This window comes from Xenorhabdus sp. BG5, assembly GCF_015163665.1.
Lineage (GTDB): Bacteria > Pseudomonadota > Gammaproteobacteria > Enterobacterales > Enterobacteriaceae > Xenorhabdus.
Genome location: NZ_JADEUG010000008.1, coordinates 57,672 through 115,342, shown reverse-complemented (window position 1 = coordinate 115,342; position 57,671 = coordinate 57,672). Strand labels below are relative to the sequence as shown.

44 protein-coding genes, 1 tRNA gene and 2 pseudogenes (2 of these 47 cut by a window edge) are annotated in these 57,671 nt (G+C 43.2%); 28 read left to right on the top strand and 19 right to left on the bottom strand.

Annotated elements, in window-relative coordinates; genetic code table 11:
• Nucleotides 1–6,017, top strand: the end of a protein-coding gene (locus IQ209_RS06600; protein WP_193850125.1) for a non-ribosomal peptide synthetase. It extends 9,436 nt beyond the left edge of the window; 6,017 of the gene's 15,453 nt are visible here — the last part of the coding sequence; its start codon lies beyond the left edge, outside the window; its stop codon occupies nucleotides 6,015–6,017.
• 143 nt (nucleotides 6,018–6,160) lie between these two features.
• Here the strand turns inward: IQ209_RS06600 and IQ209_RS06595 are convergent, their stop codons facing one another.
• Together IQ209_RS06595 and IQ209_RS06590 are read right to left on the bottom strand one after the other, a co-directional pair.
• Complete coding sequence (locus IQ209_RS06595; protein ID WP_193850123.1) at nucleotides 6,161–6,565, bottom strand: hypothetical protein; 405 nt, start codon at nucleotides 6,563–6,565, stop codon at nucleotides 6,161–6,163.
• The gene (locus IQ209_RS06590) at nucleotides 6,544–7,911 is read right to left on the bottom strand and encodes an MFS transporter (protein ID WP_193850121.1); all 1,368 of its coding nucleotides are present in this window, start codon (nucleotides 7,909–7,911) and stop codon (nucleotides 6,544–6,546) included. Before IQ209_RS06590 ends, IQ209_RS06595 begins: the two co-directional genes overlap by 22 nt.
• Before the next feature lie 82 nt (nucleotides 7,912–7,993).
• Here IQ209_RS06590 and IQ209_RS06585 point away from each other — a divergent pair, with 82 nt between their 5' ends.
• Nucleotides 7,994–8,881 carry a LysR family transcriptional regulator gene (locus IQ209_RS06585; RefSeq protein ID WP_193850119.1) on the top strand — a complete coding sequence of 296 codons (888 nt, stop codon included), beginning with the start codon at nucleotides 7,994–7,996 and terminating at the stop codon, nucleotides 8,879–8,881.
• A gap of 276 nt (nucleotides 8,882–9,157) precedes the next feature.
• Nucleotides 9,158–9,528, top strand: a pseudogene (locus IQ209_RS06580) (IS1 family transposase); the annotation flags it as partial.
• 106 nt (nucleotides 9,529–9,634) lie between these two features.
• Here the strand turns inward: IQ209_RS06580 and IQ209_RS06575 are convergent.
• Together IQ209_RS06575 and IQ209_RS06570 are read right to left on the bottom strand one after the other, a co-directional pair.
• Nucleotides 9,635–11,059: a Na+/H+ antiporter NhaC family protein gene (locus IQ209_RS06575; RefSeq protein WP_193850117.1), complete on the bottom strand. Its 1,425-nt coding sequence runs from the start codon at nucleotides 11,057–11,059 to the stop codon at nucleotides 9,635–9,637.
• A 45-nt stretch (nucleotides 11,060–11,104) separates the two neighbouring features.
• Entirely contained in the window at nucleotides 11,105–12,250 is a 1,146-nt protein-coding gene (locus IQ209_RS06570) for a PLP-dependent aspartate aminotransferase family protein (protein ID WP_193850115.1), read from the bottom strand.
• Nucleotides 12,251–12,668: 418 nt separating this feature from the next.
• Between IQ209_RS06570 and potA the strand changes: the two genes are divergently transcribed.
• From potA to potD, 4 genes are all read left to right on the top strand, one after another.
• Nucleotides 12,669–13,784 carry a spermidine/putrescine ABC transporter ATP-binding protein PotA gene (potA, locus tag IQ209_RS06565; protein WP_193850113.1) on the top strand — a complete coding sequence of 372 codons (1,116 nt, stop codon included), beginning with the start codon at nucleotides 12,669–12,671 and terminating at the stop codon, nucleotides 13,782–13,784.
• Nucleotides 13,768–14,628 (top strand): spermidine/putrescine ABC transporter permease PotB, encoded by an 861-nt coding sequence (gene potB, locus IQ209_RS06560; RefSeq protein WP_193850110.1) that lies wholly within the window; start codon nucleotides 13,768–13,770, stop codon nucleotides 14,626–14,628. The genes potA and potB overlap by 17 nt, the downstream gene beginning before the upstream one ends.
• On the top strand, nucleotides 14,625–15,404 hold the full coding sequence (gene potC / locus IQ209_RS06555; protein ID WP_193850109.1) for a spermidine/putrescine ABC transporter permease PotC: 780 nt from the start codon (nucleotides 14,625–14,627) through the stop codon (nucleotides 15,402–15,404). The genes potB and potC overlap by 4 nt, the downstream gene beginning before the upstream one ends.
• A 163-nt stretch (nucleotides 15,405–15,567) precedes the next feature.
• Nucleotides 15,568–16,617 (top strand): spermidine/putrescine ABC transporter substrate-binding protein PotD, encoded by a 1,050-nt coding sequence (potD, locus tag IQ209_RS06550; protein ID WP_193850107.1) that lies wholly within the window; start codon nucleotides 15,568–15,570, stop codon nucleotides 16,615–16,617.
• A gap of 46 nt (nucleotides 16,618–16,663) precedes the next feature.
• Here the strand turns inward: potD and IQ209_RS06545 are convergent, their stop codons facing one another.
• A complete protein-coding gene (locus IQ209_RS06545; RefSeq protein WP_193850105.1) occupies nucleotides 16,664–17,536 on the bottom strand; it encodes a phosphorothioated DNA-binding restriction endonuclease in 873 nt (290 codons plus the stop codon).
• A gap of 737 nt (nucleotides 17,537–18,273) precedes the next feature.
• Here IQ209_RS06545 and IQ209_RS06540 point away from each other — a divergent pair.
• From IQ209_RS06540 to IQ209_RS06510, 7 genes are all read left to right on the top strand, one after another.
• The gene (locus tag IQ209_RS06540; protein WP_193850103.1) at nucleotides 18,274–19,272 is read left to right on the top strand and encodes a 3-oxoacyl-[acyl-carrier-protein] synthase III C-terminal domain-containing protein; all 999 of its coding nucleotides are present in this window, start codon (nucleotides 18,274–18,276) and stop codon (nucleotides 19,270–19,272) included.
• Nucleotides 19,269–20,288 carry an NAD(P)-dependent oxidoreductase gene (locus IQ209_RS06535; RefSeq protein WP_193850101.1) on the top strand — a complete coding sequence of 340 codons (1,020 nt, stop codon included), beginning with the start codon at nucleotides 19,269–19,271 and terminating at the stop codon, nucleotides 20,286–20,288. Before IQ209_RS06540 ends, IQ209_RS06535 begins: the two co-directional genes overlap by 4 nt.
• Nucleotides 20,281–21,087 (top strand): MBL fold metallo-hydrolase, encoded by an 807-nt coding sequence (locus IQ209_RS06530; RefSeq protein WP_193850099.1) that lies wholly within the window; start codon nucleotides 20,281–20,283, stop codon nucleotides 21,085–21,087. Before IQ209_RS06535 ends, IQ209_RS06530 begins: the two co-directional genes overlap by 8 nt.
• Nucleotides 21,084–22,370 carry a F390 synthetase-related protein gene (locus IQ209_RS06525; RefSeq protein WP_193850097.1) on the top strand — a complete coding sequence of 429 codons (1,287 nt, stop codon included), beginning with the start codon at nucleotides 21,084–21,086 and terminating at the stop codon, nucleotides 22,368–22,370. Before IQ209_RS06530 ends, IQ209_RS06525 begins: the two co-directional genes overlap by 4 nt.
• A gap of 101 nt (nucleotides 22,371–22,471) precedes the next feature.
• Nucleotides 22,472–22,702 (top strand): type II toxin-antitoxin system VapB family antitoxin, encoded by a 231-nt coding sequence (vapB, locus tag IQ209_RS06520; RefSeq protein ID WP_193850094.1) that lies wholly within the window; start codon nucleotides 22,472–22,474, stop codon nucleotides 22,700–22,702.
• Nucleotides 22,702–23,112, top strand: a complete 411-nt coding sequence (vapC, locus tag IQ209_RS06515; RefSeq protein WP_193850092.1) for a tRNA(fMet)-specific endonuclease VapC — start codon at nucleotides 22,702–22,704, stop codon at nucleotides 23,110–23,112. The genes vapB and vapC overlap by 1 nt, the downstream gene beginning before the upstream one ends.
• Nucleotides 23,113–23,543: 431 nt before the next feature.
• A complete protein-coding gene (locus tag IQ209_RS06510) occupies nucleotides 23,544–26,642 on the top strand; it encodes an inverse autotransporter beta domain-containing protein (RefSeq protein WP_193850090.1) in 3,099 nt (1,032 codons plus the stop codon).
• Between the two features lie 114 nt (nucleotides 26,643–26,756).
• Here the strand turns inward: IQ209_RS06510 and IQ209_RS06505 are convergent, their stop codons facing one another.
• Entirely contained in the window at nucleotides 26,757–28,037 is a 1,281-nt protein-coding gene (locus IQ209_RS06505; RefSeq protein WP_193850088.1) for a bifunctional O-acetylhomoserine aminocarboxypropyltransferase/cysteine synthase, read from the bottom strand.
• 200 nt (nucleotides 28,038–28,237) lie between these two features.
• On the opposite strand from IQ209_RS06505, the gene IQ209_RS06500 reads away from it, so the two are divergent.
• Nucleotides 28,238–29,275, top strand: coding sequence for an IS630 family transposase (locus IQ209_RS06500; RefSeq protein ID WP_193850086.1), 1,038 nt, complete (start codon nucleotides 28,238–28,240; stop codon nucleotides 29,273–29,275).
• Nucleotides 29,276–29,642: 367 nt separating this feature from the next.
• On the opposite strand, the gene IQ209_RS06495 is transcribed toward IQ209_RS06500, so the two are convergent.
• Entirely contained in the window at nucleotides 29,643–31,049 is a 1,407-nt protein-coding gene (locus IQ209_RS06495) for an MW1434 family type I TA system toxin (RefSeq protein WP_193850084.1), read from the bottom strand.
• Between the two features lie 489 nt (nucleotides 31,050–31,538).
• Nucleotides 31,539–32,552 (bottom strand): ornithine carbamoyltransferase, encoded by a 1,014-nt coding sequence (argF, locus tag IQ209_RS06490; RefSeq protein ID WP_193850082.1) that lies wholly within the window; start codon nucleotides 32,550–32,552, stop codon nucleotides 31,539–31,541.
• A 233-nt stretch (nucleotides 32,553–32,785) separates the two neighbouring features.
• Here argF and rraB point away from each other — a divergent pair, with 233 nt between their 5' ends.
• On the top strand, nucleotides 32,786–33,208 hold the full coding sequence (rraB, locus tag IQ209_RS06485) for a ribonuclease E inhibitor RraB (RefSeq protein ID WP_193850081.1): 423 nt from the start codon (nucleotides 32,786–32,788) through the stop codon (nucleotides 33,206–33,208).
• A gap of 81 nt (nucleotides 33,209–33,289) precedes the next feature.
• Here rraB and IQ209_RS06480 read toward each other — a convergent pair whose 3' ends face one another.
• Nucleotides 33,290–33,793, bottom strand: a complete 504-nt coding sequence (locus IQ209_RS06480) for a GNAT family N-acetyltransferase (RefSeq protein ID WP_193850079.1) — start codon at nucleotides 33,791–33,793, stop codon at nucleotides 33,290–33,292.
• Nucleotides 33,794–33,874: 81 nt separating this feature from the next.
• Nucleotides 33,875–34,813, bottom strand: a complete 939-nt coding sequence (locus IQ209_RS06475) for an Rpn family recombination-promoting nuclease/putative transposase (protein ID WP_193850077.1) — start codon at nucleotides 34,811–34,813, stop codon at nucleotides 33,875–33,877.
• 385 nt (nucleotides 34,814–35,198) lie between these two features.
• On the opposite strand from IQ209_RS06475, the gene IQ209_RS06470 reads away from it, so the two are divergent.
• Entirely contained in the window at nucleotides 35,199–36,371 is a 1,173-nt protein-coding gene (locus IQ209_RS06470; RefSeq protein ID WP_193850075.1) for a PrpF domain-containing protein, read from the top strand.
• Nucleotides 36,372–36,375: 4 nt separating this feature from the next.
• Here the strand turns inward: IQ209_RS06470 and IQ209_RS06465 are convergent, their stop codons facing one another.
• The 5 genes from IQ209_RS06465 to IQ209_RS06445 form a co-directional block, all read right to left on the bottom strand.
• On the bottom strand, nucleotides 36,376–37,350 hold the full coding sequence (locus IQ209_RS06465; RefSeq protein ID WP_193850073.1) for a methyltransferase: 975 nt from the start codon (nucleotides 37,348–37,350) through the stop codon (nucleotides 36,376–36,378).
• Nucleotides 37,351–37,566: 216 nt separating this feature from the next.
• Nucleotides 37,567–38,340, bottom strand: a complete 774-nt coding sequence (locus IQ209_RS06460) for an amino acid ABC transporter substrate-binding protein (protein ID WP_193850071.1) — start codon at nucleotides 38,338–38,340, stop codon at nucleotides 37,567–37,569.
• A 37-nt stretch (nucleotides 38,341–38,377) separates the two neighbouring features.
• On the bottom strand, nucleotides 38,378–39,142 hold the full coding sequence (locus IQ209_RS06455) for an amino acid ABC transporter ATP-binding protein (RefSeq protein WP_193850069.1): 765 nt from the start codon (nucleotides 39,140–39,142) through the stop codon (nucleotides 38,378–38,380).
• Nucleotides 39,120–39,827 (bottom strand): amino acid ABC transporter permease, encoded by a 708-nt coding sequence (locus IQ209_RS06450; RefSeq protein WP_193850067.1) that lies wholly within the window; start codon nucleotides 39,825–39,827, stop codon nucleotides 39,120–39,122. The genes IQ209_RS06455 and IQ209_RS06450 overlap by 23 nt, the downstream gene beginning before the upstream one ends.
• A 163-nt stretch (nucleotides 39,828–39,990) precedes the next feature.
• Nucleotides 39,991–40,758 (bottom strand): amino acid ABC transporter substrate-binding protein, encoded by a 768-nt coding sequence (locus IQ209_RS06445; protein WP_193850065.1) that lies wholly within the window; start codon nucleotides 40,756–40,758, stop codon nucleotides 39,991–39,993.
• A 239-nt stretch (nucleotides 40,759–40,997) separates the two neighbouring features.
• Here IQ209_RS06445 and IQ209_RS06440 point away from each other — a divergent pair, with 239 nt between their 5' ends.
• From IQ209_RS06440 to IQ209_RS06410, 7 genes are all read left to right on the top strand, one after another.
• Nucleotides 40,998–41,678, top strand: a complete 681-nt coding sequence (locus IQ209_RS06440) for an AzlC family ABC transporter permease (RefSeq protein WP_193850063.1) — start codon at nucleotides 40,998–41,000, stop codon at nucleotides 41,676–41,678.
• Nucleotides 41,675–42,010: an AzlD domain-containing protein gene (locus IQ209_RS06435; RefSeq protein ID WP_193850061.1), complete on the top strand. Its 336-nt coding sequence runs from the start codon at nucleotides 41,675–41,677 to the stop codon at nucleotides 42,008–42,010. The genes IQ209_RS06440 and IQ209_RS06435 overlap by 4 nt, the downstream gene beginning before the upstream one ends.
• A 370-nt stretch (nucleotides 42,011–42,380) precedes the next feature.
• Nucleotides 42,381–42,536 (top strand): XyeA family cyclophane-containing RiPP triceptide, encoded by a 156-nt coding sequence (gene xyeA / locus IQ209_RS06430; protein ID WP_193850059.1) that lies wholly within the window; start codon nucleotides 42,381–42,383, stop codon nucleotides 42,534–42,536.
• Nucleotides 42,537–42,604: 68 nt separating this feature from the next.
• On the top strand, nucleotides 42,605–43,783 hold the full coding sequence (gene xyeB / locus IQ209_RS06425; RefSeq protein ID WP_193850057.1) for a cyclophane-forming radical SAM/SPASM peptide maturase XyeB: 1,179 nt from the start codon (nucleotides 42,605–42,607) through the stop codon (nucleotides 43,781–43,783).
• Nucleotides 43,784–43,800: 17 nt separating this feature from the next.
• On the top strand, nucleotides 43,801–44,700 hold the full coding sequence (locus tag IQ209_RS06420; RefSeq protein WP_193850055.1) for a hypothetical protein: 900 nt from the start codon (nucleotides 43,801–43,803) through the stop codon (nucleotides 44,698–44,700).
• Complete coding sequence (locus IQ209_RS06415) at nucleotides 44,684–45,955, top strand: HlyD family secretion protein (RefSeq protein WP_193850053.1); 1,272 nt, start codon at nucleotides 44,684–44,686, stop codon at nucleotides 45,953–45,955. The genes IQ209_RS06420 and IQ209_RS06415 overlap by 17 nt, the downstream gene beginning before the upstream one ends.
• Nucleotides 45,927–48,125 carry a peptidase domain-containing ABC transporter gene (locus IQ209_RS06410; RefSeq protein ID WP_228005749.1) on the top strand — a complete coding sequence of 733 codons (2,199 nt, stop codon included), beginning with the start codon at nucleotides 45,927–45,929 and terminating at the stop codon, nucleotides 48,123–48,125. The genes IQ209_RS06415 and IQ209_RS06410 overlap by 29 nt, the downstream gene beginning before the upstream one ends.
• Before the next feature lie 73 nt (nucleotides 48,126–48,198).
• Here IQ209_RS06410 and IQ209_RS06405 read toward each other — a convergent pair whose 3' ends face one another.
• From IQ209_RS06405 to pepA, 3 genes are all read right to left on the bottom strand, one after another.
• Nucleotides 48,199–51,096 (bottom strand): valine--tRNA ligase, encoded by a 2,898-nt coding sequence (locus IQ209_RS06405; protein WP_193850051.1) that lies wholly within the window; start codon nucleotides 51,094–51,096, stop codon nucleotides 48,199–48,201.
• 13 nt (nucleotides 51,097–51,109) lie between these two features.
• Complete coding sequence (locus IQ209_RS06400) at nucleotides 51,110–51,586, bottom strand: DNA polymerase III subunit chi (RefSeq protein ID WP_193850049.1); 477 nt, start codon at nucleotides 51,584–51,586, stop codon at nucleotides 51,110–51,112.
• An 81-nt stretch (nucleotides 51,587–51,667) separates the two neighbouring features.
• Nucleotides 51,668–53,176, bottom strand: coding sequence for a leucyl aminopeptidase (gene pepA, locus IQ209_RS06395; RefSeq protein ID WP_193850048.1), 1,509 nt, complete (start codon nucleotides 53,174–53,176; stop codon nucleotides 51,668–51,670).
• 280 nt (nucleotides 53,177–53,456) lie between these two features.
• On the opposite strand from pepA, the gene lptF reads away from it, so the two are divergent.
• Entirely contained in the window at nucleotides 53,457–54,554 is a 1,098-nt protein-coding gene (gene lptF / locus IQ209_RS06390) for an LPS export ABC transporter permease LptF (protein WP_193850046.1), read from the top strand.
• Nucleotides 54,554–55,630: an LPS export ABC transporter permease LptG gene (gene lptG / locus IQ209_RS06385; RefSeq protein ID WP_193850044.1), complete on the top strand. Its 1,077-nt coding sequence runs from the start codon at nucleotides 54,554–54,556 to the stop codon at nucleotides 55,628–55,630. Before lptF ends, lptG begins: the two co-directional genes overlap by 1 nt.
• A 68-nt stretch (nucleotides 55,631–55,698) precedes the next feature.
• Here lptG and ampH read toward each other — a convergent pair whose 3' ends face one another.
• Complete coding sequence (gene ampH, locus IQ209_RS06380; RefSeq protein ID WP_193850042.1) at nucleotides 55,699–56,916, bottom strand: D-alanyl-D-alanine-carboxypeptidase/endopeptidase AmpH; 1,218 nt, start codon at nucleotides 56,914–56,916, stop codon at nucleotides 55,699–55,701.
• Nucleotides 56,917–57,313: 397 nt separating this feature from the next.
• On the opposite strand from ampH, the gene IQ209_RS06375 reads away from it, so the two are divergent.
• Both IQ209_RS06375 and IQ209_RS06370 read left to right on the top strand, forming a co-directional pair.
• Nucleotides 57,314–57,398: transfer RNA gene (locus tag IQ209_RS06375), tRNA-Leu, on the top strand.
• 164 nt (nucleotides 57,399–57,562) lie between these two features.
• Nucleotides 57,563–57,671, top strand: a pseudogene (locus IQ209_RS06370) (Arm DNA-binding domain-containing protein) (its annotated part continues 208 nt past the right edge of the window); the annotation flags it as partial.

Genomic DNA, 57,671 nt, shown 5'->3' with positions numbered 1-57,671 from the left:
TTGGGGCACAGGAACGGACTAACTACCCGTTTGTATTATCGGTAGAGGATGGGGGTTCCGATTTGGGGCTGACGACTCAGGTAGTGCAACCTTTTGATCCGGAAAGGCTATGCGGTTACATGCAGCAGGCGCTGGAGAGCCTGGCAGAAGCACTTGAACAGACGCCAGAAACGTCGGTACAGATGTTGGAAATTCTGCCGGAAACTGAGCGCACATTATTGCTGAAAACCAGGAATGCGACCGAAACCCTCTATCCTGATCAGCTGTGCATTCATCAATTGTTTGAACAACAGGTGGAGAATGCCCCGGACGCCACGGCATTGGTCTATGAAAACCAAGCCATTAGCTATGCGGAATTAAATATCCGTGCTAACCGGCTGGCGCATCAGCTTATCGCGCTGGGTGTTGAGCCGGATCAGCGGGTGGCGATTTGCGTGGCAAGTTCACCGGCGCGGATCGTGGGGCTGCTGGCAATATTGAAAGCGGGTGGTGCTTACGTGCCGCTGGATCCTGCATATCCGGGTGAACGTTTGATCCATATTTTGACCGATGCAGCACCGACTATTTTGTTGACAGATAATACCGGACGTTCAGCATTAAATGAGCAAATACTTTCGCAGCATGTTGTTCTTGATCCGAATTCATTGCCTGATCAACCAGATAATAACCCATATGTCGCGGCGTTAACCTCCAGTCATCTGGCTTATGTGATTTACACCTCCGGCTCGACGGGGACGCCGAAAGGCGTGATGGTTGAACATGGCGGATTGGTCAACCTTATCCAGGATAAAATCGCCCAGTTCGCTGTTCATTCCCATAGCCGGATGTTGCAATTCGCTTCATTTGGTTTCGATGCCAGTGTCTGGGAAATCATGATGGCATTAGGCAGTGGTGCCAGTCTGGTTATTCCTGACAATGCTATTCGTCAAGAGCCGGGATGTCTCTGGCATTATCTGGAAGATCAATCAGTGACGCACGCTTGTTTGACACCTGCGCTGCTGCGGGATGGTGCAGATTTACCAGCGATAACCATCAAACCAACTTTAATATTGGGCGGTGAGGTGCCTGGTGTAGCCTTGCTTCAGTCACTGAGTGATCGGGCAACAGTATTCAATGCTTATGGCCCGACAGAAATCACCGTTTGCGCCAGCGCCTGGCGTTGTCCATCAGACTATCAGGGAGGAGCCATTCCGATTGGACGTCCGACGGCTAACACCCGAATTTATCTGCTGGATGCCCTCAGTCAGCCGGTGCCTTTAGGGGCGGTGGGTGAGCTGTATATTGGGGGAGCCGGTGTTGCCCGTGGCTATCTCAATCGTCCTGAGCTGACCAGTGAACGTTTCCTGGCTGATCCGTTTAATGCGGGCACTGATGCCCGCATGTATCGCACCGGCGATTTGGTTCGCTATCTGCCGGATGGCAATCTGGTATTTGTGGGGCGTAATGACCAGCAAATTAAAATCCGTGGTTTTCGAATTGAACCGGGAGAAATTGAAGCTCGGCTGACAGAACATTTTGCGGTACGTGAAGCGCAGGTATTAGCGCTGGGTGATGGGCAGGATAAACGTTTGGTCGCTTATGTGTTAGCAGAATCGCATGACGGATTGGCAGCGAGTCTGCGTGAGCATTTGAGTGCTCTGTTACCTGATTATATGGTGCCGGCGGCTTTCGTCTGTTTGACCGCTTTCCCGCTAACTTCTAACGGCAAGTTGGATCGGCGGGCATTGCCAGCTCCGGGAGAGGAAGACTTTGCCCGTCAGGTTTATGAAGCGCCGCAAGGGGAAATAGAAACGGCATTAGCGGCTATCTGGCGTGAGGTGTTAGGGGTTGAGCAGATTAGTCGACATGATAATTTCTTCGCGTTGGGGGGACATTCATTGATGGCTGCGCGAGTGATGAACCGTGTCGCCGCTTTCGGTGTTGAGCTACCGCTTGTTACTTTGTTTATGGCACCCACTCTGGCTGCTTTTGCGGAGAGAATTTACGCACAATGTAATGAAGATAGTGACAGGTTGCCTGAGATTACTCCGGTATCCCGCGATAGTGCTCTGCCATTGTCGTTTAGCCAGCATCATTTGTGGTTCCTTTCGCAGTTTGAAAGGGTGAGTGATACTTATCATATTCCTGTCATACAGCGTGTGCGTGGTCAGTTTGATATCGCTGCCTGGCAGCAGGCGCTGAATGCGCTGTTTGCCCGCCACGAAGCCTTGCGTTCTGTCATTGTGACGGTTGACGGTCAACCCCAAGTCAGGCTATTACCGCCTGAACCCGGTCTATCCATGAAGCAATATGATCTGCGCGGCGTACCTGACGCGGATGGACAACTTAAGCGTTTGTGTATGGAGGAGTTTGGGCGATCGTTTGATCTTGCACAGGGGCCATTAATCCGCTCCAGTTTGATACAGCTGGCGGACAATGATTATGTATTTCTGTTGATCTTACATCATATTATTTTTGATGGCTGGTCTTTGGGAATACTGAACACAGAGCTAAGTGCCCTCTATACGGCTTTTGTGACCGGTCAACCTGATCCACTACCACCGTTGATGATTCAGTATCCTGATTATGCGGCATGGCAGCGTCAGTGGCTTTCGGGTGAGCGTTTACAGTCCCAATCTGACTGTTGGCGTACCATGTTGGCGGGTACACCGGTACTGCTTGATTTACCCACCGATCGGCCACGTCCTCCCCAGCAATCGTTTATAGGGAGTTCATTGCCTATCAATCTGGATGAAGTGTTAACAAAATCCCTCAAGCGCCTGAGTGAACAGCAGGGGACAACGTTATTCATAACCATTCTGTCAGCTTGGGCGATGGTTTTGTCACGTCTGTCAGGTCAAAGTGATCTGGTTATCGGCACACCTTGTGCTGGCCGTGGTCGTCAGGAAATTGAATCCTTGGTGGGTTTCTTTGTCAATGTATTGGCCTTACGTATCGACTTATCGGGCACGCCGGATGTGGCGGAATTACTTGCGCGTGTACGGAAAACTACGTTGACGGCACAGGATAATCAGGATCTGCCGTTTGAACAGGTGCTGGAAATTGTGCAACCGCCGCGCAGACTGGCGCATACCCCGCTGTTTCAGGTGATGTTTGCCTGGCAGAACAATGAGAGAATAGAGTGGAAATTGCCAGAGCTGGAAGTCTTACCGGTTGATCAGGGTTTTGATGTGGTTAAGTTTGATCTTGAACTTAACCTGTTTGAGGAAGACGGCAGAATTGCAGGTACTCTGAATTATGCAACGGCCTTGTTTGATCAACAGACAATCGAGCGGTATGTGGGTTATCTGCACACCGTATTGCAAGTCATGGTGGCTAATCCACAACAACCCGTCAGGGAAATGGATATTTTGTCACCGGCGGAACGTAAGTTGTTGCTGGAAACGCGGAATGCAACGGAAATAGCCTATTCCGAGCAAATGTGTATCCATCAGTGGGTTGAGCAACAGGTGGAGAAAACCCCAAATGCTACAGCGATGATACATCGGGAGCAGATCTTCAGCTATGCGGAACTGAATGTTCAGGCCAACCGACTCGCTCATCAGCTTATCTCTCTGGGGGTAGTACCGGATCAGCGGGTGGCGATTTGTGTGACCCGTTCGCCAGCGATGTTGGTGGCGCTATTGGCTGTACTGAAAGCGGGTGGTGCCTACGTACCACTGGACCCTGCCTATCCGGGTGATCGTCTGGCGTATATGCTGAATGATGCTGCTCCATTGGTCGTACTGGCGGATAATATCGGGCGTGCTGCATTAGGTGACGAAGCGCTGACGAAATTAACCGTACTTGACCCGAATACTCTGCCTGACCAACCGGATAACAATCCGCAGATCCCTGCGTTAACTTCACGGCATCTGGCCTATGTGATTTATACTTCTGGCTCGACCGGTATGCCGAAAGGGGTGATGGTTGAACATCGTGGGTTGGTCAACCTTATCAGAGATAAAATCAGCCAGTTTGACATTCATTCTCATAGCCGGATGTTGCAATTCGCCTCATTTGGTTTCGATGCCAGCGTCTGGGAAATCATGATGGCTTTGTGTGGTGGTGCCACCTTGGATATTCCTGTTGACGCGGTTCGTCAGGATCCACTCCGCCTTTGGCATTATCTGGAAGAACAGGCGGTGACTCATGCCTGCCTGCCACCAGCTTTGCTCAGGGATGGCGCAGATTTGCCAGAGATAAACCTAAGACCAACATTGATACTGGGCGGAGAAGCGCCTGGTGCGGCGCTACTCCAGTCACTGTGTGGCCGTGCCACGCTGTTCAATGCTTACGGTCCGACAGAAATTACGGTATGTGCCACCACTTGGCGTTGTCCGGCAGATTATATCGATACATTAACGCCGATCGGACGTCCGACAGCCAACACCTGTGTTTATCTGCTGGATGATCGCGGCCAGCCGGTTCCACTGGGAGCGGTCGGCGAGTTGTATATTGGTGGTGATGGTGTAGCACGTGGTTATCTCAATCGCTCTGATCTGACGGCTGAACGTTTCCTGACGGACCCTTTTAGTCAGATACCGGATGCACGGATGTACCGCACCGGTGATTTGGCCCGCTATTTGCCGGATGGTAACCTGGTGTTTATTGGCCGTAACGACCAGCAAGTGAAAATCCGGGGATTCCGTATTGAGCCGGGTGAGATCGAAGCCCGGCTGATGGCGTACCCGACCGTGCGTGAAGCTATCGTTCTGGCTCTGGGTGAGGGGCAGGATAAACGTTTGGTCGCTTATGTGGTGGCACCGGCGGATGATGGCCTGACAACCTGTTTGTATAGCCATTTGAGAGTACTGTTGCCTGACTACATGGTGCCGGCTGCGTTTGTCCGTCTGGATGCATTTCCGCTAAGTCCTAACGGTAAGTTGGATCGTCAGGCACTGCCGGAGCCTGATCAGAATGCCTTTGTTCATCAAGCCTATGAAGCGCCGCAGGGGGAGGTTGAGATCGCAATGGCTGCTATCTGGCGTGAATTGTTGGAGGTTGAGCAAATAGGCCGATATGACAATTTCTTTGCGTTGGGGGGACACTCGCTGCTTGCTATGCGGATGATAAACCTAGCCGCAGGTCGTGGTTTGATGTGTACATTGAATAACCTATTCCAATTCCCTGTGCTGGCTGAACTGGTATCAAAAATCACATTAGATCCACTGTCCCAACCGCAAAGCAGTGCGATACCTGTGCGACCCTTCGGAACAGAACCGCCGTTATTCTTTGTGCCTAGTGGTATGTACGATTACTCCTATGTCTTTGGATTAGCTAAACATATTCAGTCGGATTATCCGATTTATGCCTTGCCCTGGCCGTCCATCAATGAAGAGGCAATATCGGCTCTTGAGGAGTTGGCTGCCAAAATGATCACCTTTATGAAGGCGGTTCAACCGGAAGGCCGATACCGGATCTACGGTTACTCTTCTGGTGGCGTACTGGCCTATGCCATTGCCCAGCAACTTTTAAGTGCCGGTGAGACCGTCGATTTTCTGGGTTTGATTGATACGCCTGCTCCTCACTGCTTCAAGCAGCAGGTCATTCAACCAAAGCTCCATTTTCTTGTTGAACTGGCAAAACAGTCGGGCGGGGAACATGAAGAGGAGATTGCGGTATTGCATCAGAGAATTGATAAACTGAATTTGGTGCAATTTATTGCCGCAGCGCAGGAATTGGGACTATACCCGGTAAACCTGCATCCTGACTTGATCGCAAGACGTTGGGAACAGATGGGAAATTATGTGCAAATGGTCAAAGAGTATGAACCACAAACATTGGCGATAACGCTCCACCAGTTCTATGCGACAGAACCTTATCCGCAACTTCCTTTCGTTACGGAATCCGCATTACCCTCTTTGAGTATGGAACCGTCGTTAGGCTGGAAGCAGATCATGCCTGATTATTTGCTCCAGCTAATCTCTGTACCAGGTGACCACTTTAGCCTGATGGAGGAGAGTAAAAATAAAGTCATTTTGGCTAAAACCTTAAGTATGGCGTTGGCAACGACGTGTGAAGCGGAGGCGGTTTAATGTAGATAGCGTTTCAAAATGATAGGAGTATTCCTTACCCCGCGTGGAGCGCGGGGTAAGGAACTCCAACATCTGATACTCTCAGTATTATGAAAACCTATTTACTTGAATAATTGGATATTTAGCCATGCCTGAGTAAAATTTTATTCTGAAATCGCCGTTTCATGTAAATAACGCCACTGAGGATAACCATCATTAAACGTGATAATGGCTAGTGACCAACGGTAATTCGTATTGCCATCTTTGGTCTGTTTTTCACGATAACGCACGGCAACATATTCTTTACTGAATGCGACCACAGTACAGTTATCAACTTCAATTTTAAAATTTGGTCTGGAGCCCATGCTATTAACAAACATGTCTTTTACTTGATTTAATGAGACATGCTGACTAGCCAAAGTGATCATAGTAAAATCAGGAGTAAAACTATTTAGTAGTTTATTCAATGAATCAGAATTCTCTTCCTGTTTATTGGTAAAAACATTTTCAATCCATTGATGAATATCAATAACACTTTGGCAGGCAATTAACTCTTTTTGTTTTCGCATATTTTCTCCGCGTGTTTTTTTAAATTATGCAGAATAGTTAAAGGTAATAAACCGATTATTGCTGCAAGGATAAAAGTCAAGTGATACGCATTAGTAGAAATAGATCCTTGCTGTAATAAATTAAAAATCATGGTGAATAACGCCGTGCCAATACTAAATGACATTTGACGATTGATATTCCAAATCACACTGGCGCGGGATAATTTTTCATTGGTAAAATCCATTAGCGCAGTTGTCTGTGCCGTGTTAGCACCAATGCCTCCCCCAATTCCCATCAGTAAATACGCGACAATCAAGCCGGGTACATCGTTTGCATGATTAATGGTAGCTAAGAAAGCAATACCAATAGCATGAAGTATAATCCCACATAAAAATAGACGATAGGCGCCCAAACGGTTATACATTCGTCCACATATTAATATGGCACCAAATGCACCAATAGCATATAAAATCATGAGAGAGCCGGTTTTTTCCGCTGACCATCCCAATTGTTGTTGTAGGTAAAAAATATTCAGCAGATTAACTCCAGTAAAGACACCTGGAATTGAGTGATAAATCCACACTGAAATACCCATGCGAGTATTTTTTATTACAGACAGATCCAGAATAGCATTTTGCACACGATGGTAATGTTGTATATAAAACAAAGTAAAAAAAGCGCCACTGGTCAAGAAAATAACTGGCAGCCATTTTGAGGCTGCATTAGCGTACATAGAAAGCCCTAATAACAAAAATACCAATGCTAAGCTAACTAATAACAACCCCTTCAGATCAGGTTCTTGAGCAGAAATTGTTTCATTACGCATCCAAATAAGTGAAAGAATGGATGCTAGCAAGCTGAAAGGGATATTGCTAAAAAACACCCAATTCCAGCTATAGTGATCAACAATAGCCCCTCCAACACTCGGGGAAAGAGCCGGTGCAATGAGAGCAACAGCCATAACCAATGTCGAGATTTTTGCCCGTTCATGTTTTTTAAACAACCCAAAGGTTAACGCTTGCCCGACCGGAATCAACAAACCGCCCCCTAGTCCTTGAATAAAGCGCCACAATACTAAATCATAGAAATGTTCCGCCAGACCGGAAAACAGAGCAGCTATAGAGAAAAGTAGCATCGAAGCTGCCATGATTTGCCGTGTACCAAATCGTTCAGCTAACCAGCTACTAATAGGTATAATAAGTGTCAAACCCAGAATATAACTATTGGATACCCAAGCTACGCTAGATTCAGAAACAGACATTTGATCGGCGATATCGGGCAAAGCAATTGCCGACATAAAAATATTGATGCAATCAATAAAGAAACCAAGCAAAAATATTAATGCAATACGATAGCGATAACTCATTATTTTACCTCCGTTCAGGAAGTTTAATAATCATTGACTTATTTAGTCTATTAATTTAATTTAATGAAATTTAACAATAAAAATGCAACCTCATCTCAACCGGATACAAACTTTCCTTACCGTAGTAGAGTGCGGATCTTTCACTCGTGCAGCGGAAACCTTATTTATTAGCAAAGCCGTCGCTAGCATTCATGTGAAAGCACTCGAAGAAACGTTAAACGTACCATTGTTAGTGCGTAATACTCGTGGTATTGCATTAACCGAAGCGGGGAGGGAATTTTATGAAGATTTTAAAAAGATATTTAATAACATTCAGGTTGCTTTTGATAATGTTGCGGAACGTCATCACTCCCTGGCTGGGAAATTACGTATTACTTCCACCGTTGAGTTTGGTGAAAAATTTCTTCTTCCTTTAATCAGTCAATTCTGTAAAATTTATCCTCAATTAGAAGTTGGTTATTTTGCTGACTCAACTTTAAATGATTTAATTACAGAGAGAATTGATCTTGCGATTCGACTGGGGATATTAAATGATTCAACACTGAAAAGCAGGCATCTGGCTACTTATAAAATTAAACTAGTGGCTGCCCCAGATTGGATCGAACAAAACTCCGTTATTGAACCAATAGATCTGAATAGAGTTAACTGGATTGCCAACACTAGCTTACAAAATCCAACTCAATGGGAATTAAATCATCCTATTTATCCCAAGATCAATGTCCGTGGGAAAGTGAAATATGCCTCAAATAACATTTCTGCAATTCGCTCCCTAACCTTGTCTGGTTTAGGCGTATCCATACTACCAGAGTGGTTTATCAATGGGCATATAGCATCTGGTACTTTGGTCGAGCTTTTCCCTGAATATCATCTGCCAAAGCAGGAAATATCGATTGTATTTCCAAATAATGTGCAACTTCAACGTAAGAATCGTCTTTTTATAGATTATTTATTAGAAAACCTGGTTGTGTGAGAAAGAAAAATAGTGATAATTTTGGGATCAAGGAGAGTGAGAAAATGGAATAAAAATAAACAGTCTTCATTTGAAGTAACCAATTTTTATTGATCACTTCAATAATACTGTTTTAGTTCTCTTTATTATTAAGTAAACTGTTTAAACTATTGATGACTATTTCTCTGGTTTCACTCTTACGTATTGCTGGGTCACGTATTCAACCTGTTGATAGTTATGTATAATCGCCATTTTTTCGGAGAAATCACATGGCGACTGTTGAAGTAAAATGTCGATGATGAAGTGTGGTCATTTGTCGGGAATAAAAAATGCCAACGTTGGTTATGGTATGCCTGGGAACCTCGTCTAAAATGCATCATTGCCCATACGTTTGGAACGAGAAGCAAAAAACACTCAAGAAACGCCTCAAAAAACGGGCTTCGTTCGATGTTGTTTTCTGGTGTACAGATAATTTCAAGGCTTACAATCTATCACCAAAAAGCCAGCATCTTGTCGGAAAAACCTTCACTCAACGTATTGAGAGGGAGGATCTGACATTGCGCAACCGACTTAAGCGACTCAATCGTAAACCATTGGGTTATTCTAAGTCGCCGGAAATGCATGATAAAGTCATCGGCACTTTCATTGAACGTGAATACTCTATTTAACACAAATCAACGGATTGAATACGTGATCCAGTTTTGAGTAAATCAATACGGGCAAATTTTGCTAAAATTTTCTGTTAAAGACATATGATTCTCAGCGGGTTGCTAGTTAATAAGTAAGGCCTAAATAGAAATAGATAACGAGGGCGAAACTTGCAGTAACCAACGCATATGGCATTTGAGTCCGAATATGTTCAATATGGTCACAATCTGTTGCCATTGATGCAACGATAGCATCGCTGGAAATTGGCGATGTCATATCACCAAAAATGGAACCCGCAATTGCAGCACCGATCATATATTCAGGAGGCATACCCACTGAAATACCTAGCTGTACCCCTATGGGGATCATAATTGCGAATGTCCCCCATGAGGTGCCTGTTGCTAATGACATGATGGAACTTATTAGGAAGATAAAACCGATGGAAAACCCCGCCGGAATGATGCCAGAAGTCATTTGTGCAATATAAGCACCGGTATTTAAATCAGCGGAAACGTTACCCATTAAGAATGCCAATACCATGACAGAGCTTATTTTTATCATGCTGGCATAACCAATATAAAGCTCTTTAAAAAAGTTTTCGATGGTTAAAACACGGCGTAATAAGAACCAGAAAAAAGAGATCGTACTTCCAAATATAACACTCCAATAGATAGAGGTTGAACCGCTGCCCTTACTAAAATTGCCATCACCTGTGATATAGAGGGCAATAGGGAGCATTAATACTGTCGATAAAATAGGAATAAAAAAGTTTAGTGAAGTATGGCAGTTAGGGTGTTCAATAACATCATCACTATCTTCATTGTGTTTATCTTCAATATCACTATTTAAATGTTCATGTAAGGCTCGCATTTCTGCGGTTTTCATTGGCCCCCAAGAAACATTAGAAAAAATATAAAATAAGACAGAGGCCAGCGATAACCAAGCCATAATATTATAAATCATAGAGCCAGCCAGGATATCAAATGGCTCACCGCTGATTAACCCTCTGGAAATCTGTACTCCGATGATTCCCATCATTGCGGCACCCCAACCATTGATCATGGCAGAAGAACAGACAGAAACACAGGATGTCTGGATAATGTAAGACATTTTTTCTGGTGGGATACCGTAATTTTTGGCTAATTTCTTGGTTGATGCTCCAGCAATTAATTGGTTAATTGAGCTTTCAATAAAGATTAATGATGTAATGATCATTGCCAAAAATTGAACAGCTTTTTTATTTTCAATCAATTGGGTCTTGTCCGTGAGTAAACGAACTAAAGAACGCACGCCCCCTGTAACAACTACAAGCCGCATTATGCCACCAATCATCAACATAAAAATGATGGTTTTTGTATTGCCTGAGGAGGAAAAGGTATCAATAATACCTTCAATAGTTCCTTGTATACCTAAAATAACATTATGATTATTAATGACAGTAAAACCCACTAATATGCCGAGTAGTAGTGATAAAATAACCTGGCGTGTAAATATAGCTAAAATAATTGTGACAACAGGGGTAATGATGGTCCAAATACCGTAATCATTCATTTTTCACTCACCTTATTTTTTTGTTATTTTTTATATTAAGTAAATTTATTCTAATGCTTGTTCAAGGTCAGCTAATAAATCGAGAATATCTTCAATCCCTACTGATAAGCGTAATACAGTATCATAAATACCAATCTCCTCACGTTCTTCCTTTGTCATTGACCCATGTGACATGGTTGCGGAATGGTTAATCATGCTCTCCACACCACCGAGAGATTCTGCCAAAACAAAATAGCGTAGTTTGCTTACAAACCTCTTTGTATCTTCCAGTTCACCTTTTAATCTGATCGTAACGACTGCACCACCTGCGCGCATTTGCTGTTGGCAAATGGAATAGTGCGGGTGAGTGGGTAAAGCAGGATAATAGACCTGTTCAATTTTTGGATGGGATTGCAGAAAATTGGCAATCTCAAGTGCATTAGCACATTGCGCTGACATGCGTAACGCTAATGTTTTTAATCCACGTAATGCTAAATAGGCATCAAAGGGAGAGGCAATGGCTCCAGTGGTCGTTTTTAAGAAATCCAGCTTATTGGCTAAATCATCCCGATGGGTAATAACGGCTCCGCCAATAAGATCCGAATGGCCGCCAATATATTTACTGGTAGATAGCATCACAACATCTGCCCCTAATTCGAGGGGTTTTTGGTTCCATGCAGTTGCAAATGTATTATCAACACAAGTTAAGATATTGTGATTTTTCGCTAATGCACAAATACGTTTGATATCAACTAATTCTAATAATGGATTGGTTGGGCTTTCTATCCAAATTAATCGAGTATTCTCTTTTATTTTAGCCTCAACCTCAGTGAGGTTATTTAAGTCGACATAGTCAAATTGATGACCACTATTTTCGATCGCTACCCGTTCAAATAAACGAAACGTGCCACCATAAACGCCCTTCATTGCGATAATATGGGATTCTTTAGGTAACAAATTTAAGACTAAAGCTGCGGCTGCTACACCAGAGGCGGTTGCAGTTGCATAAATACCACCTTCTATTTCGGCTAATAATGTTTCGTAGGCATAGCGTGTGGGGTTACTGCAACGGGAGTAACAGTATTCACCATGCTCAGATAAATCTTTCTGTACAAAAGTACTGGCTGTTGTAATGGGGGGAAAGATAGCATGGTTTTCTTTGTCCTGCTGTTTTCCACCGTGGATTAATGTAGTCGCTATATTTTTTATCATTTTTGTAGTCCTATAAATAAGTTATCAATATATTTTTTTAGGGAAAATATCACACTTTTGAAAAAGAAGCTGGTCGCAGCCGGATCCCGAATCGGGTGGATACCTGCCTAAGTGCATTGAAAAACAATAGCATTTTTTATTTCAAAAATATCCGATATGTAACTATTTCCATCTGGTACAATTCAGGGCAGAATGGGACACGTTATTACCATTCATAAAATAGTAATAAAAAATGACATATTGTCATTGTTTCAGCTTTCAATTTGGGCGTACTGCGTTTATGATGCGCGCTTCGTAATTTCAACCGGCGCCACTGGCTTTGAGCTTTAGCGGAGAAATGATGTCTCCTGCCAGCTAACACAGTCTTTTCCCGTGGCGGTTCTATCTGCATTATTCCAAGGGATAGATGATAGCATAAATGACTGAGAACACCTCTCTGACACCACTCGTTGAACTGAACGCCTTGAGTAAGGGCTTCGACGATAAACAAGTTATTTCACAGCTCGATCTGACAATCAATGATGGCGAGTTCCTGACCATTCTTGGGCCATCCGGTTGTGGCAAAACCACAGTACTCCGCCTGATTGCCGGGTTAGAGGATGCAGACAGCGGCAAAATTTTACTGGAAGGGCAGGATATTACTGATATTCCCGCCGAGCACCGTCACGTTAATACGGTTTTCCAAAGCTATGCCCTGTTCCCCCACATGACCGTATTTGAAAATGTCGCTTTTGGACTTCGGATGCAGAAAACACCGGAAAAAGAGATTGCTCCGCGTGTTGAGGAAGCACTGCGCATGGTTCAGCTTGACGAGTTTGCCCAGCGTAAACCTGCCCAGCTTTCCGGTGGCCAACAGCAACGTGTGGCGATTGCCCGTGCGGTTGTCAATAAACCGAAAGTCTTGCTGCTGGATGAATCCCTGTCCGCGCTCGATTACAAGTTGCGCAAGCAGATGCAAAATGAGCTAAAGGCGCTCCAGCGTAAGCTTGGCATCACTTTTATCTTCGTGACCCACGATCAGGAAGAGGCTCTGGTCATGTCAGACCGTATCGTGGTTATGCGTAATGGACGCATTGAACAGGATGGCTCTCCGCGTGAGATTTACGAAGAGCCAAAAAACCTGTTTGTTGCCCGCTTTATCGGCGAAATCAATATCTTTGATGCTGAAGTGCTGCAACGTATTGATGAACAACGGATACGCGCCAATGTCGAAGGCCATGAGTGTGATATTTTCACCTCGCTGCCAGTGACGGTTGGGCAAACGTTGAAAGTCTTGCTGCGCCCGGAAGACCTGCGCGTGGAAGAGATCAATAACGGTGAGCAGGTATCGGGGCTGATTGGTTACGTCCGTGAGCGTAACTACAAGGGCATGACACTGGACTCCGTGGTCGAAATGGAAAATGGCAAGATGGTCATGGTGAGCGAATTCTTCAACGAAGACGATCCTGATGTTGACCATTCTCTGAACCAGAAGATTGCGGTCACTTGGGTAGAAAGCTGGGAGGTTGTGCTGGTCGATGAAGAAGACGCGTAAACTATTCCAGAATATCGTCATTACGGGCATCGTATCCTGGCTGATGCTGTTCGTCTTTTTGCCGAACCTGATGATCATCGGAACCAGCTTCCTGACCCGTGATGATGCCAATTTAGTGCAGATGGTATTCTCGCTGGATAACTATAGCCGATTGTTCGATCCGCTGTATGCCGAGGTGCTGCTGCATTCGCTGAATATGGCAATTATAGCGACGCTGTGCTGTCTGGTGATTGGCTATCCGTTCGCTTTTTTCCTGGCTCGTATGCCAAAGAAACTGCGTTCACTGATGCTATTCCTGTTGATCGTGCCGTTCTGGACGAACTCGTTAATCCGTATTTATGGTTTAAAGATGTTCCTCAGTACCCGCGGGTACTTGAATGATTTTCTGATGTGGGTGGGGATTATCGATAAACCCTTTCGCATCATGTATACCCCCGAAGCGGTTGTGTTGGGGTTGGTTTACATCTTACTGCCGTTTATGGTGATGCCGCTTTATTCCAGCATTGAGAAGCTGGATAAATCTTGTCTGGAAGCGGCGCGCGATTTAGGGGCGGGAAAATTGCAGACCTTTATCCGCATCATTGTGCCATTGACTATGCCGGGCATTATCGCCGGTTGTTTGTTGGTAGTGCTGCCAGCGATGGGGCTGTTCTATGTGGCTGATTTGATGGGCGGGGCGAAGAATCTGCTGATCGGGAACGTGATTAAAAGCCAATTTCTCAATATCCGTGACTGGCCGTTTGGGGCAGCGACCAGCATCTGTTTGACGTTGGTAATGGGATTGATGTTATTGGTTTATTATCGTGCGGCTAAGCTGCTGAACAAGAAGGTGGAACTGGAATGATCGGACGCCTGTTGCGCGGTGGCTTCATGACCATCGTTTATGCTTACCTGTATATCCCGATTATTATCCTGTTGGTAAGCTCGTTTAACCAATCACGCTTTGGCATTCGCTGGCAGGGTTTTACCACTGAATGGTATAGCCTGCTGTTCGCTAATGATAGCCTGCTGCAAGCGGCGGGCCATTCCCTGACGATGGCGGTAATGTCCGCCACGTTTGCCACCTTGATTGGTTCCCTGACAGCGGTCGCCTTGTATCGTTACTCATTCCGTGGCAAAAAGTTTGTTGGTGGTATGTTGTTTGTCGTGATGATGTCGCCGGATATCGTGATGGCGATTTCACTGCTGGTCCTGTTTATGCTGCTCGGCGTTTCACTGGGATTCTGGTCATTGCTGTTTTCGCATATCACCTTCTGCTTGCCGTTTGTGGTGATAACGGTTTACTCCCGCCTGAAAGACTTTGACGTCAAGATGCTGGAAGCGGCGCGCGATTTGGGCGCGGGTGAGTTGACTATCCTGCGAAAAATCATCCTGCCGCTGGCGATGCCGGCGGTTATGGCGGGTTGGCTATTGAGCTTTACCTTATCAATGGATGATGTAGTTGTTTCTTCATTCGTGACAGGGCCAAGCTATGAAATTTTGCCACTTAAGATCTATTCAATGGTAAAAGTGGGAATTTCGCCGGAAGTGAACGCATTGGCAACGATTTTATTACTTATGTCGTTGGTTTTGGTGCTGATTAGCCAATTTGTGATGCGTGATCGCACAGAAAAGTATTAACCTTCTTTTTAGCGTGGTTGCGGGTTGACCACGCTTTTATTAGCAAGAAATAAGTCGCTTTACCCCATTAAATGTCACTTTTATAATAGCCCCCTTTTCGGGGATAGGTTCACGCCGAACCTATATATGATACTAACGCACCAACTGCGAGGGGAAACACGACATGAAAAAGTGGTTCTGTCTGTTAGCCGCCGGGATGATGGCATTAAGCATTGGTTCGGTGAATGCCGCTGCCGCTGATGATGGCAAGACGCTGTATTTCTACAACTGGACTGAATATGTTCCGCCTGGTTTGCTCAACCAGTTCACCAAAGAAACTGGGATTAAGGTGATTTATTCCACCTATGAATCCAATGAGAGCATGTACACCAAGCTGAAAACTTATAAAGACGGCGCTTATGATTTAGTGGTTCCATCCACTTACTTTATCTCAAAGATGAGTAAAGAAGGGATGTTGCAAAAAATCGATACCAGTAAATTGAGCAACTTCCATAACCTTGATCCTAACCTGCTCCATAAGTCTTTTGACCCGAATAACGATTACTCTATCCCTTATATTTGGGGTGCAACGGCGATTGGCGTTAATAGCGATAATATTGATCCTAACTCCTTCTCTTCCTGGGCTGATCTTTGGAAACCAGAGTACAAAAACAGTTTAGTGCTGACTGACGATGCGCGTGAAGTTTTCCAAATGGCATTGCTGAAATTGGGATATTCCGGCAATACCTCTGATCCGAAAGAGATTGAAGCGGCTTATCAGGAACTGAGAAAACTGATGCCAAATGTACTGGCATTTAATTCTGACAACCCTGCCAACCCATTTATGGAAGGCGAGGCGGATATCGGTATGATGTGGAACGGCTCTGCCTATGTTGCGCGTCAGGCTGGTACACCGGTTGAGATTATTTGGCCGAAAGAGGGCGGGATTTTCTGGATGGACAGCTTGGCTATTCCAGCGAATGCTAAAAATGTCGATGGCGCGATGAAATTGATTGATTTCTTGTTACGCCCGGAAATTGCGGCGCAGGTTGCTAAGAAAATTGGCTACCCGACTCCGAACCTGGAAGCGAAAAAATTATTGCCAAAATCCATGACAGAAGATAAGTCTCTGTATCCAGATGCAGAGGTGATCAAAAAAGGCGAATGGCAGAGTGATGTTGGCAATGCCAGTATCCTGTACGAAGAGTACTTCCAAAAATTGAAAGCAGGTTAAATTATTGGGGGGAGCTTTGACCCCCCTTTTTTAATCTGCTTGCAGATTATTCTTTAAAGACTTGGTTGCGATGCCAGGCGATAAAACTTTCCAATGGATAATAATCTTTATTCAGGGGACGCAGTATTGGCTGTTTTGCAAAATTCCAGAAAAGTTGCTTCACTATCGTGCCACCATTGACACTTTCTGAAACTAATAAATTCATATTATCGTCGATACTGATTGATCCCATATCGAAGGCAGAATGGTGCAGAGAGCAAAGGGCAAGTCCGTTGTTTACCGTACAGGGGCCGCCGTATTGTTTCCATTTGATATGTGCGGCTTCCAGACCAACGGGGGTACTGTCATGTCGCAAATTGTAACCACATATTGCACATTGGTAGTTATAGGCGCGCAGTATCTGCTGGCGAAAATGGGGATCACGAATTTTGCGGATATCACTTAAAGAGAAATCCAGTTGGTTGGCGAGCAGCTCTTGTATGCTGTCAGGAAAATGTTCACTCAGGATTTGTTGTGCCAATTTATTGATGGTAGCAGGCTTTTTGCGTAATAACTGGTAGCTTTGTTGGTCGAAACCACCTTTGACACCAAATTCAATGAGTTCACGTTTTGGCGGCTCCTTGCTACCTTTTTGGGGCGTGCAGAGTTCGGTATTTTGTAATTCCCAAAACCCGTCGCCACGTAAGCGCCAGAAGGGTAAAGAGGGATAGTGGGTTTTACGTCTTGGACCAAAGTTATTGAGCAGCTCCAGGAGTGGCTGGTGGATCTCTTCCCCATAATCAAACAGTCGTTCATGGCCTTTCTGATATTGTGAGAGGACATACAGTAGCAATAAAGGCTTATGTGGTGCACGTTGATCACCCTTGCGCCATACGGAAAGGTTTGAAATTGCGACTTGGAGTTCTTTGATTGCAGGCATGTAAGTTGTTTGATTAATGGGTAACGGTATTGAGATCATGCTCGCAAAAGTGATGAGAGGCAAGATGTTGGTTTGGAAGAAATGTGTGGTGGGCTGCTAAAGGGTGTATAGACAGTAAAAACATATTGCTATACCCCTTTTAGTTAGAGTGATGTCTAACCAATACGTGATCTGAGATTTATGTAATTTAGTTATTTCAATTAGCAGTATCATTCTTCTGAATAAATGCTTCTTATCCAGAAGAATAAACTCGTTGTTTTTACTTTTAAAAGATATATATGTTGGTAATTTGATATTTTACTTTTATTTAAAAAATAATAAAAATATTGGACTAATGCTTGTTCAAAATTTCAGGGTGATTATATTTATTTAATTAACTAATGAAACAAAAAATGAAAATGACTATTTACCATTAATTAAATCAAGTTGGTTTATTTGTTAATTAATATTGACCTTTATTTTACATATAGACAACAAACGCCATGATTAAATCTCATAATATGCTTTCTGCATTAAAAAAATTTTATGATACTGAAATGATGAACTGAGAAAACTTTTTATTTTTCATGTATCTGTATTGAATATTTCAATTTAATAATATGATGTATCATAAATATAGACTTCCTGTTTAATCGGCTATCTGATAAATATTCATTTATTCTCACCCTACTCAGAATTCACTTCATATTCTGGCAGCGAATTTAAACAAAAAATTAACACTTGGAAGTTATAAAAAAATGAAAAATATAAATGAATTGATCCCATTGAAGATCATTGCGTCTGGTATTGCCTTACCAGAAAACAAAGTGTATTCATCCGATTTAGATTTGAAATTCAATAAACCGAAGGGTTTTGTCGAAAAACATTCTGGAATAGAGTATCGTTATCATTCAGATTATGAAGTCCACCCAGCTAAATTAGCCACAAATGCATTGCATAATACGTTAGAAACACATCAAATCTCGCCCGATTCAATTGATCTGCTGATTTCAGCTTCGGCTATCCCGATTCAAGCCTTACCTTATTCCGCTGCACATATTTTAAAAGCGAGCCATTTAAAGGCAGGAACCGCCTGTTTTGATATTAATTCAAGCTGTGTGAGTTTTGTCTCCGCCTTGGGTGTTGCAAGTGGGTTGCTGGCAACCCGACAGTATCGGCGAATTGCCATTGTTTCCGCGGAGATGGCTTCCCGTGGAATTGACTGGTCGCATCAAGAATCCTCACTGATTTTTGGTGATGGGGCGGCGTGTGTGATCGTTGAAAGAGGGGATGGGAAAAGTGGAATTGTGACCTATAAACATGAAACCTACCCAGAAGGCCTCGAATTATGTGAGATCCGGGCTGGTGGGACACGCAAGAATCTGCGTACCGGTATGGAAGATAGCGATTTCCTGTTCCAGATGCAGGGTAAGCCACTGTTTAAACTGACGGCCTCATTGATTGAAGAATTTACAGCGCGTGTATTGGATAGTGCCAATCTTGCCATGTCCGATATCGATACCGTGATACCTCATCAGGCGAGCCATTTGGGATTGAAACATATTCTCAAGCGCTTGAATATCAAGGAGGAGAGATTTGTGAATATCTATCGTTATCGCGGTAATCAGGTTGCGGCATCCATTCCAAGTGCGTTGCATGAAGCCATCATGACAGATCGCTATTATGGCCGTGATTATGTGATGTTGCTTGGTACAGCGGCTGGGCTTTCGTTAAGTGAGATGATCTTAATACCATGAAAATTCTTGTAACCGGAGCCACGAGTGGTTTAGGTCGTAATGCCGTTGATTACCTGTTATCCCGTGGCGAGACGGTGGTGGCAACCGGACGTGACCCGCAGGCGGGAGAGTTATTGGTTCAATTGGGCGCGGAGTTTCGTCGTGCTGAACTGGCGACGTTAACAGAGGATGAAGCTACCGAACTGATGTCAGGTTGTGATGCGATCTGGCATTGTGCCGCCAAATCTTCACCCTGGGGCGATCCTGATGAGTTTGAACGTATCAATGTGGCTGCGACACAGATTTTGGCACAGGCAGCAGGGATATGTGGTATTCAGCGATTTGTCCATATTTCTACTCCAGCCGTGTATTTTAATTTTTCCCACCAACAGCATGTTACTGAAAATCAGTGTAGCCAGCGTTTCGCCAATGATTACGCCAGAACTAAGTTTCTGGCGGAAGAGAGCATACGCCAACTGCTCCCCCGCTATCCTGACACAACGTACATTATCCTGCGTCCCCGTGGGTTATTTGGCCCGCATGACAGGGTATTGTTACCGCGTTTGATGGCACAGGTTAAAGCCAGCAAAGGCGTTGTAGCCTTGCCAGCAGGAGGAAAGAATGCCCTGGATCTCACTTACGTCATGAATGTTGTCCATGCCATGTCATTGGCAACTCACCGTGAAGGAATACAAAGTGGGGCGATATATAACATTACCAATCAACAGCCACAGCCATTGGCGAAGATCTTAGGACAGTTATTTGATGAGATGCAGTTTAGTTATCGGATCAAATCATTGCCTTATCCACTTTTGTATGGCATGGCGACAATCCTGGAAAGCATTGCCATGCTCACCCGAAAAGAGCCATTGCTGACGCGTTATGGTATTGGCGCGGCTTATTACTCCATGACACTGGATAATTCAAAAGCGCAAGAAGAACTGGGTTATTCGCCGATTTATACCGTGGAGGAAGGCATTCATTTAACGGCCAATTGGCTAAAACAGGCAGACCAGCAAACGGGTTCACATGGTTAAGATACGTGTTTTTGAAGTGGGATATTGCACTCATTCCGGTTGCATGGCACTGAAAGGTGCCAGTCTTCGCGTATGCAAATTTCCGGCTCGTGCGTGGCTGCTGGCGTGTCATGATAAGCGTTGGCTACTTGATACCGGATACGCCAACCATTTTTACGATCATACCCGCAGTGGGATTATTCGGTTATATCGCACGGTCACGCCGGTTTACTTTGACAGCAAAGACGCACTGGTGATGCAACTCAAAGGGGAAGGTATTCAGGCACGTGATATTGATGGCATTATCATTTCTCACTTTCATGGTGATCATATTGCTGGATTACGGGATTTCCCGCAGGCCAAATTTATCTGTTCAGGGGAAGGTTGGCGGCAGACGCGTCACTTACGAGGTATCGCTGCCCTAAGAAAAGCCTTTGTGCGGGGGTTAGTGCCGGAAGATTTCGAATCCAGAGTGAGTTTTTATGAAGGGTTTGAAGCCAGCCCGTTGCCAGAGGAATTATCGGTATTGGGGAAAGGTTATGCCGTGCCGGGGAGCCAGAAGCAGATACTGATTGTTCCACTGCCTGGTCATGCGGCAGGGCATCTTGGCCTGTGTGTATTGACTGATCAGGGTTGGATATTGTTAGCGGGAGATGCTGCCTGGTCACCGACGAATTACCGTGAACTGCGCGGGCCTGCAAAGTTGGCGAATCTTATTATGGATGACAGCCGTGCCTATTACGAAACACTGAATAAGCTGCATCAAATTGACCAAAAACAGATCCCGATTCAGCTATGCCATGAGGGAGATTTGGAATGATATTGAAAACATTTTGGTACTATTGGCGAGCCAAAAAACGGTGGAAATTCACCAACCGACAACAGCTTGAGCAACACCAATTGAAAGAATTGGCGCGATTCAGGCATAGAGTTCTGGCGAAAAGCCCTTATTTTTCCTCATACGGTGATTTATCGTTGACAGAATATCCGTTTATGAATAAAGCCATCATGATGGAAAATTTCGACCAGATGAATACGGCGGGTCTCAAACGCGATGAGCTTTTGGCATGTGCACGGTTGAGTGAACAGTCACGGGATTTCACGCCAACAGTCGGCAAATTCAGCGTTGGTATGTCATCGGGGACATCAGGACAACGAGGTCTTTTCGTTGCCAGCCCGAAAGAGCGGAGCATTTGGGCGGGAACCCTGCTTGCCAAAATGCTGCCAAACGGCTTATTTCACGGTGAGCGAGTTGCGCTGTTTTTACGGGCGGGGAACAATCTCTACGAGAGTGTCCAGAACCGTTGGATCTCCTTCCGTTTTTTTGACTTGTTTGCTGACTTTAATCAGCAGGTACAAGCATTAGTCGCGTATCAACCCACTATTATTGTCGCGCCCGCCCAGGTGCTGCGGGCATTGGCATTGAAGATCCAGCAAGGTGAAACATCATTACCACCGGTTAAAGTGATCTCGGTGGCAGAAGTGCTGGAACCGCAAGATCGCCAACTGTTGCAGGCCGTATTCAGGGACGTGGGAGAAATTTATCAGGCGACGGAAGGTTTTCTGGCGTGTACTTGCTCGCATGGGACGCTGCATCTTAATGAAGAGTTTCTGCATATTGAGCCGAAATGGATAGATGAATCGCGTTTTAACCCGATTATTACTGATTTTACTCGTGAAACGCAGCCTATTGTACGTTATCAGCTTGATGATATTTTGGTGGTGAGAAAAAAACCTTGTGCGTGCGGTAACCCTGCATTGGCGATAGAGCGCATCGAAGGGCGCAATGATGATCAGTTAATTTTACCTGCGCTTACAGGAGGAACAGTCAGTATTTTCGCTGATCCTTGTTCGCGGATCATTGCCAATACTCTGCCGTTAACGAGCGATTATCGGTTAACCCAGACGGTGTTGTCGCTGAAACTGGAAGGGGATTGTACCCTCGAAGTCCTCCAGCACTGCCAGTCAGTGCTGTCAGACTATTTTGCCAAACAGGGGGTGGATATCGATAAAATTGAATGGCAGTGCGTATCGCAGGTGATACTGCCGGATCTGTTTAATAAGCGTCGCCGGATTATTAATAATTGCTCGCAGTTTGGTTGAAATTAAGACAAGTCAAGTAAGGTATATCCCATTGACATATCCCAGAAAAGGGTTATGCTTTTCAATGAACTTAATTGGAAGATTTTATTTCGGAGGTCAGTATGGAAAAAACAACTGTCTTTAAAAGTAACCGTAGTCAGGCCGTACGTTTGCCCAAAGCTGTTGCTTTACCGGAAGATGTAAAACATGTTGATATTATTGCTATCGGTCGAACTCGTATCATAACGCCAGCAGGAGAGGGATGGGATAGTTGGTTTGATGGCGAAAATGTTACCCCTGATTTTATGACTGACAGGCAGCAGCCAAGTGAACAGCTCAGGGAAGAATTTTGATGATTAAATATATGCTTGATACCAATATTTGTATTTATACTATCAAGAATAAACCACAGAAAGTCAGAGACGCTTTTTATCAACATTATGGTCAGCTTTGCATCAGCTCTGTAACATTGATGGAGTTAATTTATGGTTCTGAAAGATCAGAAAATCCTAAAAAAAATCTGGATATTATTGAGGGATTCGCTGCACGTTTGGAAATCATGAATTATGGTTTTGATGCTGCTGCTCATACAGGACAAATACGTGCTGAATTAGCAAAAAAGGGAAAACCTATTGGCCCCTATGACAGTATGATTGCAGGCCATGCCCGCTCACTGGGTATGGTTCTTGTGACAAATAATACCCGTGAATTTGAACGGGTTTTGGGGTTAAGAATTGAAGATTGGGTGATGGAGTCATTCTAATAACAACAAGCCCTTTCCAACGGTTTTACCACCTTCCACTTCTGTGATTGCCTGGTTTAAGCGAGCTGCATTTTTGGGACTTGTCATCAAATAGGCAGTTTTTTCATAACCATTTTCAAGTTACCGCCAATAACACGGTAACTTGAAATTTATCGCCAAATAAATTTTTCTCTGAAAAATAAAATATTAAAAACACACCATTAACCCCCTATTTTATTGAATATCAAGCCTGATTTTTTATGCTAATTCACATCTCATGTAATAACCTAATATTCTAAATAGCAAGTGATAACTTTTTATTATCAACTAATAAAAATTTTTCATTAAGCAGATTAGTAATAAGTCACCTAATGTATCTTAAGTGCACAAAAAGATTAATTTTTTATTCTTATTCAGTGTTGGGACATCAAATATTCCATGAGGTACTATATATGGGCTCATATATTGGTAATAAGTTCATTAAGTTTTCTCTATATATAGGTTCTTTGTTTTTACCATTTATCGCCATGGATACTTTGGCTATAGGTGAAAAAAACACTGAACAACAAACACAGAAAGTGGCAGGTGAAAATCAGTTAGAGAATGGGGGAGATACTACAGCAGGTTTAATTGCGCAAAATATTCAGACAGTGAGTCGGGTGTTGTCATCTTCACCTTCCCAACTTACCGAGCAAGCTAAATCTTACGCGTTAGGAAAAGTCAATGGGATAATATCCAGTGAAACCCAGAAATGGTTATCCCAGTTTGGGACAGCCAGGATCAACTTTTCCCTCGATAGAAAAGGTAAACTGGATAATGGCTCCCTGGATCTGTTGCTTCCGCTCTACGACAATAAAGCCGATTGGTTGGTTTTCTCCCAATTTGGTTATCGCAATAAAGACAGCCGCCATACCGTGAATGTCGGTGTGGGTGGGCGTTATTTTACGCCTCATTGGATGTACGGGTTGAATACTTTCTATGACCATGATGTCACCGGTAAAAATCAGCGCATCGGTGTAGGTGCAGAAGCCTGGACAGATTATGTCAAATTTTCTGCCAACTCATACTTGCGTCTGACTGACTGGCGTCAGTCATTGGAAAAACAGGATTGGGAAGAGCGTGCGGCCAACGGCTTTGATCTTCAAGGCGAATTCTATTTACCTGCTTACCCGAATCTGGGTGGTAAGTTAGGCTTTGAACAATACTTTGGTGATAACGTTGAATTGTTCAATCGTGGTAGTAAACAGAAAAACCCCAGCCTGGGTAGAGTTGGTCTGAACTATACGCCGATTCCGTTGGTGACAATGGGGGTAGACTACAAATATGGCGGTAGCGGGCACAGTGAAACTTTGTTCCAGGCCAACCTGAATTATCGCTTTGGAGTACCTTGGGGAGTACAGTTCTCGCCTGATAGTGTTGCTTCCATGCGTACATTGGCAGGTAGCCGCTATGACCTAGTGGAAAGAAACAACCATATTGTGCTTGATCACAGGAAGAAGCCAGATGAACTGCAATTAGCGTTGTCGCAAAACAACATCGTAGGTTATAGCCAGCAAGCATGGCCATCACCAATACCGATAGCGGCTAACGTAGAATCAAACGTCAAGAATATAATATTTCAGGCAGATAACGCATTTACCAAAAATGGAGGCGGTATTTCCAAGGTGGGTGGCGGTAATAAGTTAATTTCGCTTGTATTGCCTAAATATATTCCTGATGGACAAAATACGCATACGATCAATATCTTTGCGGAAGGAAATAACGGTAAGGTCAGCAAGCCAGCTATTTTGAATGTGACAGTTCAGCCTTTTGTTGTCAGACATTTTAAGACTGAACAATTAACAACTTCTGCTGCGGGTGATCAGGGCGGTTATAAATTACTGGCAACAATCGCTCATGGTACAACTGATAAAGATATTATTCGCAATGGTGTGATTGAAGATGTCACTTGGTCTCTTGAGCCAGCGAATAATGATGTGAAACTGAGTTGGAAAAAACCTAGCATAACCAATGCTGAGGGGCAATTGCAGGCAACGGTAACAACTTCCCAGCCGCTGAAAGATGTAAAAGTTTTCCTGGAAATGCCAGGAATGAAAAAAGCCCATATTGGTGATATTGGCTTTAGCGGTCTTATCTCTGACTTTAAGGTTCAATCTGTCAAGCCGTTGGCAACAGGGCTACGTCTCGCTGGAGATAATGGCTATACCTTTACGGCAGCAGTGAAAGATAAGAATGGTGTCCCACTGAAAAATCAGAAAGTGGATGTTCAGTGGTATCCTGAAACATTGCCGGATGGCATGAAGTGGTCGTCAGTGCAAGAGACTACAGATACTGAAGGGAACTTATTTGCTACCTTAAGTAGTACCAAGCCTGCAAAAGATATTAAAGTCGGTGCATCAATTGATGGAGGTAAAACAAAGACATACGTTGAAAACCCAGTGGCTTTCATCGGTGAAATTCAGATTGGCGCGATAGAAGTTACACCAAGTAAGGAACTCGATGGCGACGGGAAAGTGCCTTATACCTATAAAGCAAAAATTATTGATGCTGCCAGTAATGCTGCCATACCTCATCTGACTTTTGGTCACGATAAGGTGGTTTGGGGTGTATCTAATGACCAACTTGACCACAACAAGCTGGTAGAGGAAGGTAAGCTGGTGTTCGGTAATAAGCAGCTAACCACGGATGATCAGGGATATTTAACTACAACCTTGAGTAGTTCTGTCGGTGTTAAAAATGTCAAGGTCAAGCTGGATTTTGTGACAAAAAATGGAAAACAGGCATTGGTCGCTAACACTGCCGTGAACTTTAAACCGGTAGCTCAGCCTGCTGGGTTGCATCTTTACAATTCGAAGAATCCATCAGTCAATCGTTTCTACAAGAGTGATGAAACTGGACCTCATAACATCTTTGAGAAGTTAAATGGAGAGCTGCGCACTGATCCAAATAAGTCTCTTTTTGGTGGCGATGAAGAAGGCAATCTTGAAATAGTCTCAGGGAATGGAGTTGGTCCGGGAAACAATAACAATACATTTGCGTATAACACATGGACGGGTTCACTGGAGCCTACAACGCTCAGGTTGACTGTTACTAACCAACGGACAGGAGCGATACGTACCTACACTTATACAGTAAAACCACTGCGCGCTTTTGTGAGCGCTACTGCGGTTGGATATAAGCCTTCTGCAAGGTGTGCGGATATGGATCCGCCACAAATGGGAAGTAAGGATCCTGTTAATCCGCGTTTACTTGAGATAGACGCTAAGCTGTCGTATATATTGCCAGTCTCTTCGCAACCGCCCTATGTGGCTGTCAATATGCCAAAAAATGGCTCGACGCTACTTGAAGAGTTTCCCAAGCTAGGGGATTGGGGGTTTTTGAACGACCCCAAGACCACCACGATAAGAGTAGTTAACAACGTGCTTTTTAAGCCTAACCATGTAAATGTAGCAAATGTCTTGGATCCTGTTGAGATTAATCTTACTTCACATGAATTAGATATGAAACCAACAGGAACAAAAAGCGAGTTGATTTGTCAGTGGAACATGTAAAAATAGCTAATCAATAGGATAAGTAATAAAAACACAGGCTCAATCATTTTGAGCCTGTGTTATTTTTTTCTTATTAAATAAAATATTCTGGCACTATAGCTTTTAACAACGAGTTTACTGCGTTTTTGCTGCCTCTAGCGCTTGCGCGAGGTCGGCAATAATATCATCGCTATGTTCAATACCGATGGATAAGCGAATTAAATCGCGTGAAACCCCCGCTTTTACCATTTCTTCATCATTTAGCTGACGGTGGGTGGTTGAGGCTGGATGACAAGCCAGAGATTTGGCATCACCAATATTAACCAAACGAACAATCAATTGCAGGGCATCAATAAAGCGTATACCTGCTTTTTCCCCGCCTTTAATGCCGAAAGACAGAATAGATGCTGGCTTGCCCCCCATATAACGGACCGCCAAATCATGTTCAGGATGTGCAGGCAACCCCGCATAGTTCACCCAGGATACCTGAGGATGTTTTTCCAGATATTGTGCGATTTTCAGGGCGTTTTCAGTATGGCGTTCCATCCGTAACGCCAATGTTTCCAGCCCTTGTAACATCAAAAAGGCATTGAACGGCGACAATGCCGCGCCTGTGCTACGCAGTGGCCCGACACGGCAGCGAGCGATAAAGGCCGCAGCCCCAAAATGTTCGGTATAGGTTATGCCGTGATATGAAGGATCTGGTGTGCCTAAAATTGCAAAGCGATCCTGATGCGCTGCCCAGGGAAATTTGCCTGAATCGACAATCATCCCGCCAATCGAGGTGCCATGACCGCCAATATATTTGGTCAGGGAATGGATGATAATATCGGCGCCATGTTCAAACGGGCGGCATAAGTAGGGGGTTGCGACGGTATTATCGACAATAAGAGGAATGCCGTGCCGATGGGCAATCTCGGCCAGCGCCTGGATATCAATGATATTCCCACTAGGGTTGGTGATGGATTCGCAATAGACGGCTTTGGTTCTTTTATCGATCAGGGTGTCAACGGCCGCGAGATTGTCATGATCAACAAAACGGGTTTCAATCCCCATAGTTGGGAAACTGTGTGCCATCAGGTTATAAGTGCCGCCATACAATTTTGCGACAGAGACAATATTATCCCCGACTGTGGCGATGGTTTGTATGGCGTAAGTGATTGCCGCCATGCCCGAAGCGACCGCCAGCGCACCGATACCGCCTTCCAAAGCGGTGACACGTTTTTCCAATACATCATTGGTTGGATTCATGATGCGGGAATAAATATTACCTTCCACTTTTAAATCAAACAGATCAGCACCATGTTGGGAATCATCAAAAGCGTAGGAAGTTGTCTGATAAATTGGGACCGCAACGGCTTTGGTGGTTGGATCGGGTGAATAACCTGCGTGGATGGATAAAGTTTCTAATTTCATTGCCATTTCCTTTAGTTGATTAAAGTGGTACTGACGTTTGAGACTGACAATTAAAAAGAGTAACGCGTTTGTTTTGACTTTGTTGATATCAAAAAATAATCTTATATTGCATTTTATCCGATTGCCTTACAGAAACTATCTATACCCATCGCCATTGAAGATGCTTGATTTCTTATCCAAACCCGATCATGCTTACAACCATGAAAATTCATCTGACACCAGAACAAAAATGTGCCCTCGAATTGATGCATGATACCACTCGAGACAGTCGAGTCTGTGATCGCATCAAGGCCGTGCTTTTGGCGTCAGAGGGCTGGACTGCCCAGATGATTGCACAGGCCTTGCGTATTCATGAAAGTACGGTAAGCCGTCACCTAAAATATTTCATCGCGCAGGAAAAGCTCACCCCGGAAAATGGCGGCTCTGAAAGCCATCTCTCTGCCGAACAAACCGCCGACTTGATTGACTACTTGACGGCAAATTTGCTGCATACCACCGCTCAAATTGTGGCCTATGTCCGAACACGTTGGCAGGTTTCTTTCAGCGTGGGTGGAATGACGAAATGGCTTCACCGCCAAGGTTTCAGCTACAAAAAACCCAAGGGAGTGCCGCATAAATTCGATGCGAATAAACAGCAACAATTTATTGATGACTACCCGTCCCTGAAAGACGGAGCGGGTCAGAATGAGCCTATCCTATTTATTGATGCGGTACATCCTTCACAGTCCACAAAGCTCAGTTATGGCTGGATGAAAGCGGGAAAGAATCAGGTAAAAGTGGTCGAAACTACTGGCAGTCGTACCCGTCTCAATATTCTGGGTGCCCTCAATTTACAACGGATTGAAGACACCGTGATTCGTGAATATCCGAGCATCAATGCTGAAAATATCGCGTATTTCTTCGGGGCGATCCGGGAAACTTACCCGCTTTCGCAAAAAATCCATATTATTCTGGACGGGGCGGGTTACCACCGAGCAGAGTGGGTGAAAGATATTGCGTATGTCCTGAATATTGAATTGCATTACCTCCCGCCTTACAGCCCAAACCTCAATCCGATAGAGCGATTGTGGAAATATATGAATGAGCAAGTGCGTAACAATGTTTATTTTCCGAATGCGAAGACGTTCCGTGAAACCCTTCGTCACTTTTTTCATGTCACGTTGCCAGAAAAAGCGAAAGAACTGACGACTCGACTGACTGACAATTTTCAGATTTTAAAACCTGCATCTTCAAGTTAGATTGGTATATACGCATTAAACTTCAAGTTGCAATTTACAACACGCTATGAAACGTGATTTCTCCCCCGCATTGCGGGGAGAAATCACACGCATCTTGAAGTTAGATTGGTATATACTTTAAACGGTTAAAACATTTAATAAACATAAAGGATAATTATTGAAGGTGATGAAAAAATGCTTCTTGCAACTTTATTAAAAATATTCGCGGAGCCAATCTTCATTATCGCTATGAGTGGGATTAATGTGGGGATAGATTATCGGTTTTAGAATGGATGCCGCGGCAATAGGGGATAATTGTCACGGCAGAGATAAAAAGCGATGCCCGGAAAGTGACTTTATTCAAGATATAACTTTTTATTAACTAGTATTATCTTAGGCAAAAACGTTTGGTTTCACCTGTTTTAGCTGCCTGTTTCAGTATGGCACCTAATCTCCGTGCGTCTACTGAATCTCCGTAATTAATATAGAGCTCCGCATAATTGTAATCGGTCTCTGAGTTATTGTTTTTATTCCCATACAATAATTTCCACGTTGAGACAGGTAAACTATAGATTACGTTGTCAACTATTATATTCCTCACGATTAAATTAATTAAAAATAACAACTTATTCATTCTTAAAAGGTGTCGCAAATCACCTTGCCCCCCCGCTGATAATTTTAGGATTAACGAGGAAGATGGTGGATTTCCCGTATCCTCTTGCACATAGAATGCTGCAATGCCATTAAGAGGCTCAAATATATCTGCATCAATTTTCTCAACTTTTTTTAAACGACCAAAAGAGCCATCAGGATTTACAAGATTATCTTCAGGAATTGGTGTATGATGAACATTCCCCCCCCAATACCCCGCAAAAAAAATACCAGAACTATGCTGTTGCATGCCTAAAGTGATATCAAAAACTAGCTGACTATCTTCTGGACATGTCAGATTTGGCTTATTGTCATCTGATATCTTCCAATCATAAGCCGTCAAGTCTTCTTGTTTTGGGTCCCAATAAGACCAATAGCCGTCTTTATCACTCTTCTCGATATATGTTGGCCCATCATGTTCATTGTTATTCCCCTGCTCGTGGGTAAGGCGTAGATGTTCTTTAAGGCCAGGCCAACTACTACGATGTAACTGTTTTCCTAAATAAAGTTGGCCCAGTGCCCATGAGAAAGAACTGGCGGGTACGGTTATATTGTCATTTGACTTCGAAGAATTCCAATCACAAGCTATCAAGTCTTCTTGTGTCGGTGTCCAAGATGCAAAGTTGCCATGTTTATCGAGCTTCTCAATGTGAGTAATTTCCTCACCTCCACCTGGAGCCTCTGCCTTGTGAACAAGATGTATGTATTCATTAGGTGTATGCCAATGATTGCGATGTGCTTTATTTCCTAAATACACTTGAATTATCACCCACGGAAATGAACCAACGGGTGCAGTTAAATTGTATTGGTTTAGGTTGAAAGGGCATTTGGGGTCAGGCTTATTGTCTTCTGACTTCAATAGATCCCAATCACACCCTGTAATATCTTGTTGGGTTGGTGTCCAAATTGTAGCACCATCATCTTTGTCGAATTTTTCCATGAGCGGTGGAAGATCCCCCGATGCGGGACGAAGATGAACATATTCATTAGGAATATCCCAATCACGGCGATGTACTTTTTTTCCTAAATACACACAAATCATTGCCCACGGGAAGGAACCAACGGGGGCAACTTCGTCACTTTTATATTGGTCAGGATTAAATGAACAGGTATTCTTATTTTCCAGTTTATTTATATTAGGCATAATTCCCTCACTTAATTTTTTCGTTAAAGTTCAAGGTAATTTCATCCTGCTGCTAAACTGCTGGTTCATATTACTTAAGTTGGATTTTTATCTCAATATAATAAAATGGTAAGTCAATTAATATGGAATAAAATCAGGTTTTTTATTATAAAGTCTGTTTATCTGCTGTGATAGGTATCAATTAAGTTGTAAATTCAAATTTTACTACTAAAAAACGCGCTGCTGAAATATTGTTTTATGCTCAAATCTTTCTGGTTATTGATTGTTAACCCAATTTAAATAGTATAAAGAGAAAAACATGCTTGAAATTATTTTTGTTAGTGTCATTAGTTGATGCAAATAAAAATAGTGAATTAACTCACTATTTTTATTTTGTTATCTTCTTTAAATTGAAAGTGTAGATCTATAGGGTGCATCTTTTATATAAGCTGGGTATATTGGCATTTTGATTTTTGCCAATATGAGCGAACGCAAAATATAAATCAACTATTACAACACGAGGTTTTCCACCAGTGTTGCTACCATTACGGCTTTAATGGTATGCATTCGGTTTTCAGCCTGATCAAACACAATGCTGTGTTTTGATTCAAATACTTCATTCGTGACTTCCAGACCACCATATAAATTGAATTCCTCTGCCAGTTGCTTACCAAGTGTTGTTTCTTCATCATGAAAAGCAGGCAGGCAATGCAGGAACTTAACTTCTGGGTTCCTTGTGAGTTTCACAACATCCATATTGACCTGATAGGGCCTCAGTAATGCAATGCGTTCTTTCCAGATAGATTTTGGTTCTCCCATTGATACCCAAACATCGGTATACAGAAAATCGGCCCCTTTTACACCATGCGTAATATCTTCTGTCAGGGTGATCTGGCCGCCTGTTTTTTCTGCCTGTTTTTGGCATTTCGCAACCAAATTTTTTTCCGGCCAGCATGTTCTTGGCGCAACCAAACGGAGATCTATACCTGTCAGTGTAGCCGCTTCCAGTAGGGTATTGCCCATGTTATTGCGGGCATCGCCCAAATAGGCCAATTTGATCTCAGAGAGTGGTTTTTGGTTGTGTTCCTGCATCGTCATTAGATCAGCCAATAGTTGGGTTGGGTGGAATTCATCCGTCAGGCCATTCCAAACCGGAACGCCTGAGTATTGCGCAAGCGTTTCGACAATTTTCTGACTGTATCCACGGTATTGGATACCATCATATAAACGCCCAAGTACCCGCGCAGTATCTTTGATGGATTCTTTGTGCCCGATCTGACTGCCGCTTGAGCTTAAATAGGTCACATTGGCACCTTGATCATGGGCTGCGACTTCAAATGCGCAGCGTGTACGAGTGGAGTCTTTTTCGAAAATCAGGGCAATATTTTTCCCTGTGAGTAAGAGAGATTCAGAACCTGATTTTTTATTCGCTTTTAATGCATGAGACAACGTTAAAAGGGTATTAATTTCTGTGGGAGTAATGTCAAGTAATCTTAGGAAAGAACGCTTGAAAAATGGGTTCATTATGCATTGTCTCCATTAGGCAATATTGAATTTATATTCACTATACATCGATAAAAAATTCAATTACAAGCCCTGTGTGCAGAGATTATCGGAGTGAAGGTATCAAGACAGGTTATAGATCAGCCGCTTATGTTATGCATTTCTTTTTTGAACAAAATTGGATAGATATATCCTTTGTACATAAAAGATGGGAGAATGCAAAACAAGACAGCCAACTGACAGAGGGGATTGGCATGGCAGACCCACATGCTTTAGAAGAACAGTGTGAAGAAACTCGCTTGATCATCGAAGAATTATTGGAAGATGGCAGTGATCCGGATGCACTCTATATTATTGAACACCATTTTTCGGCAGAAGACTTCGACCAATTGGAAAAGGCCGCCCTTGAAGCTTTTAGGTTAGGCTATGAAGTCACGGATGCAGAAGAGCTGGAAACAGAAGACGGTGTTGTTTTGATGTGTTGTGATGTGATCAGCGAAAGTCGTCTGGAAGCTGAATTGATCGACACACAGGTTGAGCAGCTCATGGATCTGGCTGGAAAGATCGGTGTAAATTACGACGGTTGGGGAACGTACTTTGAAGACCCTAATGCGCCTGATGATGAAGATGATGGCGATCTCTTTCCCCCTGAGGACGATGAACCCAAACTCCATTAAGGTCTTTTGAAGATTGCGTCAAACCAAATTGCCCCATTTAAACCGTGGGGCTGACTATCTTTAATCGAAAGCTATATAGCATCATAATGCTTTGAGCATCCTGACTTCACAGTCGCTGTGGCCTGTATTGCCAAGAGGCTCATCAAGATAGCTGAAGCCCAGCTTTTGATACAAGGCAATGGCGGCTTTCAGATTCTCTGTCGTTTCCAGATAGCAGCGTTTAAAGCCTTGCTCTGTGCCAAATTCGAGAGATTGCTTCACGATTTGCTTGGCGATGCCTTTTCCGCGTAATACCGATGAAAGGTACATCTTCTGTAATTCGCAAGTATCACCATCACCACCAGCCAACGGAGCAACACCGCCACCGCCAACGACTTCGCCATCCGTTTCAACCACCCAATAAGCGCTGCGTGGCTGGTTGTAAACTTCGTACAGGGTATCCAGAATGGGATCAGCGACGGCAAAGCCTTTGTCTGCGGTTAAGCCATGCTCAGCAGAAACCTCACGGATCACAGCGGCAATGCCTGCATTGTCTTGTTGAGTAATGGGACGAATAATGTAATTGTGTGTTGTTTTTGTTGTCATTATTTTCTCTTTAGATTTTTATTACTTCACCTACCCGCCAAAAACGCGGGTAAGAGAATGCGAAAAGGGAATGATGAGAGGTTATTGCAGGGAAAGCAGTTCTTCACGGCTCAGGCCGGTACTTTCCATAATTAGTTCGATACTAGCACCATTTTTCAACAGGTTACGTGCTATTTCGAGTCGCGCATCACGTTGACCCTTTTCTTCCCCTTGTTGCACGCCTCGTTGAAGACCTTGCTGAAGGCCTTCTTTCCGGCCTTTTTCGTGTAATCGTTGAGCAATAGTCATAATCACCTCCTGACGACTATCTGTCTGTTCAATCAGTTGCTGAATAATCTGTTCAAAATGCGGTGAATCCATCGTGTTAAACAGGTAATGAAGAATAGTGACCACATCATTGTCACTATTATAATTGTGCTTAAGGGCCTGTGCCAATAACGTGGTCACGGCCTTAAACCCTTCCCGCAAATTTTTATGCTTCATAGCCAGTTCCATCACGGCGATTTTGCGATGATTCACCAGTTCATTATCATCAATCACAGTGACATCGACTAACGGAAATGGATTAAAGTATATCTCTTTCGCCAATTCGGGCAACGGAAAGCATTGCGTCCAGGTTTGCTGGAAAGGATAAGGGCTGCGATCACCGTGGTAAAACAAAACGGGTACAACCAACGGCAGTGTCTTGTTTCCCTGTTGCAGATGCTGATTCATCGCCATAAAAGAATAATGCATCATTCGCCATGCCATTATTTTATCTGGGGTAGACTGATGTTCAACCAGGATATAGATATAACCCTCCCCTTGTTGCGTTTGCACCGAATAGAGGACATCTGACATTCTTGAACGCAACTGTCGGTCGATGAATGACGAGTTGGTTAACGTTAATGTGCTAAGATCACACAGTTGCTTGATTTTTTCTGGTAGGTGGATGTCAAAAAAATCTTTAGCGTTTTCAATCTGAGTCATAAATCCTTTGAAAGCCGCATCATGGGGTGTGGATGTGGTCTTTTTATTCATTATATTCGCCCGTCAACTTTTGAGTTCTATTGATTATAAATACTTTATTTTGATGGAAAATATGATAGCTCCTATATCTTAAGCTATATAAATAAACCTCATTTAACCTGATGTTAATAAAAAATCAATCAAAATAATCAGCTCGTTAATTAATTGTGTTATTAAAAATAGTCATAAAAAACTTGGGATTTAGTGGGCGCTATTTTTATCAGAACTGGATGTATGGCCTGAATACCTTTTAACTCTTTGGTGTTATTAGTCACAACAATCTATTACTAATAAATAGAATCCTTGTTTATGTTTTGTTTATCATTAATGCAATATATTTTTTCTGTTTCATGATGTTATTAAACAATAACAAAACTAACTTAATCATAGTAATAATATGAAAAAATTATCTTTTCCTATTCGCATTCCTCTCTATTATGTGAGAGGCGGAACTTCAACCGGTATCGTTTTATTACAAAAACATCTACCAGAAAAAAAAGAACTCAAAGAAGAAATTCTTAGGCATATCATGGGAGTACCCCTTGAAGGAAAAAATGAAAATAATAAACAACTACAGGGATTGGGCAGGGAAACGACAACCAGTAATAAAGCTTTTATTATTGATATCGATTATCAAGCTAAAAAGGTGATTAGCACTTTTGCTCAACTTGAAAAAGAGAGTAGTACCGTATCGTGGGAAGTTAACTGTGGAAATATGACCTCATCAATACCCTTGGTAATAAGAGATCTCCCAGAGGAAAAGTTGCTAATGCCCGATGGAAAGTTAAGTATTTATAATACAAATACCAATAAAAATATTGTGTGTACGATGGCGAATGTGTCACCTAAATACCAACTGGCACATATACCTGGTGTGGTGGGTGATTTTCCTGAGATTAATGTGTCATTTGCGGATCCTGCATGTTCAAAAACAAAAGCCCTTTTTCCGACAGGAAATTTGATTGATAAAGTGAATGGAGTTCCGGTCACGTGTATTGATGTCGCTGTACCGATGATTATTATCAATGCAGAAAGTTTGGGAGTTTCGGGTTACGAAAATCCCAATGAAATTAAAAATAATCAAGTATTACAAGAAAAAATCATGCAAATCAGGGTAGAGATGGGGATTAAGATGGGAATTCGTCAGAACAATGGAGCAGTGATGAATGAAAAGGATTTAACAGAATCTATCACTCAACCCAAAGTCGCCATCGTTGCGCCTTCTTTATCCAAAGGAGATATTACTATCAGGTATCTCACGCCCAAAAACGTTCATTTATCTGTCGCGGTATCCGGTGGTTGCTGCTTAGCTGCTGCTTGCTGTTTTCCCGGAACGGTTGCCAGTCATCTTTATTATGCTAATAGGGTTAACGGTCACTCTACTGTACGGATTGAGCATTTGTCTGGGATATCCAAATTTAGTATCACACATGATGGTGAATATATAAAGTATGCAAGTGTGCAGAGAAATGCCCAAATTTTGATGAAAGGTGAATTTTTTATTTATAATCCTAGCGATGAGTTAGAAAAAATAATGACACAATTTCTTATCTCAAATTCAGATTATTAAAACTTTATTTTTTCATTTCAATAATGTATTGGCTGCCTCCCGTTAGGGAAAAATTCAGGTTATAGGTATTTGTGATAGAAAGTCCAGCCTGTTTTGCTACAGATTCAAATTCTGATTGATACCGTTCTTTACCTGATAAAAGGATATCCATATGTAAATCAAATGACTCTGCCTCTGCATCATTTTGATCTTTAAGCATATCGATAATATATAAAACGGAATCTTCACCCATTGCCTTATGGCAATTCCTGAGAATATCAATGGCTTGATTATCTGGCCAATTATGCAAAACATTTTTCATGCAATAAGCGTCATATCCTGATGGAATAAAGGAAAAGAAATCGCCATTGATAAAAGTGATTTCTTCTGATTCTCGTTCAGTAAAATCATACTGATCCATAACGTGGCATTGGATATGTGGGTAATGCATTTTTATATTTTTGGCTAAAGAGCCTTGACCTCCTCCTATATCCATGATCGAATAAATACCATTTAGGGGAATGTGCTCAATAATATGTTTATTCATTGTGTCGGTAATTTTTGTCATTAAATGATCAAAAGTAGATTTAAGCGATTTATTATGTTCATGACTTAAATAGTCAAAAAATTTCTCTTGATGACTAAGTTCAAAAGCCGATTTACTATTTATTTTACTTAAGGATGCACTGTATTGTGACCATGCATTCCAGCTGATTGGACTTAATTCGAATTTTACATGTAGTGTTTCAAGGCTGTTTGGATCACTTAGTGATGAACATTGCTCAGTAAGGTAAAATTTGTCATCTTTTTTTGTTAATACATTAAGAGATAGCATATAATTCAATAGCCGATGGAATCTATCTTGGGAAACATCGCATAGTTGAGCAAGTTGTTCCAGAGTCTTTCCATCTTGGGTACTTAAATATAGTGGTGCTTTGCTTTCTACAAAAGCAAACAATGCGTTAGATTTACGATAAGCAGTGGTCATTTCCGATAGCATTATTTATTTTCCTTAACTCATTTGTAGGTTGTTTTGTTTTCAGTGAAATAAATTGAATCATAAATTTTTATAGCGTTTGGTTAAATGATTTTGTGTATTTAAATATATTAATTAACATTAATAAATGATGCTGATTTGTGAAGGTGTGTTATTTTTTAATATAAATAAAGCGGCCTAATATAAAAAATGCCGCCATATTCTCAAGCAAAGAAAATTTTATTTGGAAATATCTACGCCAAAATATTTCTCAGAGATACGGGCATACGTCCCGTCATCCTTTATCTCTTGCAGGGCCTTATTCACTGCTTCCAGTAACTCAGCATCCCCTTTACGCAGCAAGACGGCTGATTTGCTCGCATCGGTTTGCTGGGCGACAATTTTTACCGGTGCATTAGGGCGCTGTTTTTTGAAGTCAAGGAATGACAGACGATCATTGAGTGTGGCATCAGCGCGTCCGGTAGCAACCAGATCAATGGCCTGGTTAAAGCCATCTGTACTGACCAAACTTGCGCCGTAAGACGTTGCCAGTTGCCCGTAATTGCTGGTCAATGATTGGGCTGAGCGTTTACCTTTAATATCTGCGAAGGTTTTAATATCACTGTTATCGTTACGGGTTATCAACACAACCTGAGAAGTCGTATAAGGAATGGAAAAACTGTATTTCGCTGCCCGTTCGGGGGTGACACCGACTTGGTTGATAACCGCGTCAAAACGTTTAGCATCTAATCCGGCAATCAAACCATCCCATTTGACTTCCATAAATTCAGGTTTGACGTTCAAACGTCGGGCAATTTCCCGTGCGATATCCACGTCAAAGCCGATTAATTTATTGCTGGCATCGTGGTAAGTAAAAGGAGGATAAGTGCCTTCCGTGCCAATCTTAAAGATACCAGAGGCTTTGATGGCATCAAAATCTTCGCCAGCATAGCCAGGGGCAGAAATAGCAAGGGCAGTCGCACTTGCCAGTAATAAATTCAAAATTTTTTTCATCGTGTTTCTCCGAATAAATAATGTACGTGACTGCTCGCTATATTTCCCAATCCGGTAAGGTTTCTGTCAAGGTTGAGATAAACTCGACAGTTCGCACTTTACTGGGGCGGGTAAAGAGGTTTTTTGCCGTACCCGATTCAATAATTTCGCCAGATTCCAGAAATACGACATCATGAGCAAGATTAGCCGCCAGGCGCAAATCGTGCGTTGCCATTAACATGGTGGTGCCTTCTCCGGCTAACTGTTTCAAAACCGAAACGACTTCTTTGGATAATTCGGGATCAAGCGCCGAAGTCGGTTCATCGCACAGCAGCACTTTGGGGGAAGGAGCCATCGCTCTGGCGATGGCCACACGCTGCTGCTGACCACCTGACAGTGTGGCTGGCCAAACATCCGCTTTGTGGGATAAGCCGACTTTTTCCAGCAACGCTAGCGCCCGTTCTCTGGCACGTTCGCGGGACCATTTCTGTACCCAAATCAGCCCTTCCATAATGTTTTCGATCACAGTCAGATGCGGGAAAAGCTGAAAGTTCTGGAATACCATGCCGGTTTGCAGGCTAAAACGCTGGATTTCCCGATGCGGCAATCGTTCCTTACCCGTAAAAGTGATCTGCTCTTTGCCAATTTCCAGCTTGCCAACCTGTGGGATCTCCAACAGGTTAATGCAACGCAGCAAGGTACTTTTACCGCTACCGGAAGGGCCAATCAGTGCCGTCAAGCTGCCTTCTTTAATCGTCAGGCTAATATTTTTCAGCACCTTCTGTCCGTCGAAACTTTTTTCAATGTTGGTAAGCTGAATCATTTTTGGCTTCCTTATGGTGACTGCTGTTTTGCTGAGCGAATTTCTTTTCCAACCGCACTTGCAGTGCCGATAATACTGAACTCAAGAGAAGGTAGAGAATGGCGGCTTCGGTATACAGGATTAACGGTTGATAGGTGACGGCTGCGATGCGTTGTGCCGCCAGAAACATTTCTGGCACGGTAATAACAGAAGCCAGAGAGGTGTCTTTTACCAGCGAAATAAAAGTATTGGACAAGGGAGGAATCGAAACCCGCGCCGCTTGTGGCAGAATAATTCGGCGCAGTGATTGCCACCAACTCATGCCGATAGAGTGAGAAGCTTCCCATTGCCCTTTGGGAACCGAGATTAATGCGGCACGGATCACTTCTGAGGTATAGGCACCGACATTTAGGGTAAAGCCGATAATGGCGGAGGTGAACGCGTCCAAAGTAATGCCTGCGCTGGGCAGAGCGTAGAAGATCAGGAATAACTGAACCAACAGAGGCGTACCGCGAATCAACCAGACGTAAAATCGAGCGACAGCAACCAGTGGCTTAGGACCATATAGCCTAATTAAAGCAACGATAAACCCCAATGAGATCCCAAGTACGAATGTAATCAGCGTGAGGGGAATAGTGAATGTCAGGCCGGCGTAAATCATCGGCCATAGAGAATCCAACGCTAAATTGAGCCATGATGGGGTCATAGAACCTTCCTGATAGATATTAAAAATATGTTTATTTTTTATAGGGTTGTTTTAATGATGATATGGCAAGAAAAGGTGAACTCTATATACAATAAAGTTATAGCTTAGAACCTAAGATTTATTTTAAAAGCCTATTCCATTAGGCTCTTATTTTCATTATTGATTAGTCGCTTTCGGCGAAATATTTATCCCAGATACGTTGATAAGTGCCATCCGCTTTTATCTCAGTAATCGCTTTATCGACTGCGGTTTTTAATTCAGTGTCATTTTTGCGTAATAACACAGCAGATTGTGCTGCCTGGGTATCTGCGGCAACAATTTTTACCGGAGCCTCTGGGCGATGTTTTTTGTAATCGAGGTAAGAAAGTTTATCGTTGATTGTTGCATCTGCACGGCCGGTACTCACCAAATCGACTTCCTGATTAAAGCCATTCGTGCCGATAATGTCGGCGCCATAATGTCTGGCGATCTGGGCAAAGTTATTGGTCAGGGTATGTGCCGATTTTTTCCCTTTTAAGTCGCTAAATGTCTTAATATCGTTGTTATCTTTTCGGGTAATCAGTACGGCTTCTGAAATCACGTAAGGCAGGGAGAAACTGTATTTTTTCTCGCGTTCCGGTGTAATAGCGATTTGGTTCATCACAGCATCGAAACGTCCGGCATCAAGCCCACCAATCAAGCCATCCCATTTACCTTCAATAAATTCAGGCTTCACTTTCATGCGAAGTGCGATTTCACGGCCGATTTCCACATCAAATCCGGTCAGTTTTCCAGAGGTGTCATGATAACTGAATGGGGCATAGGCGCCTTCAGTCCCAATCCTGAATATGCCTGTGGAATGAATGTTATCAAGGGTAGATTGTGCATAAGAGAAGTGGGTGAAACCCAATTGAATAATGCCCGCTAATAATATATTTAGTACGGCTTTCATGTTATCTATTTCTCCAAGGGGGAATTATTGTTTTTAAAATTATTTTCACTATAGCGGTAATATCATAAGCCTTATATATAAAATAAAGTTATATCATATCCTGATGTTACTGCTGATAAATCAGGGTCATATTGATTATTGTTTAATTATATTTACTATAAGCTATATCAGCTTCTCAGTTACCCTAAATATAACGCTAAGATAGGTGCCAAGTGTTGAATTCACTCTTTCGGAAAGGCATGGTTGATTCTTTGCCTGTTTGTATCTCTTTTTTCTTTATTTTTACTTCGATTGGTGCGCTTTATCAAAGTCACGGTATCCCATTAATGGAAACGTTGGTCGGATCATTGTTGATATATGCCGCACCGTTACAAGTGGCTGCGGTTGGTTATCTGGCTGATGGGGCGATACTTTCTGTTATCATTTTGGCATTGCTGATTAACTTCCGCTTTTTCTTGATGGCGATAGTGATGTCACAATATTTTCGTGGCATCCCTAAGCGAAATATTTTGCTGTCGATGTTAGGATTTAGCGCCAGCACTTATACGGTGACGCACGCACATCTCTCTGCGGAAAATATCACGGATGGGAAATCTCAATTTCATTTTTATCTGGGGGTTGCTGTACCCTGTTTTGTGATCACCTTCTGTGCCACTTTGTTGGGGTATATTTCAGCAGAATATCTGGATTACGATTCCTTTTCGCTGTTCCTCGTGATGTTGGTTCCTGTCCATTTCACCTCCTTGACTGCCAGGCGTTCAGGCAAGGATATGTCTGTTCTGGCAACGGTCATGGGTGGGTTATGTGCACCGTTATTGAATGAAGTGGATATGAAATTAATCGATCTGATAGTCCCAATTTTATGTGGGATAGGGATTGCGTTCATTGAACAGAGAATCAGACAGGATAGAAGATTATGATGCTGCTGATCGTATTGATGGGATTAATCAGTTTTATATTAAGAATAGCTCCTTTTTTGATGAATGATAATCGCTTATTAAAGGGAAAGCGTTTTCTCATTACTGCGCTGGATTATGCCATCTGTTTTATTCTGGGGACGATTATCGTTAATATTTCATTGAATAATCTGACTCTAAGTGAATTAATTGCACAGTTTAATATTAAATATCTATTTGCCTTGATTACGGTAGTGTTAGCTTATTTTATCAGCAAATATACGCATTCAATCTTAAAGAGTTTGGGGTTTTCTCTGCTGTTTTTTATGTTGATGCAGTGGTTGTTTTATTCCTGAGAGGGTATCTGAGTTCTGGTCAAATAGCGTTTCAAAATAATAGGAGTATTCCTTACCCTGTGCGGGGTAAGGAACTCCAACATTTGATACGCTTAGTATTATGAAAACCTATTTAAACTGTTACCAGAGTATTCATTTCTAAGTGAGCAATATTTAGTGACAGTTTATTTTTTTAAGGCAATAAAAAATGACAGGATTGCGCATCACTGTGAAACTTAATGCTGTTACGTTATAAAATAATTATTATTGTAATTAAATGGTATATCAATAGTTAACTTTTTATTTATTATTTGTGTAAGTTATTGAGCCTATACTCCAAGAGTCATCGCGAGTTTCGGCATGACATCTAATTTAAAAATAAGGAGATATTATGAGCAAATTACAACGTGAAATAGTAGAAAACAAAACCCAAGTAACTAATTCAGATAAGAATAAAGCACAGCGCAAAGAACTTGTCGATAGTCTGCTGGATACAGTTTCAGGTGGTTGGGTGAATGCTTTTGCAAACTGGTCTAAATCTTTTTAATAAAGCTTTTAGTAAATCATAGTAGGGGGAAATTTCCCCCTCCTTTTTCTGCATAAGAGAGAATGATAATGGCGATTGTAAAAGATGGGAAAGTCAAGCATCTTGAGGTAATTCTTAAAATTAGTGAAAGATGCAATATCAACTGTACTTATTGCTATGTATTCAACATGGGGAACACTTTGGCTGCCGATAGTGCTCCAGTTATATCTCTCGATACAGTTGCTTCACTGAGAGAATTCTTTGAGCGTTCCGTAGTAGAAAACGAGATCGAAGTCATTCAAGTTGATTTTCATGGTGGTGAGCCTCTGATGATGAAAAAGGAACGTTTCAACCGAATGTGTGAAATTCTTCGTGAGGGCAACTATGGCCGTTCTCGGCTAGTGCTGGCATTACAGACCAATGGTATTCTGATTGATAATGAATGGATCTCAATTTTTGAAAAACACCAAATACATGTAAGTGTATCGATAGACGGTCCAAAACATATAAATGATCGATATCGGCTGGATAGAAAAGGGAAAAGCACTTATGAAGGTACCGTTAACGGCCTGCGTATGCTCCAGAATGCGTGGACACAGGGGCGCCTTTCGGGAGAGCCAGGAATTCTTTCTGTAGCAAACGCTAAAGCAAATGGGGAGGAAATTTATCGCCACTTCACGAAGGAACTCAAATGCCAGCGCTTCGATTTCCTCATACCCGATGATCAACACGCAGATAGCATTGACGTCGAGGGTATTGGTCGATTCCTTAATGAGGCACTTGATGCATGGTTTGCTGATGGTCAGCCAAAGATTTTTATTAGAATCTTTAATACATACCTTGGTACGATGCTCAATAATCAGTTTAGCCGTGTTCTTGGCATGAGCGCTAATGTCGAATCTGCTTATGCTTTCACAGTAACTGCAGACGGCCAACTCCGTGTTGATGATACTTTGCGTTCAACCTCTGATCAGATATTCAGTGCTATTGGTCATGTCAGCGAGTTGACTCTGGCAAGAGTACTCGAATCACCTAATGTCAAAGAATATCTTTCGCTGAGCAGCGAACTACCTGATGCTTGTTGTGGTTGTGTGTGGAGTAAAATTTGTCATGGTGGTCGTCTGGTAAATCGCTTCTCACGAGCCAATCGTTTCCATAATAAAACCGTGTTTTGTCTATCAATGCGGCTTTTTCTTAGTCGTGCTGCATCACACCTGATTGCAGCTGGTGTCAGTGAAGAGACAATAATAGAAAATATCCAAAAATAAAAAAGTGAGCTCCAACAATGGTAAAATTTAATTATTGGTTAGCAATTCTTTCATTTTTTTCTTTTGCCACATTTTCAGAAAGTTCCCTTGCTAATATAAAAAAATCCGTAACATTAAAACTGAACTTTGATGAATATTCTGTTCCTTATTCAACATTTATAGTTGATGGTCAGCCAGTATATGCAATGGTTGATACCGGCTCCTCTATGGGATTTCACCTTTATGAATTTCAGATAAATAAAATAAAAGGACTTAAAAAAGAAAATACTTATCACAGTAAAGATTTAACTGGAAAAACTCAGGATAATATAAAGTATCTTGCTCACTCTCTGAACGTAAATAATATGATCTTTAAAGATGTGATCGTAACTCCATTTAAGCAATGGGGGCTATTGGTTTATAACAAAGGAAAATTACCAAATACACCTGTTGTAGGTCTTGGTGCTTTTAAAGATAGACAGATAACACTGGATTATATATCTAATACATTAACTATAGCGGATAGTTTTACTGGTAAAAAGAAGAAGGCTCCAAAAGGTTTTACAGAATTTCCTTTCCAAATATCCTCTGAAGGAATGATGTTTTATGTCGAGCAATCCGGCCATAAATACCGTGTGATTCTGGATACGGGAGCTACAGTATCTATAATATGGCGTGAGAGACTTAAGTCCTACACACCTATAAGCTGCCTCTCAGTTAATCCGCAAATGGATAACAAAGGATGTGAAGCTACAATGCTCACAATGAAATCGACAACTGGAAAACCGGAGCAGTTTAGCGCAGTTATTGTTGATGGGCATTTTCAACATATGGGAAAAATTGACGGCATTATAGGAAACAGTTTCCTTAGAAACCGAAAAATAATTATAGATTTTAAAAATAAGAAGGTTTTTGTTTCTGATGAGTACCGAAAATAATGAAAATTTAATCTATCGTGCAGAGGCTCTGCAACACAAAAGAGAAGGATGGCTTGGTGCATCTTGCCTGAATATTCCATCAAACATCTACATGTGTCTTCTGACAGGTATGCTAACTTTCACTTTTATTATCTTAATAATCACATTTGGCTCTTATAGCGAAAGAGTAAATGTCACCGGTACTGTCGTTTATGATCCTCCGGCGGTACCATTGATTGCGCAAAATGATGGTGTAATTATTCAATCAGCAGCTTTAGAAAACAAATTAATTAAGCAAGGTGAAGTCATTTTTTCTGTGAGTAATGAAACTGAAACTAATCTTGGTGCGACTAACTTTGAAATAGAACAGCGTTTGAGAAAGCAACGAAATGTATTTTTGGAAAAGATTATTTTTATTACCAGCGAAGCTAAGGAAAATAAGAGCTATCTTTTTGAAAAGATAAAAAATAAAGAGCAAGAAATAGTAAGCGTGAATATCTTAATAAAAAATTCGGAGGAGCAGAAGAAATGGTTCGAAAAGAAATTCAGCTTTTATGAACAGTTGAAAAAAAAAGGTCTAGCACTTGATGCCGAATTTATAGATAGGAAGAAAGATTATTACTTCGCTACGGTGAATCTTTCCTCTGCAAGAGTAAAGCTAATGACCTTGCAAGGAGAGTTGTTGGATTTGAGAAAAAAAATATCGACCATCGACAAGGAATCAGACTCCGCGAGGAAATCAATTACAGCTGAAATCGCTGGCATAGAGCAAAAGATTCTGAATACAGAAAGACAAAGAAAATATTTATTTGACGCACCATTTGATGGAATGATAACCAGCGTGACGGTTCATAAAGGTGAGAGGGTAAAAGCAGGCCAGCAAATTGCTGTACTTATTCCCCAGAACGCAATTCCAAAAATTGAGCTGCTTTCTCCATCTGATTCTCTCGGTGATGTAGCTGATGGACAACAAGTAAAGATGAGAGTAGCTGCATACCCATATCAATGGTATGGAAAAATTTTAGGTGTCATAGAGACAATATCAGAAGCACCAATAAATATCTCTCCAACCACTCAGGCAAACGGCGAAAGTAAAGATAAGGGACTTTTTCGGATAATGGTTCAACCGATTATGGTTGGGCGGCAAAAAAGGATGTCTCTTCTGCCGGGTATGAAAGTAGAGACAGAGATATATGTAAAAACCAGAAAGATTTACGAATGGCTTTTTATGCCAGTTAAGAGAATATATGAACGAGCGAACGACAGGACGCAATAAAAATATGCAATATAAAATCAGTGGCTTTTTTGAGTCTTTTACCAAAAAACTCCCTGTAATCATGCAAACAGAGGTAACAGAATGTGGATTGGCATGTCTGGCCATGATTGCGACTTGGTACGATCGAGTGACTGATGTTTACAGTATGAGAAAGATTTTCGATGTGTCGAGTAATGGTATGTCATTAAGGCAGCTTATCACGGCAGCAGGAAGAATAAATATGAATGCCAGAGCTATGCGTCTTGAGCTTGAGGAACTTAGATGCGTCAGGTGCCCATGTATCCTGCACTGGTCCTTTAATCATTTTGTGGTGTTAAAAAAAATTACAAAGAAAAATGCTGTCATTCATGATCCTGCCTTAGGGAAAAGGACAATCTCTCTGAAAGAATTATCAAATAAATTCACAGGGATAGTTCTGGAAGTATGGCCACGGCTTGATTTTCAAAAGCGGAAAATGGAGGAGAGCATAAAAATCACAGATATGTTCAAAGAAGTGGCAGGACTTAGAAACACGTTGTTAAAAATCATTTTGTTGTCGCTCTTTATTGAAGCATTGGCCCTTTCAATCCCTCTCAGCTCTCAATTTATTATTGATATTGTTCTGCGATCCAGTGATTTCGAAATGTTAAATTTGATTGTCATTGGTGTTATTTTTCTACTTATCCTCCGAGCGGTTCTCAGTATCATCCGAGCCTGGACGTTAATGGCAATGCGTTACTCGTTGGGAATACAGTGGAGTATAGGTTTTTTTAACCGATTACTCAGCCTACCGTTAACTTTTTTTGAAAAGCGTCACGTGGGAGATATCGTCTCACGACTGACGTCACTTAATGAGATCAAGGAAGCCTTCACAGCAGAGATGCTGACTTCTTTACTTGATGTACTTATCCTGTTGGTGTTGGTTGCTCTGATGCTCTGTTACAGTACGTTCTTAGCCATTATTTCACTGCTCATCGCTTCTATTTATCTCGGAGTAAAACTTGCCCTTTATGACACATACAAAGGCGCAAGAGTCGAAGCAATTACCAATGAGGCACGGCAGTCATCTCATTTCCTTGAGACAGTACGAAATGTGGCATGTGTCAAGGTATTTGCCCTGACAGAAAATCGCCGTATAGCGTGGCTTAATAAGGTGATCGAGACGGCTAATGCTCGGACTCATTTATTTAAGATAGACCTCATAAATCAAACTTTATCAGGGTTTCTTACAGGATTCTCATCAGCGGCGATTTTATTTTTCGGGGGTAATCTTATGGAGCAAGGTACAATAACAACAGGTATTCTATTTGCCTTTATGCTTTACGCTGATATGTTCCTAACCCGTTCTATTAAGGTGGTAAATTCGCTTTTTAACTTTCGTCTTATATCAATACATTCGGATCGCCTTACAGACGTTGCAACAGCAGAAACCGAAAGTGTTTGGTACCCGAAAAATTCAGTATCTTTTGATAACGTAGCGGGTCGGATAACACTTAATAGTCTCTCCTATCGTTACGGAGAAGCTGAACCATTCATTTTTAAAGACATTGATATGGAGATTAATGCCGGCGAGAACATAGCGATAGTAGGCTCGTCGGGTTGTGGTAAATCAACTCTTCTCAAAATAATGGCTGGATTGGCTATTCCTCAGTCAGGGGATGTACTGGTTGATGGTATCAGCATACGACAGATTGGTATTGACGAATATCGCCGACACACAGCATTTGTGATGCAAGATGATAAACTTTTTGCTGCTTCCTTGATGGATAATATTTCCTCCTTTGACTCTCAGCCCAACCTTGAATGGATATATGAATGCGCTAAGGCAGCAGCAATACACGACGAGATTATGGCTATGCCTATGCAGTATGAAACTATGATAGGTGATATGGGAAGTATTCTTTCAGGAGGACAAAAGCAACGTGTCTCTCTTGCCAGAGCTCTTTATAAGCGCCCGCGGATCCTCTTTCTTGATGAGGCTACCAGCGACCTTGATGTTTTTAACGAACGAAAGATAAACGAAGCTGTGAAACAGATGTCCATTACTCGCATTTTTGTAGCTCATCGACCAGAAACGATTGCTGTCGCGGATCGAATATATAACCTAAAAGATAAAGCCTTTATAAAATTTGAAAGAAAGACTGGAGCAGGGTACGTAAGACAGGATCATTTTGAATATGACGAAAATTAAAAAAACGGATGACAAAAAGCCACTGCAAATTCAATCACAGTGGCTGATATGAACAAATTTCAACTAAGAAAAATTACAGTGCAGCGATAGTCTCTTTCTGCGTCAGTAACTTCTCTTTTGCGGCATTGTTGGTCGCCAGGCGTTCGCGCTCTTTGGCAACAACGGCTTCGGGTGCACGGCTGACAAAACCTTCGTTAGCCAGTTTAGCTTCAATACCGCTGATCTCTTTATCCAGCTTCTCGATTTCTTTATCCAGACGAGCCAGTTCTGCATCTTTATTAATCAAACCAGCCATTGGGATCAGCACTTCAGCCCCATTGATCAGTTTGGTGACAGAAACAGGTGCTTCTTCTCCTGCTGCCAACACGGTAACAGAAGAGAGACGCCCCATTGCCTGAATGAAATTGAGGTTTTCAGCGACACGGCGTTGTGAATCGTCATTCGCATCACGTAACAGAACTTCCAGCGGCTTGCTTGGTGCGATGTTCATTTCGGCACGAATGTTACGCACGGCAATGATCGCTTCCTTGATCCACTCCAGATCGTTCAGAGCCAATTCATCTGTTTTCGCCTGATCGAATTCAGGGAACGGTTGCAGCATGATAGTATCCGCATCAATACCTTTGACCACTTTCACACGCTGCCAGATGGTTTCAGTGATAAATGGAATGATTGGGTGTGCCAAACGCAGCAAACCTTCCAAAACTTCAATCAGGGTATGGCGAGCCGCACGGACTTCGGCTTCTGTCCCTTTATTGATTGCTGGTTTGGACAGCTCCAGATACCAGTCACAAAATTGGTTCCAGGTGAATTCGTAAAGAATGTTAGCGGCGATGTCGAAACGGTGAGTATCCAGCGCTTCACGATAGGCTTTAACAGTCTGGTTGAACTCGGCCAGGATCCAGCGATCTGCCAGTGACAGCGACATTTCACCACCGTTCTGCCCGCAATCTTGTCCTTCTGTGTTCATCAGCACGAAACGGCTGGCGTTCCACAGTTTGTTACAGAAGTTGCGATAACCTTGCAGGCGCTTCATGTCCCAGTTGATATCACGACCGGTAGAAGCCAGTGCGGCCAGAGTGAAACGTAAGGCGTCAGTACCGTGGGCTTCAATGCCTTCCGGGAACTGTTTTTCGGTACGTTTGCGGATTTTCTCTGCCAGTTGTGGCTGCATCATATTGCCGGTACGTTTTTCCAGCAGATCTTCCAGCGAGATACCATCGATCATATCCAGAGGGTCGATAACGTTCCCTTTGGATTTTGACATTTTTTGGCCTTCTTCATCACGGATCAGGCCAGTCATGTAGACTGTTTTGAATGGCACTTGTGGTTTGCCGTTTTCATCTTTGATGAAGTGCATGGTCAGCATGATCATGCGGGCAATCCAGAAAAAGATAATGTCGAAGCCACTGACCAGCACATCCGTTGGATGGAAGGTTTTTAGCGCTTCCGTCTGCTCAGGCCAGCCAAGGGTAGAGAATGTCCACAGGCCAGAGGAGAACCAGGTATCCAGTACGTCTTCGTCTTGAGTCAGGATGATATCTGCACCCAGATTGTTCTCGCGGCGAACTTCTTCTTCATCGCGCCCAACATAAACGTTGCCTTGTGCGTCATACCACGCCGGAATACGGTGGCCCCACCACAATTGACGGGAAATACACCAATCCTGAATATCACGCATCCAGGAGTAGTACATGTTTTCGTACTGTTTTGGCACGAACTGGATATCACCGTTCTCAACGGCTTCCAGCGCCACTTTTGCCAGTGGTGCAGTGCGAACATACCATTGGTCGGTCAGCATGGGTTCGATAACCACGCCGCCACGGTCACCGTAAGGGACCGTCAGGTCATGAGGTTTGATCTCAACCAGCAGGCCCTGTTTTTCGAATTCTGCCACAATCGCTTTACGGGCAGCGAAACGCTCCATGCCACGGTATTCGGCTGGAATGTCGGTCGAGTAGATAGCGGAAACTTCGCCGTTGCTGTCGAAGACTTCTGCCGCTTCACGAATATCGCCGTCGAAGGTCAGAATATTGATCATTGGCAGGCTGTGGCGCTTACCGACTTCATAGTCATTGAAATCGTGGGCTGGGGTGATTTTCACGCAGCCAGTGCCTTTTTCCATGTCAGCATGTTCATCGCCAACAATAGGAATACGACGGTTCACCAGTGGCAGAAGGATCTCTTTGCCAATCAGATCCTTATAACGTGGATCTTCCGGGTTCACGGCAACACCGGTATCTCCCAGCATGGTTTCTGGGCGGGTTGTGGCAACAATCAGGTAGTCTTTACCTTCTGTAGTCTTAACGCCGTCAGCCAGCGGATAGCGCAGGTGCCACATGGAACCTTTTACTTCACGGTTTTCAACTTCCAGATCAGAAATCGCCGTGCGTAATTTCGGGTCCCAGTTAACCAGGCGTTTGCCACGGTAAATCAAATCGTCCTGATATAGACGAACAAAGGCTTCTTTAACCGCTTTGGACAAACCTTCATCCATAGTGAAGCGCTCACGCTCCCAATCTACGGAGTTACCCAGACGGCGCATCTGGTTGGAGATATTGCCACCCGATTCTGCTTTCCACTGCCAAATCTTGTCGATAAAAGCTTCACGACCATAATCATGGCGGGTTTTGCCTTCTTCTGCCGCGATCTTACGTTCAACAACCATTTGGGTTGCGATACCCGCATGGTCAGTCCCTGCTTGCCACAGGGTATTTTTACCCTGCATACGTTGGTAACGCACCATGGTATCCATGATAGTCTGCTGGAATGCGTGTCCCATATGCAGGCTGCCGGTGACGTTTGGGGGTGGAATGACGATGCAGAAACTTTCGCGGCTGGTATCGCCATTCGGCTTGAAGTAACCACTCTGTTCCCAGTGGTTGTAAAGGGGTTGCTCTATCTCTGTCGGATTGTACGTTTTATCGAGAGACGGCTCAGATTGCGTTTGAGTAGCGGGTGTCTTTTCCATTGTGTCTTGATATTCAATAGGTTGGCGGGGTAGCCATGGTCAAATTAAAGCCGACGCTACGATAAGATTTATATCGTTCGCGCGCTAACTGTTTCAGATTTTCATCAATAGGAACGAAGTCTATCACTTCACGGAAAGCTGTGGCAAAGTCTGCAAAGTGAGGAAGCAGTGTCACCAACACATCGCGGGGAACATTGCTTCTTTTTTGCGGCCAGCACAACTCAACGGGTGCGCCGTAGCGAGGGCCTTCGCCAGCAAGATTGTGCGGTACAAATTGATTCGGCTCTCTCTGCCATAAAGCTTCGTCCAATTTTTCAGCTTGTTGCTGGCTTTCACAAGCAATCAGAATCCGCTTCCCTGCACGCCATTGATCAGCGGCAAGCTGACATGCCAGCCATTCATGTGACTGTAGTTCATCTGACGATGATTGTTCCGATAACTGCTTTTCCGGTGGCAGCTTTTCTAATAAATAGAAGGTGGCGTTTTTCATAGTTTCTTGGTTGCAAGGTTACTGGAAACAGTCAGGGTATTGCTGTTGCAATACCCTGAGTTCCATTAAGCGGCAGGAACATTAATCATCAGAATTCAAACCTGAACGATTTAACAGGAATTGTGACAGGAGCGCAACCGGACGACCTGTTGCTCCTTTCGCTTTACCTGAACGCCATGCTGTACCCGCGATATCCAGATGTGCCCAGTGGTATTTGCTGACAAAGCGGGACAGGAAAGCGCCTGCGGTAATGGCACCACCAGAGCGTCCGCACGCGTTTACCATATCCGCAAAATTGGATTCTAACTGTTCGGTATATTCATCAGCTAACGGCAGACGCCATGCACGATCGCCGGCCTGCTCTGAAGCATTCAGCAGTTCATGCGCCAGGGGATTATGGTTGGACATCAGGCCAGTATAATGACCGCCCAGTGCGATAACACAGGCGCCAGTCAAGGTGGCGACATCGATGACTGATTCCGGCTCAAAACGCTCAACATAAGTCAGCGCATCACACAGTACCAGACGACCTTCCGCATCGGTGTTTGTCACTTCAACGGTCTGGCCGGACATGGTAGTCAGAATGTCGCCAGGACGATAGGCGCGTCCGCCAGGCATATTTTCACAACCCGCCAGGACACCGATGACATTGATTGGTAATTGCAGTTCGGCAACAACGCGCATGGCGCCATAGACAGAAGCTGCACCGCACATATCATATTTCATCTCATCCATGCCTTCAGCAGGTTTGATCGAGATGCCGCCGGAATCAAAGGTCAGCCCTTTGCCCACCAATACGATCGGTTTCGCATTGGCATCTGCGCTGCCTTTATACTCCATAACGGCCATCAAAGATTCATTCTGCGAACCCTGACCCACCGCCAGATAAGAATTCATACCCAGCTCTTTCATCTGCTCTTCACCAATGACTTTGGTGGTCAGATTAGCTACGTTGTCAGCAAGCTGGCGCGCCTGTGATGCCAAATACGCAGCATTACAGATATTGGGTGGCATATTGGCGAGATCTTTCGCCGCTTTGATACCCGATGCAATGGCAAGACCATGCTGAATAGCGCGTTCACCGCTGGTCAATTCGCGGCGGGTCGGCACATTGAACACTATTTTACGCAGTGGGCGACGTAGCTCATTTTTGCTGCTCTTGAGTTGATCGAAAACATACAGTGACTCTTTCGCTGTTTCGACCGCCTGACGTACTTTCCAGTAATTATTGCGTGCTTTCACATGCAGTTCTGTCAAGAAACAAACTGCTTCCATTGAGCCGGTTTCGTTGAGGGTATTGATCGTTTTCTGGATAATTTGCTTATACTGGCGTTCATCCAGCTCACGTTCTTTTCCACATCCGACCAGCAAAATACGCTCAGACAGTACATTCGGAACATGATGTAGCAACAAGGTTTGACCTACCTTGCCTTCAAGTTCACCACGGCGTAATAAGGCACTGATATAGCCATTACTTATTTTGTCAAGTTGCTCTGCGATAGGGGAAAGACGGCGGGGTTCAAACACGCCGACAATAATACAGGCACTGCGCTGTTTCTCCGGGCTACCGCTCTTTACACTAAACTCCATGCGTTCTCCTGAATCTTAAAGACAAAGACGGATACAATCGCTAAAATACCGCGTTCCGCATTCATTCATCCCAAAGAAAATTAACGGTTATGTTAAGCTAAGCATATTATTTTTTGATACTTAGATAACGATAACTATGTTCTAATTGGGAACCAATATATGGAATGCTTTGGTATCATTTTAGCGATGGGGAAGCCAAACTGATTCATATAAATGGTAGATATACGACGAAGTTAGCGACTTTCCTGCAAAAAGACAAGTTTTCACAGGCGTAATAAGCGTGATCATCATTAGATATCTAGTACGGGAAACCCTGAAAAGCCAAATCGCAATACTGTTCATCTTATCGCTGATCTTTTTCAGCCAGAAATTAGTTGACGTATTGGGTGCGGCGGTGGAAGGGAATATTCCCGCAAATTTGGTTTTATCGTTGTTAGGTTTAGGTGTGCCAGAGATGGCGCAGCTTATTTTGCCCCTGAGTTTATTTCTTGGGGTATTAATGACGTTCAGCAAACTCTATACCGAAAGTGAAATCACCGTCATGCATGCCTGCGGATTGGGCAAAAGTGTATTGGTGAAATCAGCCCTTATTCTGGCTCTATTCACATCAGCGTTGGCAGCAGCTAACGTTATCTGGATCACGCCGTGGTCTGCCAAATATAAAGCGCAAGTCCTGGCGGATGCAAAAGCCAATCCAAGCCTTGCGGCGATCATGGAAGGGCAATTTAAGCCTTCTCGTGATGGCAACATGGTGTTGTATATCGGTAACGTGAAGGGCAATTCTTTTGAAAATGTCTTCCTGGCTCAGCTCCGTCCGGCGAATGACCAGCGCCCTTCTGTGGTCATTGCGGATGGTGGACATATGGAAGAGCGTCTGAATGGTAATCAGGTTGCGGTACTCCATCAAGGAATGCGCTATGAAGGTACGGCACTGTTGCGTGACTTCCGCATTACTGAGTTCACGAATTATCAGGCCGTGATTGGACACCAAAAAGCAGATATCGATAACAAAGTTGAACAAAAATCGATTGAACAGCTTTGGCACGACACCGATAACGACTCCCGCGCAGAATTTCACTGGCGTTTGACGTTGGTTGCTTCGGTGTTGATCATGGCGTTGATGGTAGTGCCGTTAAGTGCTGTGAACCCGCGTCAGGGGCGGATACTCAGTATGTTGCCAGCCATGTTGCTCTACCTGATATTCTTCCTGTTGCAAAGCTCCCTGCATTCCAATGGCAGTAAAGGCAAACTTGATCCCCTGTTATGGATGTGGTTGATCAATGGTACGTATTTTGCCTTAGCTGTGGCGCTTAATCTGTGGGATACCGTATCCATGCGCAAACTGCGTTCACGCTTTAAGACTCAAGGAGCGTCATAATGTTTGGGGTATTGGATAGATATATCGGCCGGACCATCCTGCAAACCATCCTGATGACTTTATTTATGCTGGTATCGCTTTCCGGCATTATTAAGTTTGTCGATCAGCTCCGCAAAGTCGGGCAGGGGGAATATACCTCACTTTCCGCCGGCATTTATACCCTGCTGAGCATTCCCAAAGATATTCAGATCTTCTTCCCAATGGCTGCTCTGCTTGGGGCTTTATTGGGTTTGGGAACATTGGCAACACGTAGCGAGTTGGTGGTTATGCAGGCCTCTGGCTTTACCCGCCTGCAAGTGGCGGGATCAGTCATGAAAACCGCGATCCCGCTGGTCTTGCTGACGATGGTCATTGGCGAATGGGTTGCCCCGCAAGGAGAACAGCTTGCCCGTAATTATCGCTCGCAAAAAATGTATGGTGGCTCATTGATGTCCACCACCAAAGGGCTTTGGGCGAAAGATGGCTACGATTTTGTTTATATCCAGAGTGTCGGGAAGGATAACGCCTTGAATGGCGTCAACATTTATCATGTTGATGACAACCAAAAACTGTTATCCATAAGGTATGCGGCTTCAGCGGTGTATGACAAAGATAACCATCAATGGAAGTTATCTCAGGTTGAAGAATCCGATTTAACCCAAGATGGGCGGATCACGGGGTCACAACGTATTTCTGCGGACTGGAAAAGTCGGCTGACACCAGAAAAGTTAGGCGTCGTTTCTCTTGATCCTGAAGCGCTTTCTATACGCGGCCTGCATCAATACATTACTTACCTGCAACAGGGCCAACAGGATGCCGGACGTTACCAGCTTAATATGTGGAAGAAGATCTTCGCACCTTTATCGGTTGCGGTGATGATGCTGATGGCACTTTCCTTTATCTTCGGGCCACTGCGTAGCGTGCCGATGGGATTCAGGGTTGTGGTGGGTATTAGCATGGGTTTTGTGTTCTATGTCTTGAATGAGATATTCGGCCCGCTCAGTTTGGTTTATAGTATGCCGCCGATATTAGGGGCGCTGTTGCCAAGTTTGTTGTTTTTTGCAGTGAGTGTTTACTTACTCTTATATAGAAAATAACAAACTGATATCTCAGCAAACTTATCCATCGCCTCCACCTTCAAGAGTGGAGGCGATTTCTTGTAAAACTAAATTTGCTTATGATTGCTCGCTAATGCTGCAACTAATTCATTAACTCCACTCGTCACACGACTAAATTTGCTTTGTTCTTTGCGCGTCATTACCACAAATACGCCGATATTGTTTTCAGGGATCATTGCCATATAGGTATTAAATCCACCGCCGCCGCCCGTTTTCTGGTAAATACCGGGAACATTGCCTTTAGCATCCATATATACCCAGCCAAGTCCAATACCATCTGCCAGACCCGCAACATCCATCCCTTTAATTGATTTCAGATCGGCACGCTTAAAGTAGATACCTTGTTCACGGCTGGCAGTCTGCTTCCTTAACTGATTATGGGAAGATAAAAACTGTTGCATCCAGCGCTGCATATCTGCGGGAGTGGAATAAATCCCGCCACTACCCGCGGCAGCAATGGTGTTTACGCAAGGGCTGGATTTAACCCCTACCATCAAGCGGGCGCATTGGGATGGCGTGGGCGTTAGCGTCGTATCTTTCATGCGATAAGGATGAGTAATTTCTTCTTGTAGCAGGCGGGCATAGGATTTTCTCGTTGCTTTAGCAAGGGCATCAGCTAATAAATCATAGGCCAGATTGGAATACGAAGCTGTCGTGCCAGGCACGGCATCTATTCCTGCGGTTTTCAGCCAGGTCCAGCGGTTTGATTGGGTTGGCCAAATAAACACAGGGCGCCCCCATTTCCCACTAGGTTGTTCCCGTGGCAATCCGCTGGTATGGCTCGCCAGATGATACAGTCGAATTGGTTGGCTAGTGCCATAATCCGGCACTTGGACACCGTAATAAGTGTATTTCTGCAACGGATCGGTAATCTTAAGGTATTTCTTCTGTGCCAACTTAACCATGACCTCGCTGGTCATCAATTTGGTAATAGAAGCTATACGAATTAAAGAGTCTTGGCGTGGTCGAATACCGCTGCCTGGATAAGTTTCCCCAAAACTGCGATGTATAATCTGATTATTATCGATCACCACCATCGCCATTCCCAAAGGCTTGCCTTCTTCAAAGATGGATTGGGAATATTGATCGACCAATGCAGTCGCTATTTTCTTAATATTGTTATTACCCTCGAACACTTCCCATTTTGCAGGTTGCACATTAGATTGCTGAAATTTTTTCTGGTGGGAATAACCAGAATCTGCACAAGCTGTAATCGCCCATGTCATGACGGAAACTGCACACAGTTTATATAGCCGTTTTTTCATTTTTGGATTAACCAATCAGGGAGCATTCAAGTGAAGGAATAAAGCAGTTATTTGTTTTTCTTAAATATCGCCATAATGGCACCAATAACGATACCCAACAGGATACCTGTAAAAATCCAACTGATAATAGTCATGATAATTTACCTCATAGCAGTGTATTGTTTTGAATTATATAAGGAGTTTAGAGGTTGTCTATTGGCTGGAAAGAATTGTGTGAGGAAGGATTTGCGGGATTAGAGTGGAAAAAGTGGTTTGATTTTAAGTGTTGCTGGTAAAAACTGGTGAAAAAATAGAACAAGCGATTCTTTTTTCGTCACTTGGACAAAATCGAAAGGATAAGTGTTGCGAATGCGCTTCTGACAGGTATAATGGCCCCCGTTCTCCGAATCATTTCAGTGCCGAAGTGGCGAAATCGGTAGACGCAGTTGATTCAAAATCAACCGCCTTCGGGTGTGCCGGTTCGAGTCCGGCCTTCGGCACCATTCGTTAGTTTTCTAACGTATACCCAAGTCTACAAACTCCCAAAAAACTCCAATAAATCAAGATACTTAGTTATTTTGACGTCTACTATGGTCTGTTGCAATCAACAAGCACCAAGGGGCATAATTTGGGGCATCTACACTTCGATTGTAAATGTGCCCCAAAAATGAAACTAAACGCCCGACAAATCGAGACTGCAAAACCGAAAGAGAAATCTTATAAATTAGCGGATGGCGCTGGCTTATATCTCGAAATCACGCCGCGCGGTTCTAAAT

What these genes read in the sequence shown, in the direction of transcription:
- IQ209_RS06415 (WP_193850053.1), top strand. Translation starts at nt 44,684, where the DNA reads ATGAGTACCGAAAATAATGAAAATTTAATCTATCGTGCAGAGGCTCTG.
- IQ209_RS06435 (WP_193850061.1), top strand. Translation starts at nt 41,675, where the DNA reads ATGATGCTGCTGATCGTATTGATGGGATTAATCAGTTTTATATTAAGA.
- IQ209_RS06510 (WP_193850090.1), top strand. Translation starts at nt 23,544, where the DNA reads ATGGGCTCATATATTGGTAATAAGTTCATTAAGTTTTCTCTATATATA.
- xyeB (WP_193850057.1), top strand. Translation starts at nt 42,605, where the DNA reads ATGGCGATTGTAAAAGATGGGAAAGTCAAGCATCTTGAGGTAATTCTT.
- IQ209_RS06595 (WP_193850123.1), bottom strand. Translation starts at nt 6,565, where the DNA reads ATGCGAAAACAAAAAGAGTTAATTGCCTGCCAAAGTGTTATTGATATT.
- IQ209_RS06420 (WP_193850055.1), top strand. Translation starts at nt 43,801, where the DNA reads ATGGTAAAATTTAATTATTGGTTAGCAATTCTTTCATTTTTTTCTTTT.
- IQ209_RS06585 (WP_193850119.1), top strand. Translation starts at nt 7,994, where the DNA reads ATGCAACCTCATCTCAACCGGATACAAACTTTCCTTACCGTAGTAGAG.
- IQ209_RS06445 (WP_193850065.1), bottom strand. Translation starts at nt 40,758, where the DNA reads ATGAAAGCCGTACTAAATATATTATTAGCGGGCATTATTCAATTGGGT.
- xyeA (WP_193850059.1), top strand. Translation starts at nt 42,381, where the DNA reads ATGAGCAAATTACAACGTGAAATAGTAGAAAACAAAACCCAAGTAACT.
- IQ209_RS06545 (WP_193850105.1), bottom strand. Translation starts at nt 17,536, where the DNA reads ATGCCTGCAATCAAAGAACTCCAAGTCGCAATTTCAAACCTTTCCGTA.
- potB (WP_193850110.1), top strand. Translation starts at nt 13,768, where the DNA reads ATGAAGAAGACGCGTAAACTATTCCAGAATATCGTCATTACGGGCATC.
- pepA (WP_193850048.1), bottom strand. Translation starts at nt 53,176, where the DNA reads ATGGAGTTTAGTGTAAAGAGCGGTAGCCCGGAGAAACAGCGCAGTGCC.
- lptG (WP_193850044.1), top strand. Translation starts at nt 54,554, where the DNA reads ATGTTTGGGGTATTGGATAGATATATCGGCCGGACCATCCTGCAAACC.
- IQ209_RS06405 (WP_193850051.1), bottom strand. Translation starts at nt 51,096, where the DNA reads ATGGAAAAGACACCCGCTACTCAAACGCAATCTGAGCCGTCTCTCGAT.
- IQ209_RS06530 (WP_193850099.1), top strand. Translation starts at nt 20,281, where the DNA reads ATGGTTAAGATACGTGTTTTTGAAGTGGGATATTGCACTCATTCCGGT.
- IQ209_RS06460 (WP_193850071.1), bottom strand. Translation starts at nt 38,340, where the DNA reads ATGAAAAAAATTTTGAATTTATTACTGGCAAGTGCGACTGCCCTTGCT.
- rraB (WP_193850081.1), top strand. Translation starts at nt 32,786, where the DNA reads ATGGCAGACCCACATGCTTTAGAAGAACAGTGTGAAGAAACTCGCTTG.
- IQ209_RS06400 (WP_193850049.1), bottom strand. Translation starts at nt 51,586, where the DNA reads ATGAAAAACGCCACCTTCTATTTATTAGAAAAGCTGCCACCGGAAAAG.
- ampH (WP_193850042.1), bottom strand. Translation starts at nt 56,916, where the DNA reads ATGAAAAAACGGCTATATAAACTGTGTGCAGTTTCCGTCATGACATGG.
- IQ209_RS06470 (WP_193850075.1), top strand. Translation starts at nt 35,199, where the DNA reads ATGAAAAAATTATCTTTTCCTATTCGCATTCCTCTCTATTATGTGAGA.
- potC (WP_193850109.1), top strand. Translation starts at nt 14,625, where the DNA reads ATGATCGGACGCCTGTTGCGCGGTGGCTTCATGACCATCGTTTATGCT.
- IQ209_RS06505 (WP_193850088.1), bottom strand. Translation starts at nt 28,037, where the DNA reads ATGAAATTAGAAACTTTATCCATCCACGCAGGTTATTCACCCGATCCA.
- IQ209_RS06465 (WP_193850073.1), bottom strand. Translation starts at nt 37,350, where the DNA reads ATGCTATCGGAAATGACCACTGCTTATCGTAAATCTAACGCATTGTTT.
- IQ209_RS06410 (WP_228005749.1), top strand. Translation starts at nt 45,927, where the DNA reads ATGAACGAGCGAACGACAGGACGCAATAAAAATATGCAATATAAAATC.
- IQ209_RS06540 (WP_193850103.1), top strand. Translation starts at nt 18,274, where the DNA reads ATGAAAAATATAAATGAATTGATCCCATTGAAGATCATTGCGTCTGGT.
- IQ209_RS06575 (WP_193850117.1), bottom strand. Translation starts at nt 11,059, where the DNA reads ATGAATGATTACGGTATTTGGACCATCATTACCCCTGTTGTCACAATT.
- vapB (WP_193850094.1), top strand. Translation starts at nt 22,472, where the DNA reads ATGGAAAAAACAACTGTCTTTAAAAGTAACCGTAGTCAGGCCGTACGT.
- IQ209_RS06495 (WP_193850084.1), bottom strand. Translation starts at nt 31,049, where the DNA reads ATGCCTAATATAAATAAACTGGAAAATAAGAATACCTGTTCATTTAAT.
- IQ209_RS06500 (WP_193850086.1), top strand. Translation starts at nt 28,238, where the DNA reads ATGAAAATTCATCTGACACCAGAACAAAAATGTGCCCTCGAATTGATG.
- vapC (WP_193850092.1), top strand. Translation starts at nt 22,702, where the DNA reads ATGATTAAATATATGCTTGATACCAATATTTGTATTTATACTATCAAG.
- IQ209_RS06440 (WP_193850063.1), top strand. Translation starts at nt 40,998, where the DNA reads ATGGTTGATTCTTTGCCTGTTTGTATCTCTTTTTTCTTTATTTTTACT.
- argF (WP_193850082.1), bottom strand. Translation starts at nt 32,552, where the DNA reads ATGAACCCATTTTTCAAGCGTTCTTTCCTAAGATTACTTGACATTACT.
- IQ209_RS06450 (WP_193850067.1), bottom strand. Translation starts at nt 39,827, where the DNA reads ATGACCCCATCATGGCTCAATTTAGCGTTGGATTCTCTATGGCCGATG.
- IQ209_RS06590 (WP_193850121.1), bottom strand. Translation starts at nt 7,911, where the DNA reads ATGAGTTATCGCTATCGTATTGCATTAATATTTTTGCTTGGTTTCTTT.
- IQ209_RS06480 (WP_193850079.1), bottom strand. Translation starts at nt 33,793, where the DNA reads ATGACAACAAAAACAACACACAATTACATTATTCGTCCCATTACTCAA.
- IQ209_RS06535 (WP_193850101.1), top strand. Translation starts at nt 19,269, where the DNA reads ATGAAAATTCTTGTAACCGGAGCCACGAGTGGTTTAGGTCGTAATGCC.
- potD (WP_193850107.1), top strand. Translation starts at nt 15,568, where the DNA reads ATGAAAAAGTGGTTCTGTCTGTTAGCCGCCGGGATGATGGCATTAAGC.
- potA (WP_193850113.1), top strand. Translation starts at nt 12,669, where the DNA reads ATGACTGAGAACACCTCTCTGACACCACTCGTTGAACTGAACGCCTTG.
- IQ209_RS06455 (WP_193850069.1), bottom strand. Translation starts at nt 39,142, where the DNA reads ATGATTCAGCTTACCAACATTGAAAAAAGTTTCGACGGACAGAAGGTG.
- IQ209_RS06475 (WP_193850077.1), bottom strand. Translation starts at nt 34,813, where the DNA reads ATGAATAAAAAGACCACATCCACACCCCATGATGCGGCTTTCAAAGGA.
- IQ209_RS06525 (WP_193850097.1), top strand. Translation starts at nt 21,084, where the DNA reads ATGATATTGAAAACATTTTGGTACTATTGGCGAGCCAAAAAACGGTGG.
- IQ209_RS06570 (WP_193850115.1), bottom strand. Translation starts at nt 12,250, where the DNA reads ATGATAAAAAATATAGCGACTACATTAATCCACGGTGGAAAACAGCAG.